This is a genomic window from Peribacillus huizhouensis, from assembly GCF_014138605.1.
Lineage (GTDB): Bacteria > Bacillota > Bacilli > Bacillales > DSM-1321 > Peribacillus > Peribacillus huizhouensis.
This window is the reverse complement of record NZ_JACJHX010000012.1, coordinates 1-57,671: the sequence shown is the minus strand read 5'-3', so window position 1 is coordinate 57,671 and position 57,671 is coordinate 1. Positions and strand designations below refer to the sequence as shown.

The following is a 57,671-nucleotide window of genomic DNA, read 5'->3' as shown; positions in this document are numbered from 1 at the left end:
CAACACTAGACCAAGTTATATAGGAAGCCCTCTCTAAAGAAGGTTGATAATCTGTACTTCCCATTTTCATATTGTCAAACCACTCTTTATAAAGCTGTTCAATTTTTTCTTTTCCTTTTATAAAAGGGGTATATTCCTTTTGTTGATAGACAGTTCTATAGCTTTCGATTACAAACTGCCCACTTTTCATTCGAATATCAATGAAATCATTACCAATAATATTCCAAGGTGCATCAACAGACATTTCACCCGAAAGATTTATTATCATTAACTTTAATTCCTTTGGATAAATATGGTATTCATACATCCCATCTTCTAATTCCATTAAAGAATCATATTTCCCTTTTGTAGCTCTCAACCTAAATTCTACATTCTGTACTTCAAGATGGATCTCATCTTCTTTGGGAATAATTATTTCTGCATAACCTTCTTCATCATCTTTTAAGGAGAATTTTAAGGATGTTTCTGAAGCTTGCACTACAAACTCCTTCTCAACCCCATCTTTTAAAATATCTATTTTGAATAGGTTTGATGGTGCGTCGTCTCCACCGTGTACATCCCTTATAAATATTTCCTCAGAATCTTTCTCCTTGGAAATACAGAAATAAGATCCAAATCTTGAAAAAGGTATTTCACTTATATCTAATTTCATCATCTTTCTCCTTGTATCGGTTATTAATTGATCAGTAATCTATCAGCGTATCAACGAATTTCAACAATGATTTCTTAATTAAATAAGCAGGGTCTCCCCTGCCTATTGATTCCCTACTTTTTATCCCGCATTAACGGAAAGTCAAGACCCCCACCTCTAGACTTGGAAGAATCGAAGAAGCGGAGTGGAGATATTAGCGACATTAGAACGGGACTAACAATCAGTGGGGGATGAAGACCCCCCACTGATTGAAGTTTCACTTTATCTAGCTCTGAAAAATTTACTTTCTTCTATAAGGTCTTCGTTATGAATCCTTCTTATTTCGAGTCCTATTTCAAAATCCTCTATTTGCACTCGATATTTTGGAAGCTGCTCTTCACCACAGCTATTGCTTCCTAGTCCACTTTGTCTATAGTCGATTGTTAAAACATTGTAAGGTGATTTTTCAATTTTTCCTCGATGCTTTGCTTCTTCCAATGCATTTGTTTCATAATCATGGATTGTAAAATCTCTTAACTCTTTAAAATTAAATAAAATCGATTGGTTCCCCTTTGTGAGCGCTAAGAAAGAGGTATCACATCTTGAACCATTTTCCTGCGGATATACATAATCTGTGTGCATTTCCTCTACGCATTTATGATAAAGACCAATACTTTGACTTCTCTTACTATCTTGATAACTTTCTGAATCTCCTCTTCCATACCAAGTCACATCATTGTACTCATTATTAAGATTCATCGAAATCCCTATTCTTGGCAGCATCTGAGGTATTTCATTGCCTCTCAATACCTTTTCACCCTTTAAGTGAAGGTTTAAAACACCATCTTGAGTGATTCTATAATGATAGATAAGATTAAAGCCCCATGCTTGGTTTATACTAGACATATATTTTTTAATCTCAACATCTACAAAACCTTCATTCACTTGATACTCGATCGAAACAAACTGTTCCTTAGCGTTTTTAAGGAAGTGTTTGTTTATCCAATCATCTTTCTTATACATATCATTATCAATGACAGCTCTCCATAGCGTAAGTTCAGGCCCCTTCTGAATAATTTCCTCACCATTTATTTGATAGGATAAAAGAATTCCATGAACCTTTGAAAAAACTGTTCTGAATTGATCGTTTTCGAGGATCAGCTGTGTCTGATCTTCCTCAATTTTCATCTCAGCATCTAGAGCTTTAGAGATATATTCTTTTTCTACCTTTGTAGCAGGAATTAGAAAGCTCTCGCTCGTAATAAGGTGGCCTTCATTTGCATAGAGGGTGCTCTCCGGCTCTAAATAACTTAAATAAATGCGAGCATCATCGTATTTTAAAGCGTTCTCGAGATTTATCGGTAATGTGATCTCCATTTCGTCCTGAGCGGCTATACTCTGTAAGGAGATCGTCTTTTCTTCAATCAATTGATCAAAAGATTTAACCATAATGTGTAAAAGGATCCCACTTAGGTTTCTAAAGTCATATCTGTTTTTCACCTTAATCTTTAAATGATTGAGGTCTATCTCTTCAGTAACAATTGGTTCGATGACTTTCTTGTATTCAATCAGTCCAGGTGATGGTGTCCGATCCGGAAATACTAAACCGTCAATACAGAAGTTTCCGTTTGTCGGGAAGTCTCCATAATCGCCGCCGTATAAATAATATACATTTCCAGCTTCATCTACTTGTTGAATACCATGGTCATACCATTCCCAGACGAATCCACCCTGCAGTCTTGGATATTTTCTCATTATTTCTTGGTATTCTGTCAGTCCACCAGGTCCATTCCCCATTGCATGGGCATACTCGCATAATATATGTGGCTTTTTCCCTTCGGAATCCTTACCTATTTCTTCAAGTGCATTTAATCTCGTGTACATCGTTGTATAAACATCACTATAGGCAGCAACACGATCGCCTTCATAATGTACTAATCTAGTAGAATCCATTTCTTTTATCGCATCATACATAGCAGTGAAGTTTCTGCCAGCACCTGATTCATTACCTAAGGACCACATGATGACACTTGGATGATTTCGATCTCTTTTTACCATTCTGACTGCTCGATCAACATATTGCTTTTCCCACAATTCATTATCACTGATCCAGTTATAATTTCCTGTGTTTTCAAATCCATGGCATTCAAGATCGGTCTCATTAATGACATATAACCCATATTCATCGCATAAGTCATAAAACACATCATTATTCGGATAATGAGCTGCTCTAACGGCATTTATATTATGCTTCTTCATTAAAAGAACATCTTGAAGCATATCGTCATAAGTTACAGTCCTACCCATTGTCGGATTGAAATCATGTCGATTCACACCATTAAAGAATATTCTTTTTCCATTTAATCTAATTTCATTATCAATAACATTAATAGATCTGACCCCAAATCTTACTGGGATGATCTCTTTTTCACCATTTTTTAATTCATATTCGAGGGTTGCAACATATAGATTCGGCTCTTCCGCATTCCATAATAACGGATTTACCATATTTCTTAGCACTTGGAATTTGCCGTTTTCAACTTCTATCGTAAAGTCATCTACCCTTTCATCTTTTTGAAAAAGGGTAACCTTCATTTCTGTAACTTCACTAGTTAAAAACTTACCAGCTACTTTTAGAGTAAAGTTTTTATAATCTTCGTCTGGTATTGTTTCAATATAAACATCTTCTAACGTATTCGTATTCATTCTAAATAACTCAACACTTCTAAAAATACCTGAAAGCCACCACATATCTTGATCTTCTAAGTATGTTCCATCTGAAAACTGGTAAACTCTAACCGTTAATCTATTACTGCCGTTTCTTACATATTCGGTTATATCAAATTCTGAAGGCATTCTAGATCCTTTACTATAGCCAACTTGTTGCCCATTCACATATAGATCAAATGCTGAATCCACACCATTAAATTTTAAGACGATTTTTTCTTCCTTTATATTTTCCAAAATTAAGTCTTTAAAATAGATACCTGTAGGATTTTCCTGTGGAACAAAAGGTGGATTAATAGGAAATGGATATAATACATCTGTATAGTGCATCTTTCCATATCCTTGTATTTGCCAACATGACGGAACTTCAATAGAATCTAAACTATTAATCTCAAAATCTCCTGTTTCAAAGTTCAGTGGTGAAAATTCTGGCGCTTCTAGAAAAAGAAATTTCCATTCTCCATCAAGCAACAGATATCCTTTACTCATTTCTTTATTTAATGTAAGTGCCTCACTAAATTCACGATATCTATAAAAATCAGTATGTGCTGATAACCTGTTTATACCTGTAAGATGGATGTTTTCCCATCTCTTCATTTCACGTTTCATTTCATTTTCCTCCGCATTTTTTCTGTAATAATAAGGCTATGTTAAACAATATTGTTATTAATAAGATTTTTGGCTCATTCGTGTGAAACCGCGGTTTCACACGCCTTTGGGCTGTGCCCAAAGGTAGCTCGAACTCCATGAAACGAGAGGGAAAGCTCGCTTTCCCCCATCGTTTCATGGAGTTCGAGCTAAAATGAGCCAAAAATCAACAGAGTTATATAACATAGCCAATAATAAAAAGGTTACTTAATTGATCCGCTAACACCCTCAACAATATATTTCTGCGCAAAGGCAAATACGATAACCGGCGGAATAATCATGACTAAAGTCATCGCCATAATAGGTATGATTTGCAACTCATGAACACCTTTGAAAGATGCTAATCCAAGAGCCATCGTATATTTTGATTGGTCGTTTAAATAAATTAATGGTCCTAAGTAGTCATTCCAAACTAATAAAATATTTAAGACAGCGATCAAAGTTAAAGGCCCCTTCATAATCGGAAGGAAGATTTTATAAAATATTTGGAATTCATTGGCACCATCAATCCTAGCTGCACTTTCCAAATCCTTAGGTATATTCATTAAAAACTGTCTAAGCAAAAAGATATTATAAGCAGAACCGAAGAATGCTGGGACTATTAATGGTTTTAAAGTATTGATCCATCCAAATAAATTAAATTCCATATAAAGTGGAATCATCGTAACATCCCATGGAATCATCATTGTTGACAAAAGAAGGATAAACAAAATATTTTTATATTTAAAATCATATCTTGCAAAGCCATAAGCCACTAATGAACAGGATATTATTTGTCCGATCGTAGTCATCACCGTAACAATGACTGAGTTCATAAAATATGTTCCAAACGGCTGACTTTTCCACGCTTCGATGAAATTACCGAACTGCGGAACATCCGGGAGAAACGTAGGAGGAAAGCTAAATGCTTCTCCTTCTGTCTTTAGCGCTGTTATTAACGCCCATGCAAATGGAAATAGGAAGTAAAGTGACAAAATGACAAGAATACTATAGACGATTATTTTATGGCTCTTTGTAATTCTCATTATTTTTTACCTCCTTTTTTCATTTCAGCTTCATAGAACACCCATGTTGATGATGATTTAAAGATGAGCATTGTTAATATTAAAATAATAATAAACATAAACCATGCGTTTGCACTTGCATAACCAAGCTGATGATGCTTAAATGCGTTGTTATATACAAATAATCCATAAAAATATGTTGATTTTAAAGGTCCCCCACCAGTCAAAAGTAAAACTAGGGTTAATTGTTGTAACGCTGCGATAACTGATGTAATTACATTAAAAAGGATTGTAGGTGTTATCGTCGGAATTGTTATATTAAAAAACTGTCTTAACGGTCCAGCTCCATCAATTGATGCTGCCTCATAAAGTTCAGGGGGGATCCCCTTAATATCCGTATAGAATATCAGCATCATTGTCCCTACTCCCCAAGCACTCGCGATAACAATTGTTACGATTGCCCACTTTGGATCAATGAGCCAACTTGGTCCTTCTATACCAATGAGCGATAATAAATAGTTTAGAACTCCAAATTCAGAATTAAAAATCCAACCCCATATGATCGATACTGCAACACCTGATACAACAGCAGGAAGATAGAAGATTGTCCTAAATATCTTAACTCCCTTGACTGGTTGTGTAATGAGGAGCGCAAGCACCAATGCAGAGATTAGGTTAAGTGGTACGAAAATTGCTGCAAATTTAAATGTGATCACTAAGGAATCATAAAACTGAGGGTCAGCTGTAAACATCTTAGTAAAGTTATTAAGACCAATAAACTTTGCTTCTCCAGTTATCGGCCAATCAAACAAACTCATGATTAATGAAGATCCTAAAGGTCCTAAAGTGAACACTAAAAATCCGATGATCCATGGTAGGATAAACAAATATGGTACTCTTTTACGTACTAATGTAAAACTAGGTTGTTTTTCCTTTTTTTTTAACATAAATATTCCCTCTTATTTTAGAATGACCTATGGAAAATAAGAATTCCCATCATAGCTTGAACTTAATTACAAGGGCTATGTAATTAAGCCCTTGGTAAAATGATGAGAATATTTTCTCACCCTACCACTTACTTTTTTAGCAATGGGTAAACTTTATTTAACAGCTTTATTTAACAGCTTCATTTAGAGCTTTTTTCGGATCAACTCGTGTACTTGGATTAAAGATTTGCTCAAAGACAAACCCTAAATTTTCTGATACTTGACTCCAGTTTTCAGTAATAAATGACGCTGGTGTATAGCCTTCACTTTGTTCTAGCATTGAGTAAAATACACCTTTAACTGGATCCTCTTGTAGCTTTTCTTCTTCTACTACACTCTTTAATACTGGTAATTCAAATGCTATTCTTTCTTTATTTGCTTCTTTTCCAGTCCAAAACTTCATAAATTCAAAAGCAGCTTCTTTGTGTTTAGAATCTTTAGACATAGCTATACCTGACGAACTAACAATACTTACACTTTTACCATTTTCAAAAGTCGGTACTTCAACAACACCATAATTAATACCCGCTTCTTTCAATGGAGAAAGATACCAAGCACCATTAATAAACATTCCTACTTTTCCTGATTTCATTTCAGTATCGCCTGAACCTTCAGTTGTGATTGCGTATCCGTCTTTTAACATGTCTTGGAACAATGAGAATGTTTCAATTGATTTCGTTGAATTCAGATTACCCTTTAACTTTCCATCACTGTCTACGTAAGAAGCACCATTGCCCCATAAGTACATTTCAAAATCATATGGATCAGGTTTACCAGGGAAAGCAAATCCAGTAATCTTCTTGTCCTTATTCGTTAACTTCTTAGCTGTTTCTTGAAGATCTGCCCATGTCCATCCAGCCTGTGGATATTCAAGTCCTTTTTCATCAAAAAGATCTTTATTATAGTAAACAACATGGGTTGTATAGCCTACTGGAAGTCCAAGTGTTTCTCCACCAACAGAGTTATAGTTCCATAAAGATTCATAGAAATCAGACTTATATTCTTCTCCGTTTTTATCAATATAAGAATCAAGTGGCTCTAAAGCATCCTTATATTGCGGATAGTTCCACATATACATCACATCTGGTGCATCCTTTGCACCTATACCCGCAGTGATTTTTGTGTCATATTCCCCTCCATAGGCCTCTAAAACTACTTTTATTTTTTCATTTTTAGCATTAAATTCATCGATGAGATTTTGCTGCAATTGAACATCATTTCCGACATCCCATGTAGCAAACCTTATCTTTACTTTTCCGTCTTCTGTTGCTTCATCACTATTACTTTTTGTTGAGTTACATGCTGATAATAATAATGCTAGTGCGATAGTAAATAGTAAAATTAATTTCATTTTTGATAATTTCATATGATCCCCTCCTGTAATTTTATATCCTTAAGCTTTTTATAGTATTGCCCATTTCGCACATCGGGCGCTTCAGCCACCTTACGAGAAATGAAACTGACAAAGTGAGGTGGCAGAAGCGGACGATTAGTCGTTTATATCATCAGCGTGAATGTCTTCCCGTATTTTTACCTTTTCATCATTTCACACCTTTTACATTCATTCTTTGACAGATCCGCCTAAAATCCCAGAGATAAAATGTTTTTGCAGTAATAAGAAAAAGATCATAATCGGAATCGTGGATAAAGTAGTTCCTAGCATTAGTTGTCCATAATCAATCCTCGCCATTCCAATTAAACTTGATAATGCAACAGGAAGGGTAAACATTTCTTTTGAATTTAACGTAATAAGCGGCCAGAGTAAGCTATTCCATTGAGACATAAATAGAAAAATACCAACGGCAGCCATCGCAGGTCTTGTAACAGGCAATATGACTGTAAAAAATATTTTTAATTCCCCTGCCCCGTCTATTCTAGAGGCCTCCATAATTGAGTCTGGAATCGCCTTCATATTCTGCCTCATTAAATAAATAGCAAATGGAGAAGCAAGGGTTGGTAAAATAATGGCTTGATACGTATTTAACCAATTAAAGGTAACCATCATTTCAAACAAAGGAATCAATGTCACCTGTGAAGGAATCATTAATGTGCATAAAATAATGAAAAAGAAAACGTTCTTTCCTTTAAATTTAAATTTTGCAAAAGCGTATCCAGCCATTGCACTAATAAGCGTGCTAACCAATGTATAAACTAGCGCGATAAATAATGAATTCCAAAATATCTTTGCAATTCCTAATGACTCATTAAGTGTTTGAAAGTTCTTTGCTAAATAATCCCCTGGAAGAAGCTTAGGTGGAACACGAAAAATTTCCCCTGACGGCAATGTAGAACCGACAATCATCCAATAGAACGGCGCAATCGATAAGACAACACCTGCGATCAACAAAATATAAATGATTATTTTTGAGGTTATCTTCTTAGCCACCATTATTCATCACCTACCAATTTCATCTGAATCCAGGAAATGATTGCCGTAATGATGACAAGCACATATGCAATCGCAGACGCATAACCAAAGTCAAAAAATTTAAATCCTGCTTGATATAAATAAACCGTGATTGTCATCGTAGCATTATTTGGACCGCCCCCAGTCAAAATGAACGGCTCATCAAACAGTTGAAGAGTACCGATTGTTGACATGACAACCGTGAAAATAAATACTGGCTTTAATTGTGGAATTGTAATCATAAAAAATTGCTTTACTTTACTTGCTCCATCAATACTTGCTGCTTCATAAAGGTCAGATGGGATATTCTGTAATCCCGCCAAAAATATGACCATATTATATCCTGCCCATCTCCATGTCATCACAAGGATCACGGAGACCTTCGCCCAAAATGGAGTTGTTAACCAAGGAATTGAATTAACACCAAACAAGGATAAGAAATAGTTGACGAGTCCAAAATTCTCATCTAATAGAATCATAAAAACAATGGAAGCAGCAACAAGCGCTGTGATAGCAGGCATAAAGTAAGAAATTCGGAAAAATGCTTTCCCTTTTAACATGGAAGAATGCAGTCCCACAGCAATTAGTAAAGAGAGGAGGAGCATGATAGGAACCTGGACAATTAAAATTTGAAAGGTATTTAAAAGAGATTTATAGAATATAGGATCTTGGAATAATCTTGTATAATTAGCAAGTCCTACAAACGATTTCTCCACACCACGTACCTCTTGAAAGCTTAAGATAAACGATGATATTACTGGATAAACGGTAAAAATCATAATTAGTAGAAACGCTGGTCCGATAAAGAAATATGGAACATTTTTAGGTGTTAATAAACCCCTTCTTGTTTTGACTCGAAAGCTTGTATTAGCATTTACAACCTTTTCTGTTTGCTCCAACCGAGCCACCTTCCTAACTTCAAGGAATTTTAGATTGTGAGAGCTGAGTGGAGTTGGAACACTCTCTCTAGCTCTCTACAAAACTATTTCTTTCGTTCATTTTCTAATTGTTTTTTAGCTTCATTTAATCTAGTATCAACCGCTTTATTTTCAAGTAAAATGGCTGCTTGAGCATTACTTATAAGACTGCTAGCTTTTGCAAAGTTTTCGTTTACGTTAATTTGTGGTACTTGATCGACAATATCTGCAAATTTTTTGAAAATCGGACTATTGTTAAAATACTCATTGTTTTCAGTAAATTGCGGAGCACTATAGGTTTCCTTCAAAGATGGAAAAAGTCCATATTTTTCAAAACCTAATAGCTGAGATTCTGTATCAGTTGTAAAGAATTCAACAAAGGCATAGGCAGCTGACTGATTTTTGCTTGATGAAGGAATCAACACGGATGAACCTCCTACGTTTGCATATCTTGTGCCCCCATCAAAGCTTGGAAGATAAAAAGCATCCCATTTCCCTTTCAAATCAGGTGCTTGGTCCATAATGGTACCTGCGTACCATACACCATAAGGAACGGTGGCAACACTACCATTTACTGTAGCCGTTACAATTCCATCCCAACCTTTATTGTTTAAAACTAAATCCTCATCATGAAGCTTTTTGATTACTTCCATAGCACGAATAGCTTCCTTAGATTCTAGTGCAATTTTGTCATCTTTATCAAAATAAGAAAGTCCTTGCGACTGCATCATCATTTGGAAGACACCATCATAATTTGGAATATCGATTGGTAATAGCTGTGCACCAGTGGCTTTTTTAATCTTCTTCCCTGCTTCAATATAATCATCCCATGATTGGATGGAATTTGGATCAACATTTGCTTTTTCAAAGTAATCAACGCGGTAGAACACTCCAGCAGGCCCAATATCCCATGGAGCCGCCATGAAATCTCCATCCTCATTCTGTACAGCTGCAACCTTAGCTAAATTGAACGAATCCTTGTATTTTCCATAACCAAGCTTGTTCAAATTTAAAAATCCTTGTGGAAACTGATGTAAATATCCTGGGATTCTTTCATCTTCCATTAATACAACATCTGGAAGCCCTGAGCCTCTTGCTGCTAGACCAACCGTTAATTTATCATATAGGTCAGCGCTATTAAAATCCTCTACCTTTACCTCTACATCTGGATATTGTTTCTGAAACTTCTCCACTGCTTCTTTCATAGTTGAAGCCGCAACATCCCACCCCCATACAGTAATGGATCCAGACGGATGTTTAGAATTTCCCGTTTTCCCTTCATCCCCCGCTGTTTTATTGGAGCAAGCTGACAGCAATAATAGAAGCATAACTAGCATAATCGACATGTACTTTTTCATGTTTTTGCCCCCTATTTAAATGTCGTATTAACTGTTTAGATTAGTTAACCAGATCATAGGCTTTCGTATTTTTCAAATAAGTTCGCCAAGTGATACACCATTTATCTGGATTATCTAAATAATCTTGCTCGTCCATTTTATGGATTGTACTATTATGCGGGGCAGTTTTGACGATTTCTGGATTTTCATAGGCTTCTTTAGAAATTTGTTCTAGCGCATGAATATATTCATCTAAATCTTCTTTCGAATATGATTCAGTCGGCTCAAGGGTGAACGGTTGTTTCACGATATATGGGTGGTGGCTAGTCCAGTAGTGAAGACCAAAATCCGTCATCCTTAACGTAACATCCTCTGTCGTGACCCCTGTTTCCTGCGTCAACTGCTCCCAGCTATAACGAACCTGCTCTAGTCGATGGCCCTTGACATATGGTGCACTAGCCCCGCGAATCGCTAAAACCTTATGATACATATAGTTATTGTTTAATACGGCAATTTTCGCCACTTCTTTAAGACCTTCAGCCCCAAGTGCGCGAATCCAAGCATAGGCACGTAATACCGTTTGAGCTACACCATGGAAAGAGCGAACCTTACCAATAGAATGCGCTAAATCGTTGTTGAGTGAATATTTCCCATCATGATATTCGACAGTAGGTGCTGGTAAGTACTCCTTCAATTCTGCTGTTACCCCAAGTGCACCTGTTGCTGGTCCACCACACATATGGGGCGCAGCAAATGTTTTGTGAAGATTAAAGAAACACATATCAAAGCCTGCTTCTTTTGCTCTTGTAATCCCTAAGAGTCCGTTCGCATTCGCTTGGTCGTAAAAACAAAGACCGCCAGCCTGATGAATAACATCTGTAAATTCCTTAATCTTCGGATTGAAAATACCAGTATCTTCTGGGTTTGCGACTACAAAACCAGCGGTTCTTTCCGACACGGCTGCTTTTAACTTTTCAATATCAGGGAAGCCATTTTCATCCGGATGCAAAGTAATAATTTTATAACCCTTAACGGCTGCCGTTGCCGCTTGAGATGGGTGGGAGAAGATCGTCGTGATGATTTCATCCCGCTTATCGCCTTCGCCGTTTTGTTCATGGTATTTCCTTACAATCGATGCCATCGCAAAAAGTGCTTGTGTCCCGCTACTTGGCTGGAAGGAGAAACAATCCATTCCCGAAATTTCTCTCATGCATAAATCAAGCTTGTAAAAAATCTCAAGCATCCCTTGAACAGTTTCTTCATTCTGTAATGGATGAAGCTCCATCATTTTAGGGTCACGTACTAACAATTCATTGATTTTTGGAATGTATTTCATCGTACAAGTGCCTTGTCCGATTTCAACATTAAAATCCGAGCCAAGAGTTTCTTGAGAAAGTCTGAGATAATGTCGTAATACACGCGCCTGTCCGATTTCCGGAAGATTTGGCTTATTCTTTCTCTGCATGGATGCTGGAATGGCCGATGTTCCATCTCCAACGGATAATGCAACGTTTTCGTTTACTGGCGGCAATTCGACTCCCTTTTCTCCAGGCTGATGAAGTTCAAAAATAATGGGTTCATTCCATTTGGCTTGATGAAAATCCCTTGTTTTGCTTTTACGTTGAATCCTTTGCATATCTGATTGCTCCTCTCTTCTTTTGATTATTTCGCTAGAATATCCTTAAGCGCTTGAACTAAACCGTCAATGTCCTCTTTCGTATGAACCTCTGTTACACAAAACAATGCCGTTTGACCAAACTCAGGAAACTCTAGTGAAAGGTCCTTCCCGCCAAAAATCTTCTTATCTAGCAATCTGTGATTTATTTGTTCGACGGTATACCCTGTCTGATTAAAATCGACGATAAATTCTTTAAAAAACGGTGACTCAAAATGGGATCCACTTACATTGGCAATTTGATTTAATTGTTGAACAGCATACTGGCTATTTTGCATAATCGTTTGGCCGACCTCCTGCATACCATCTGGACCAAGTAATGCTAAATAGACTCCGGCAGTAATTCCCCATAATGCTGTCTGCGTTCCAACAGACTCTTTTCCTTTTTCTCGCTGTGCAAATGAAGTTCGTTCATAAGCCACATCGCCAAATCCGTATTCTCCTTCTTTTACAGTTGGGACGATACCAAACAAACGAGATGGGTATTCATTGACAAATTTCAACTCATTATGCGTAGCAATGAAGCCTGCCTGTCCACCGCTGTAATTCATATGCATGCCAAGCGGCTGCAGATCTCCACAGACAATATCTGCACCATAATGACTCGGCGGTGCCAGTACACCAAGAGAAATTGGATCAACCCCTACAACCATTAACGATTCATTTTCCTTTAATAGTTTGGAAATCTCTTGTCCTTGCGCCTCAATAAACCCAAGGTACGATGGATTTTCAAAATAAAGGGCTGCCACATCTTCTGTTAGTTTTGTTTTTAAATCCTCTAAGTCCATTGCTCCTGATTTCGTATCAAATTGCACATATTCAAATTCTAATGTTGGAGCACCATAGTTAATGATAATTTTGCTTCGTTCTGGTGCAACCGTTTTAGCTAATAAGACTTTCTTTCTTCCGGTAATACGGGCTGCCATTCGAATTGATGTTGCCGCCGCCTGCCCCCAGTCAAAGGTTGGAACATTGACAACATCCATATCTACTAATTCAGCTAGTAAACTTTGATACTCAAATAGCGCCTGGAACCGTCCGTGATCCTCATACGGTTCACCTGCATACGCCGTTAAAAATTCAGAACGCTGATTTATTTCATCACACACCGCTGGAATAAAATGCTGCCAGCAGCCAGCACCTAGGAAGTTTACATATTCCTTTGTACTTGTGTTCTTATTAAGAATTCCTTCAATATGACGTCTAAGCTCATATTCTGTTAATGCAGGCGGCAACTCTAGGTTTTCTTTAAGTTGCAGCTCCTCAGGAATACATGAGTATAGCTCCATAATCGATTCAGCACCAATTACCTTTAACATCTCAGCTTGTACTTCTGGTACCATATTTGGTATGTAAGGGTGTACCTTTTGTGACATGAAAATGACCTCCTTGTAGTCATATGAAATGAATTTTATTTAAAGTTAAGGCTGTTTTCACATACTTTGTTGCTTTTCAATCATTTTTACACTAATATCCCGGGTTGATTTCCGTTGTAGAGGCGGTCTCAGAAGCCTCCTCAGTGCTTTGCACTTGCGGGGTCTCCCTCAACACGCTTTTCTAAGCAGGAGTCTCGCACCTGTAACGAAGATCAACATCTGTTCGAATTGGTTTCTTGCTAAAAACAACAATCTTTACGAAAAGAGCCAAAGTTAAAAAAATTAAGCTAAACCTCCGCCATCTACAATTAAGTCTGTACCTGTTACCCATGCTGATAAGTCACTTGCTAGGAATAAAACTCCTTTTGCAATATCATTCGGCGTTCCAAGTCTTTCTAAAGGTCGTCCTTTTGCAGAAGATACTAAAAATGCATCCTCTTGCTGTTTCAATTGCTTTGCTTCATCCCTTAATAACGGTGTGTCGGTATCACCAGGACAAATACAATTCACACGAATATTTTGCGGTCCATGATCGATTGCCATTGCCTTCGTTAAATTCACAACTCCAGCTTTCGCTGCGCAATAAGCGACTGCTTGATCTCCACCTTTAAGTCCCCATCCAGAGCCGGTATTAATAATACTTCCTCCACCACTCTCCGCCATAAGAGGAATTAAATATTTTGAAAGGAGATAAACCCCTTTTAAAGAAACATCAATCACTAAATCCCAATCAGATTCTTCTAAATCAACAACTGTTTTTCTTCTAATCACACCAGCATTGTTAAAAAGAACATCGATCGTCTCGTAATTTTTTTCGATATAGTCTCTCACGGCGATACAGTCGTTCCCCTTTGTAACATCACATTTTAAAAACTCAACCTGATAATCTTTCTTTTGCAGCTCAGCTACAGCCTTCTGACCATTTTCTTCATTAATATCAAGCATAATGACCTTTGCACCAACTTCTGCTAAAAGTGTTGCCGTAGCTAAGCCTATCCCTGAAGCTCCCCCTGTAACAACACACACCTTATCCTCTAAACCGAAATAATCTTGTGTTAACATCCTAACCCCTCCTGAAATCATTTAGTTAAGCTATTTTTTAATAATCGCAAATCCTTTATTTACTGCCCCAGATATTTCTCAGAATCCTTCACAGCATTATTCAATAATGTTTCTGCATCTTGTTCGAGCAAAGTGGCATTTATTGCTGCAGATAAATTCCGATTGATTGCATCCCAATTCTTAGTAAGTAGAAAAGCTGGGGTACCATTCGATCTTTCAAGCATTTTGTAGAAAGGCTCTATTAATGGGTCTTTTTCTGTTTTCATTTCTTTTACTAAACTAATACGGACAGGTAAATCAGCCTTCCTCATTTTTACTACTTCTGGTGAATTGTAATATTTCACAAATTCCCAAGCTAAATCTTTATTCTTTGAATCCCTTGCGATCGAAACCGCAGAAGAAGAAATAACACCTTTCACTGGTTTTCCGTTAAATGCAGGCATTTCAACTGTTCCAAAGTTTATATTGGCTTCTTTAAATTCTTCTAATGGCCAAAATCCACTTTCCCACATCGCAATCTTACCTGCTATAAAATTCTCCTCACCGCTTTGTTGATTTTTACCATCTACTAGAACAGCACTTGTATCCTGGATCATATCTGTAAGCATTCTTATCGATTCAATGGTTTCTGGGCTATTCATATATCCAGCGATTTCACTTCCATCATCACTTATAAAGCTTGAGCCATTACTCCAAACAATCCCTTGAAGATCGTAAGTATCTGGTTCTTGTCTTACCCCAAATCCATACTGCTCCTTAGCGGGGTCCGTTAATTTCTTTGCTATCCCTTTAAAGTCATCCCATGTCCATCCATCCTTTGGATAGGGGAGGTTTGCTGCATCAAATATATCTTTGTTATAATAGACCACCCTTGTTGTGAAGCCTGCCGGGATGCCATACAGTTTCCTGTACATCGTCGAGTGATTCAATAGACCTTGATAATAATCATTCATGTCTATAAAAGGATCTCTGTTAATAAAATTATCTAGTGGTTCAAGATTCTGAAAATAGGCGGGAAAATTCCACATATACATGACATCTGGAGGATTTTTTGCCCCAAATGAAGCAGATAGCTTTTGATCAAATTCATCACCATATTCTTCGACTTGGACCTTTATATATGGATTCTTTTCTTCAAATTTTTTAGCAATTTTTTTTTGAATTTTTAAAGACTCTCCTGAATCCCAAGTCGCAAAACGAAGGACGATTTTATGTTTTTGTTCCTTCCTAATTTGATTAGGCTCGCTCTTACTAGATTTATTATTGGAACAGGCAGCAGTTACGAAAACTAGCATGATTACTAAAATTGTTATCCAAAACTTCTTCATCGTTCGCTCCTCTTTTTTCTTCACAACCAATAGTAACCGCTTTCATTGTAACTTGAATGAAAGCGGTCTTGAACTTAAAATTATCTTATTCTTTTTGTAATATTGTTTGAACTTTCATAAAATTATAAGTGACAGGGAAATTTGTTAGCTTACATTCTTCTTTTTGTTCTGTCTATATTCTGACGGGGAACTTCCAATACACTTTTTAAACCATTTGCTGAAATACTTCCCATCCTGAATGCCTATTTTTTCGCCGATTTCTTGTAAAGGAAGCGAAGTATTCTCAAGTAGATTACATGCAGACTGAACTTTAAGCTTTTCGATAAAGGTGATAAAACTTTCTCCCACAGTCTTTTTAAACATGGTACTAAAGTGACTCCGGCTTAAGCCAACTTCATTTGCTACATGGCTTGAAGTAAGAGGTTCATCTAATTGTTGGATGATGATTTGAACAGCCTTTTGAATGGGGAATGGCCAATCATCCATTGAAAGCTCAAATTGTTTTTCAAATTTGAATTTATGGTATAGATTAACAACCCCTTCCATCCACTCATCCATACCTTGATTTAAGCCATTCATCTTCCAGCGAATTGCAGGATCAATGGCCCTAGCCTCAACTAGAAGATGCTCAAAATCTTCTTGTGCTTTTTCTGGAATAAAAATAAATGATTGATCCTGACCACAGTATATTTTCGCAAATTGTTTTTCATCAGAAGACCATTTCTTATGAAAAAGTTCATTATTATTAAGCCCGTTTACTAAATAAATATAAAAAGATTTCTGCATCCACTGCCAATCTTTAAAAAACAGCTCCCCTAATAGCTTCGGAAAAGAATTATCAAAGCCACATAACCATTCATAAAAATCCTTGTCTATATTAGCAGAATTAAGAGGAGTTTGGATATTTGTTTGATTAATTTCATTTTCAAAGCGTCCAAGATATTCTTCAAAATCCTTGTCTTGAAATGCTGTTTTCAAAATATATCCCGAAGCCCCAATATTCATTCCCTCTTGTGCAAATGTGAAGTCTCGATGGCAGCTTAACAACAATATTTTGGTTGCTGGGGAAATTTGTTTGATGTTTCTGGCAAACTCAATACCATTCATTTCAGGCATAACTATATCCGTGATCACTACTTCAGGAGAATATTCCTGAAACAGCTCCCAAGCCTTTTGTCCATTAGGAGCATCAGCAATAACCTCCATACCAAACTTTGCCCATTCGACCGTTGCGATTAATCCTTTTCTAACAATGAGTTCATCATCCGCAATTAATACCTTTATCATCGACGTATCTCCTTTTCGGCAGTTTTATAATAAAAATTGTTTTTACACCAATGACTGATTCGATTGATAGGCCATACTCCATTCCGAAGTGAAGCTTTACGCGTTGATCAACATTAATAACACCGATTCCTCTCCCTTTATCATTTTGATGTTTTGGGATAAGAAGCTTTTCAATAGTCTCCTGATTCATTCCTTTTCCATTATCCGTTAAGATAATTTCGAGATGTTCAGGTTTAGCAATAACCACAAGTTCAATTCTCCCCCGACCATCTTCAAATGCATGGAAAAAGATATTTTCAAATAACGGCTGAAGTGTCATCCTTGGGATTAAATAGTCGAGACATTCCGAACGGATATCCTCGATATATTCAAATGTTTGTCCAAAACGTATTTCTTGAACCTTTAAATAATGCTTGATTGTCTGAAGCTCCTGTTTTATTGGAATTAACTCATCGGAAAAATTTAAATTTTCATGAAGCACCTCAGTCAAATGATAGATCATCTCTTGTACTTCCTTTGCTCCTAGCAGCCTTGCCTTCCATTGGATAGAGTTTAAAGTGTTAAATAATAAATGGGGGTTTATTTGATAATGGAAAGCTCTTAATTCTGCCTGCCTTTTTAATCGTTCAGTCGTGCTAATTTGCTCAACTAACTCCTTAATTTGATTGACCATATCATTAAAGCTTTGGGCTAAGACCCCTAATTCATCATTGGAGGTAACTGCTATCTGCGTATCTAAGTTTCCTTCACTGACCCGCTTCATCGAGGATTTTAAACTTTTAATCCTCTTTGTAAGTGGAACGGAAAATACGACAGCCAGAACATAAACAAGAATAATTGAAAATAAAATAGCCAATATGGTATAGCGATAAATAACATTGGATGATTGATAATAATATTCTTGAGGAATGCGAACATGGATATCCCATCCATAGGCATCAAAATGATTATTCCAGACTATATCTGTTTTCAATTCTTTTGGTGCGTTTTTCGTTTTATAGACTATCTGATGCTTACCATTTTTCAAAGTGATAGAAGAATGCAGCTTATTTTCAAGAAATCCAATATAAGAGAACAGCTCCTCAGCATTTATTTCTATTAATAGCTTACTCCCCTTTAATACTCCAAACTGACTTTCAATAGGAACAACAAGACCCATTATTTTTTCGTTTTTTTCACCCGTATAATAATGGTCAGAATTATAAAATCCTATCCACAAATCTCCTTCTTTAAGACTATTAATTTCTTTCCAGAAAGATTTTTGAAAGAGCTTGTGAATATCTAGGCGACTATTCCCATAATAGTAACCTGTATTGGTAATTAAATAGATTCCTTTAGTATTATACGTTTTATGTGCCTCTAAATATCTTTCAAAGTTTTCAATTTCAATAAATTCAGTATAACTACGAGGGATTTCCTCCTTTAATATAACTAAAGTTGGGTCTGATAAATACTGATTGATATCCTTCGAAACGACATACATTTGCTCAAATGTATTTTCGATTTGTTCATCAAGCTGAGACACCGCAAATTGCTCATACTCATTAAATTGTTTATTTACAATCTCAGAAGACTTCCCATATGATAGAAATCCAAATATAAGCAATGGAAATAGAGCAACAATCAAAAAAAACAGCACCATCTTCGTACGTATACTGCCGAAAGAAAAGAATATAAATTTTACTATCCGTTTTTTAAAGATATTCCTCACGCCCATCACCTGATATTAAAAATAATTAACCTAACCCCATAATATCAAAAATTCGAAAAATAAAGAGTAATTCTTGAAGTTCACCTAAGTTTCTTTTAAATACTTCATTTTCTGGTAACTACTCTGATCTCGGGATTTTTAGAAATCCGGAAGGATGGAAAAGCTCATCTTACACACTAACACCTTAATTGACAAATAGGAATACCAACCGCTATATCCTCGTAATGGCAAATGTCCGACAATAGCCTTATCTATTAAGATTTCCATGTGAAATACATTTACAGTTAAGACGAGCTTCTAATGTAAGAAATGCATGTTTCTTCCCCCTTTTTCGTATATTCATTTAAGTCAGCCAAAATCATGAGGAAGAATCATACAAAAAAACTTCCCTTTCTAATATGCAAAAAATTTAACACATTGGCAAAAAAAAATAAACCTACACTACTTTATACTCTTCTATATTCGTTATAACTTTCCTTACTTTTAAGTCAGAAAGATTTATTTATATACACATAGGAAGTGTACAAACAAGGGAAGATTAAACATAACTTCCAACGAAGATAAGGAGGCTTCATCATGACCAAAAATGAAAATATAACTCCTTCTCCTAAATCAAATACGCTCGTTACGATAATCCAACAAGCATTTGAGATTAAAAAAAATCCACTTCCATGGACAAAAGCATTTTGTGCTGGACTATGTGCAGCCTTACCTAGCTTGATTGGATTGATACTGGGGAACTTTCAATACGGATTGTTGGCTGGGATCGGCGGCTTCACATACCTTTATGTTTTTAATGAGCCGTATGCACAAAGAGCGAAAAAACTATTTTCTGTACTGCTTAGCCTTACTTTTGCCGTTGGATTAGGAACACTTGTCGCCCCTTACCCGATTCTATCAGCAGTAATGATTGGAGGTATTGGAGCGATTGCAACTTTTATTTTTGGAACCTTAAAAATTCCAGGACCTGCCGCAGTATTTTTAGTTTTAGGTTTTGCCATGACGACAGGAATGCCGGTAGATCCAACACTTGCTCCATTTCGTGCGGGTCTTATTTTTCTTGGCGGGACCTTATCGTGGCTGATTGCTATGGTCGGCTGGTTCTTCAATCCGCATGGACCCGAAACAATAGCTGTAAAACGTGTATATCGAGAATTGGCTTCTCTCCTCGATTCGGTAGGTACAGAAACATTTAATGAAGCTAGAGAAAAAACAGTTGTAGCTATGAAAGAAGCAAACAACACACTTATTGCAGGGTATATCCCTTGGCAAAGCTCAGATTTCTATAAACGTCTGTACTTATTAAATGAACATGCTAGTATCATTTATTTAGAAGTTCTTGACCGCTCAGTAGAAAAAAATAAAAAACTCCCGCCAGAATTAGGAGAATCAGTTAGGGCTCTATCAGGTTTTATTGAACCTAAAAAGAAAGCCCGCCCTACTAGAATTCTTCAACCAGATCAGGATGATGAAGACGTGGACCATTTATTTACAAGCATTTATGATGCGGACGCCATCATGAACGAACCGATGTCGAAGATTAATCGGGAAATACAAATAACAAGGCTGTCTGTAAAGACCCTTTTTTTAGGTGCTTTTGATAAAAATTCGATTGTCTTTCTAAGAGCTGTAAAGTACGGTATTATTCTTATGATTGCAGCATTGATTGCTTATGCATTCGAGTTTAATCGATCCTATTGGGTTCCACTTTCCTGTGCTGCAGTCTTGCTAGGATCGACCATCATGAGTACCTTCCTCCGTGCCATTCAAAGGTCAGTAGGGACCATTGTTGGCGTTGTGATAGCGAGTCTAATTCTATCCATGCAACCGGAAGGATTTTTTATCAGCATGATCATCCTGCTTTTAACATTTCTTACCGAGTTATTTATTGTACGTAATTACACCCTTGCTACTATGTTTATCACACCAAATGCTTTAGTGATGGCAGAAAGCACGACTCAGATGCATAATATGCCTTTTTTCGCTACAACACGTATTATCGATATAATAATTGGTTGTCTGATCGGTCTTCTAGGTGTACTAATTATTGGACGAACATCCGCTTCCGGTCTGCTCCCTCATTTACTAGCAAAAACGATTAGAAGCCAAGCACAGTTTTTACTCATGTTGTTTTCAGAACAAAGAAAAGACTTTCATTTTGAAAAAAGCAGAGTACATATTAAAATGCATACCAATCTAACCAATTTAAGAATGGTATATACGACAGCTTTAGGTGAGCGTCTAAGTAATAAAAAAGCTTTAGAGTTTCTCTGGCCTGTAATATTTTCCATCGATCAGTTAGGATATTTACTTGATTCCTCCGTGAAAGACTTGGATCGGCCACTTCTTTCTGATGAAAAACTTGCCCAATTTCTTTATATTTTAGAAACCTTAGCACAAACCGCAGAACATCATCGCCCGTATAAAACAAAGGATGTTCCTGATATTAAAGGGTATTACAAAATACATAAGGAGATTATTTCCTTACAAAAGGCAATAAAAGTTTGTGATAAAAATCAAGTTACAAGCTAATTTCTTTCCAATATTAGAGAATCAGCCTTGTTTTTACACAAAATTCTTACCTCTCCCTATTGATGAATATTTTCCTTTCGATTTAGGAACTATAGTAGAGAATAAGTTAGCCGGGGTATCTTTATTAAATATATTGATGGCGGGATGTAACAATAATCAGGAGCCGCCTCCACCAGAAAATAATGTGAAGAATCCAGCTCCAGTAGATGAAGATGTGAATGATGCAAATGATTTAAATGATCAGGATAACGGCACAGCCCCAGGCGTGGATAAAAATGATAATTTGTTTAAAGATGATGAAAATGAAAATGATCCAGAAGATCCACAAGATATTACGGATCCAGATAGTAAGACGAGTAAAATAGAGTAGGGAGTGCCCAATTAGGACACTCCCTACTCTATTTTTCCAAATTAAGAATTATATAAAAAGACCTTGATGTTATCCTCTTCGTCCTTTGTTGCTAGTAAGATTTCTTTTATGTCCAGATTGTATGTATTCTTAATTTTATTGGTCAGCCACAACTCATCTTTACCGATTCTATTTAATTCTTTGAGAACAATCTTCCCTTCTTTAATGATCGTATTTGGATAGTGAAAGGCTGTTGTTACTAATTGTAAATCGGATGGGGTGACGGCTTGATATTGGGGATTTATAAACAAAGAAATGGTACCATTTGGTTCCCATAATGCCAGCGAAACTTTTTCAGGAGCTACTATCTTCTCCTTCCTTAGTTCAGATAATAGTACGTCGAGAGATATCCTAGCCTTAGACAAACCTTTATACATAATTTGTCCATCTTTAATAAGAGGAATTGGGGGGCTTTCAACAATTTTCCGAAACTTACTCCATTTAAGGCTGGAAAAAACACCAATTAAATACAAAAAGACTAATACGGTAATCGTAGTCAATGACCCTTTCAAATCTAGTACTGGATCAGACAAAGGGTGAGCAATAATATTGCCAATTATTAATGCCATAACAAAATCAAGTAAACGTAACTGAGAAATGGATCGTTGCCCCATCAATTTTGCAACAAAGAGTAAAAAGAAGAAAGAGACAATAGCCCTTAAGATCCACTCTATTACGGTAAGTGATTCCTGGCTCTGGAAAAAGTCCATCTGCATTCACATCCTCAATTTCTGTTCTATCGGTTATTATTAGCCAATAAGCAACATCTATGTGGATAAAGGGAAAATTCAATCAGTGAGGGTTATCTTCGGGGATTTACTGCTTGTTAATGCGGAAAAAATCATAAAAGAAGGAACATAACACTCCTTCATTTCATAAATAGCAATACCTGTTACGACTCAATCTATTTAATATTATTTGACAAATTATTAGTCGTAACAGGCACTACAATTGTCATCTACAACTTCAGACTATTCAGTAAATCTCTCAACGACTTTACCTCATCCAACGTTAAAGTGAGCCCCTTCCCCATTTTTTCATGTTCAGGTGCCCAATCTCTTAGATCAAACTTTGGTTCTTTTCCGTTCCAACTGATTACGTTTAGTTCTTTGTTCCACCCTTTAGGGGACTGTGAAATCGATCCGATACTTTCTTTGATTTCATACTTGATTTCTGCCATCCATATACCTCCGAACATTATCCTTATTTGATTTCTACTTTAAATGAAAATCCTATAATACATATCGCAAAGACACAACATAAGGAACAATCCCAAATTTATTAATTTGTTTAGTGAACGTAGCACTGTCTCTTTTCTAAAGCATTAATCTCTTTTAAACACTTCTTTAAGATCATCTTGAACACTTTCTTTAGCCAACTCTACATTTGAGCGGTAAGCAGCTCGGCAAATAAGATGAGCCGCAACTGGAGCAGTTAAGAACACAAAGAATATACCCAATATTAATCGGATACTGAAATATCCATCTGTTATCCAGAAATAAAGTAATGCCCCGAGTAACGTACAAAGGACACCTAGAGTTGAACTTTTGGATGCTGCATGTGAACGAGTATACACATCAGGTAATCGTATTAAGCCGATTGCACTAAGAAAACTGAATATCGTACCGACCAATATTAGGAAAGCCGCAATTACTTCACTTGATATGTTTGCGCTCAATGACAACACCTCTTTCCATAAATCTTGCAAAAGCAATGGTACCCACAAACGAAAGAATACCAAGTATCAAGATTATTTCTAGCAAAGCATGAGTATGAAATAAAACAGAACAGATGGCCACTCCTCCAATTAAGCTAATGCTTATTGTATCTAATGCCTGAACCCGGTCAGGCATGGAAGGCCCCTTTATTACCCGATAAAGTGCAGCCATCATAGAAAGGGTCAAGAAAAATAAAGAAATCATCAAGATTAATTTGAACATTTACGAGTCACATCCTTAATGGCTTTCTCAAATATTTTACTCGACTTAATAACAGCATCACTGGATTCTGGAATGTCCATCGCATGAATGTAAAATACCTTTGAGTCTGAAGAAATTTCAACTACAACAGAACCTGGGGTTAAAGTCAGGAGTAAAGCGAGTAGAGTTACTTCCAAATCCCCTTCTAAATCCGTTTTCAAAGTGAAAATTCCCGGGGTAATATTGATCCTTGGTCGTATCACTTGTCGAATCACAAGCACACTTGATGAGATCAATTCTCGAATGAAGACGAGAAATAATTTCAAAATAGAAATAAAAGTAATCAAATAAAAAGAGTGAGGAAAAAAACGGCGCATAAGAAACAGGACAAGCACCCCAACTAAATAACCGCTAAAAAAAGTTAACACGCTCCATTCATCTTGAAGAAACATCCATAATAGAGCAATAAATAGATTGATTAATACTTGGAAAGGCAAATTCATTCACCCCTTTCAATCGTTTTAAACGCCTGTTCAACTTCAGAGCTAGCGTTTAAAAAAATTCTTTCGATATATCTTGTTTTCGAACCCTTTTCCTAAGCAATAACGGACTTTTCTTAAGGCATTATATTCCCCTGAAATACCGCTTCAATATAATATTTCGGATTCATCAAACTTTCAGTTGCAAGATTTACGTATTCAATAATACCCTCTGCCCCTACTCCTAGAACAATGGTTGCAACCGTTAGAAAACCAATAGGGAACATCAAGCCTTTAGTTGTCCCTTTTTCCATATCTTCACTTAAGTACGTTTCACCCCAAAAGCCGTTCATAAAGATTTTCATGATAGAAAACAAAACCATTAAACTCGTGATGAGACCAATTGCACCAAGCCAATAGTATTCTGTTTCAAACGTCCCTTGCGTAATAAAAACTTTGCCAAGAAAACCACTCAATGGTGGAATCCCAGAAAGTGATAGTGCGGCGATAAAGAACATCCATCCTAAATATGGATGTGTGCCGATAAGTCCACTGATTTCTTTGAGCTTACTCGTTCCTGTAAGATGAATCATTGTTCCGCCAATAAGGAAGATGAGGGCTTTAATAATCATGTCATGAATCAAATAGTAAATGGAGCCGGTCATTGCTACTGGCGTAAAAGATGCCAAACCTGCCATAATAAAACCTACCCCAACCATGACGTTATACGTAAGGATTTTTTTAATATCCCAATAAGCAATGGCTCCGATGGCTCCTAACAGCATCGTCAATCCACCCAAAACACCAATAATTAAATGAGTGATTTGCGGCTCATGATAAAAGACAAGCGTGAACATACGAAATAAGGCATATATCCCTACTTTTGTTAATAACCCTGCAAAAAGAGCAGCGATGGCAATTGGCGGCGCACTATAAGAGCCCGGCAGCCAAAAGAATAGAAAAAGAGCAGCTTTCATGCTAAATACTATTAAAAATAAAATAGCAACGGTTGTCATAAGCCCATCTTGCCCTACCTCTGCAATTCGAACAGACAAATGAGCAAGGTTCAAAGTCCCTGTCATCGCATATAAATACGCAATTGCCACGAGAAAAAGAAAGGAAGAAACGATATTTGTCAGGACATATTTAACCGACTCCCGCAACTGTTTCTTCGTTCCCCCTAAGGAAATTAGAACATAAGACGAAATCAACATAACCTCAAAACAAACGTATAAGTTAAATAGATCGCCAGTCAAAAAGGATCCATTAACGCCAGTAATAAGAAATAAAAACATCGGGTAAAAATATGACGCTTCTCGTTCTTTCCCAATGGAATGGAAAGCAAATAATAAACAGCAGAATGAAACGACACTTGTTGTGAGAAGAAGCAAGGCGGAAAACATATCTGCCACCATGCTTATCCCAAAAGGCGCCTGCCATCCACCTAACTGAAGGGTTTGAATCCCCTTCGTTCTAATTTGCGTCATCAGAAAAACAGATACCGCTCCGGTTGCTAATATGGCAAAGATACTAAAAGCCCGTTGAAACCGGATATTTTTCCGTAAGATAATCATAATCATCCCAGCAATTAACGGGATAATAATTGGCAGTAGTACAACATTATTCATCTTCATTACCTCTCAATTGCTCCGAATCATCGATACCCACAACTTGATATGTGCGATAACATATCACTAAAAACAGCGCAGTCACTGCAAAATTAATGACGATTGCTGTTAGAATTAACGCTTGGGGTAAAGCATCTGTATAAGAAAGGTTATTCTCACCTAATAGCGGGAGCCCCCCTTTCTTTAGTCCGCCCATCGTAAGAATGAGTAGATTGACCCCATGACTGATAATAGATGCTCCTAATACGATCCTTAACAAAGTTTTTGACAAAATTAAATACGTACCTATTGAAAATAATAGTCCAACGAGGATAGACATTAATGTTTCCATCTTATCGATCCTCCGCAATACTCAGGATAATCGTGACAGCCGTTCCGATGACAGCTAACGCGACTCCAAAATCAAAAATAACGGCGGTGGCGAGTTCAGTCTTCCCGAAAATAGGCAGATTGAAATAATCGAAAGTTTGACTTAGAAACGGGGCATCAAAAATCAAACTGCCTAAACCAGTAAGTACAGCAATTAAGACTCCACTTGCTGTAACCACCTTAAAATCGATAGGAATGTTTTCACGAACCCATTCAATATTAAATGAAAGAAATAGTAGGGTTAGCGCCGAAGCAAAACCAAGACCTCCTATAAATCCTCCGCCAGGGTCATGATGACCGGCAAAGAAAAGATCAATAGAGAATGTCAGGATAATCACGACAGCCACTTTTGTAACAGAATGTAAGATAACATCATTCGGCTTCTTCATTCCTTATCCCTCCCTGTTAATCGAAGCTTTATTAAAGTGTAAACCCCTAGACCAGCGATACATAGAACAGAAATTTCTAACATTGTGTCAAAGCCACGAAAATCAACCAGGATTGCGTTTACGATGTTTCTAGCACCTGCAAGTTCATACGAGTCCTCAAAATAGCTTGATATTGGATCAAAAAGACGATTTCCATTGGCAGACAACGCTAGAATTGTTACAACCATACCTACTCCAATAGAAATAATGAGGTTCGTCGCTTTGAATCGCATTCGACCGATATTCTTGCTGAGTTCTGGTAGATGATAGAAACATAATAAAAACAAAGCGGTTGTCACTGTTTCAACGACCAATTGAGTAAGAGCTAAATCCGGCGCACGGAAAATAACAAAAAGCATGGATACCAGATAACCGAGGGATCCAACTGCAATCAAGGAAGTAATCCTTGATTTTGAAAAAAGTACAGTACATGCAGCAATGATGATCCCAGCCACTAATCCAGCTTCATACATGCTAATCGGCGCATCATTTGAAGAATCAAAGGATATGCCATTTAACAGCCAAATAGCCCCGCCCACCAAAAGCACCATAAACGTGAATATATAGACTAAATAGTCACGGATAGAGTCAGTCATATAACGGTTCGTCAATCGATATGAAATAGATTCGATTTTCTCAAGACCCTGATTATAGAGATGATCTAATGTCAGTGCCTGAGGGATAACACCATAGATTCTGATCCACTTTTTCAAAAGGCGGAACATGAATACACCTAAGACTACAACCCCAATTGTCATAAATAACTCTGTATTCCAACCATGCCAAGCACTAATTTTTACATGAACTCCTTCATTTTGAGCAAAAGCTGGCAAAATTGCGTCGACAGCAGGAAAGAGCAGGTATTTTGAAACTACATTTGGGAAAAAGAAAATAGCTATAACAAGAGAAGCTAATATGATTGGTGGAATCAACATCCCAATTGGAGCTTCATGCGCTTCTTTTTCCAACCTTTTTGGTTGATACTTTCCTGTAAACGTCTTAAATACGAGAATCATACAATATATAAACGTGAAAACACTAGCTACCCACGCAATAACTGGAAATAACATTCCGTAAGTCTCCATATTAAATACATTCAGATTCGCTGCCTGTAATACGGCTGTAAAAAACATTTCTTTGCTCAAAAAACCGTTAAACGGAGGCAGACCTGCCATGGAAAAACTACCTATAATTGTAATCGTGAAAGAAATTGGCATGAGATTCATTAAACCGCCTAATTTACGAATGTCACGAGTTCCTGTTTCATGGTCAATAATACCAACGACCATAAACAGACTTCCTTTAAAGGTAGAGTGGTTAAGTAGGTGAAAAACGGCTGCTAAAACAGCCACTGCATACATGGTTGACTCATCGCCATATCCAAAATACATCGCGGCGGACCCTAAACCAAGTAAGCTCATGATTAAACCTAATTGACTAATCGTCGAATAGGCCAATAAAGCTTTCAAATCCGTTTGTTTAACCGCATTTACAGAGCCATATAGTAATGTAATTGTTCCGACTCCTGAAACCATCCAAAACCATTCCGAGCTACCACCAAAAACAGGTGTAAATCGGGCAACTAAATAAATGCCAGCTTTCACCATTGTAGCTGAATGCAAATAGGCACTAATCGGTGTCGGTGCTTCCATCGCATCCGGTAACCAAGTACTAAATGGAAATTGAGCAGATTTTGTGAAAGCTCCTAGTAAAATTAAAATCATAGCTGGAAGAAATAATAAATTCGTAGTAATGCCATCAATTGCGGTTAACATTTCACGAATGCTATACGTATTTGTCATCATGGACAGCATAATAAACCCTGCAAGCATCGCAAGACCGCCAAATATAGTAATAAGCATCGATTTTAGAGCACCTTGACGGGATTTTTTTCGTTGTGACCAGTACGCAATTAATAAAAACGAGGAAATACTTGTCAGTTCCCAAAATACATATAAGACTAGAATGTTATCGGAGAAGACAAGTCCGAGCATCGCCCCCATAAATAAAAGCAAATATACATAGAAGTTATGAAGTGCTTCGCGATGTTTTGACATGTAATAAATGGAGTATAGTATAACAAGCGTGCCGACTCCTGTAATGAGAAGGCCAAAAATGAGCCCTAATCCATCCAAATAAGTACTGTAATTGATACCTACAGAAGGAATCCAAGGTAACGTGATATGAACAGTCTCTCCCTTAGAAATAGCGGGGATAAATCGTAACAGATAGATGAATAATGTAAGCGGGACAAAAAATACAAACCAACCCGTATGAAATCGTGGTGCCAAACGTTTATAGATGAGTGGCACGAATAGCGCAAATAAAAATGGAATTAATATCATAATGGGTAACCAATTCAATCAATCCCCCTCCTTTTATAAAAAATGTGAATATAATGAAGCCTTAAACATATGGTTTAAAAGGCATTATAAGCTGTTCATCGCACTTTCTTTTATAGGCATTTATGGAACTTTCTCTATTTGATTGACTGTTGATGAAGCATGAGCTATAGTCATACATAGTTTAACGGAATGTAAAATCCTGTTACATTCACATCAACTCGAGGTGAACTTAAAAATGAAGAAAATGAAAGGGCGTATGGATGAAAGTATCCTTGTCTGCGTTTATTATGGACCAAACGGAGAACGCCTCATTCAACGCGGCTGTAAAATTGCAAACATGCTTGATTGCCCACTCTATATCTTAACCATTGATCCAAAACCATTTGATGAACTAGATGCAGAAAAATCATTTTATATCGAGAGATGGAAACAATTAGCCGATCAACATAACGCCGAAGAATTTATCATTAGAGACAATGAAAAACGACCTGTTACAAAAGTAATTGCTGACATAGCGAGGGAAAAACATATTACACAAATTATTCTCGGTCAAACAGCCCAAAGCCGTTGGGAACAAATTGCAAGGGGATCCGTAATAAATTCGTTATTACGTGAAATTCCATTTATCGATCTTCATATCATCTCAGTTGCTCGTTCTCTTAAAGACGAAGAGGGCCAATTTGAGAAAGGGGTCCGTGCATACCTTGTGAAAGAGGGAGACCACTACCGGGTTACCTTTATCCATACAAAAGATGTTGAATTTGAAGGGATTTTCTTCAAAGAACACGGCACAGATTTCAATAATGGCATTTTCAAATTCATGAAAAACAAAGAAACTCTACAAGTTCATGTTACAGATGATCTCATCCATGATTTAACGAATGTTGACATGACACTCGAGACGTATGACGATCAACAATAACAATTTACAAACCTCCGCATGATGAATCTTGTGGAGGTTTTTTGTCATCAAATAAGATGAGTCACCAGTCTTCGACCTAAACCTTTTACAGATTAACATCCACCTTTATCAGTTGTTCTTCAGATTTTTCAATTCCTAAATAACGTAAGGTTTCTGCAGGTGAATGGTGATGATAAATCGACATCAAAATGGAGATCGCGATTCCTTTGCGATACGCATGATATCCGAAGGTTTTTCTAAGAGTATGTGTACCGATTTTCCCTGTGATCCCCACTTCTTTCGCTGCGTGATTTATGATGCGATACGCCTGCTGTCGTGTGATCGGCTGTGCATTCTTTTTTGACTTAAAAAGATAATCACCACTCGAAAATTCTAAACTTTCCAAATAATTACTCAAGGCATTTTTCACACTATTATTTATATAATATGCCTTCTTTTCATCATTCTTATCATCACGGATACAAAGAAATTCTTTTATCTTTATCCCATCCCAAATATCATCTACTTTAAGCGAAAGTAAATCACTAATTCTAATTCCTGTATTAATCCCAAATACAAATAGTAATAGATCCCGCTTAGATTGCTTTTCTAAAATTTCTTTCATGGCAATAATATTTTCAATGTCTTTAATTGGATCGACATACTCCATTAGACGTCCTCCTAATGTTACATAATAATATGTTATCAAAAACTAAGTAACATTACAAATTTGAAAACCTCCAAAAAAACAAAAAAAAAGAAGCCATTTCCAGCTCCTTTATTAAATGGGCTTATGAATTTTTAAAAAAATATTGCAAAACTGGATGTTTCTCTAGGTTTCATAATATCCGCTGTAGCCCCCACATAACAATCGCGACAATCGGTACAAGTACCCACACATTATGTCCAAACGTTCTCCCATGATTCTGATTTTGGTTATGCTTTTCCATTTGGTCTAATCTCTTAATCACTTCATCTAACTTACGATCAAGATCAAGTTTTTTTTCTTCTTCCATCATACTCACCCTTCCTTCTTCTATTTATATATCTTATTTTCATTTCATAAAAAGAAGACCTGAAAAAAATTAAGGTTTGATGGCTATCTCTTTCGTAGATTAGTAGCATTAGTCGATATACCTGAGCCTTTATTACAGACTATTAAACCGACAAACTATATACGCAGGAGCATTGTTGGATTGTTGGAAAAGCATGTGACAAACAACGCTATATAGAATCGTTTTTCACTCCATATAACTTGTTCTTGTTGCTTTTCCTCGAGTTAGTTTCATTTAATATGGGAATTATCATCCTCCCTCAAAGCAATATGAATGAAATAACGGTAAGCAATAAGGGGATAATAGTATTGCCTCTCATTGATCAACAAGTACAATGGCAAATTGGCATTGCTTGGCGAAAGGGGAGTTATATTTCACTCGCAACAAGAACTTGGATCAACTTTCTAAAAGATAAACTGGAGAAAAATGAAATCGATATCTAAACTAAATAATAATATCAAAGTAAAGCTGACTTTCATTTGGTTGAATGGTTGGCTATTTTTATCCCATTTAACGTGATACAGGATTTAGCAAAAACCACTTGATATATTTTTTATACTTGATATACTTAATATACAAAGAAGGTGATTTCGATTAATATTTGTCCTTATTTAGAGTTTTCAATGCAAATATTAGGTAAGAAATGGAACGGTCTAATTATCCATTACCTATCCCTTTGTCCAAATGGCACAGCCCATTTTTCAGACATAAAAAGGGATCTTACCGATATTACGCCTAGAGCTCTTTCCCAAAAACTATCAGAGCTTATCGAGTATGAATTAATTGAAAAAAAAGTGAAAACTGGCTCATCCGTCAGCATTTCGTATGAGTTAACAGAAAAAGGCCGTGCCTTAACAGCTGCCCTCGTGCCGATCCAAGAGTGGGCCCAACAGTATAAAAAACAATAAAGAAAAGAGGAGAATAAAATGCAAAAAAATAATATGGTTTGTGATTTAGAAACAGGAGTATGTGGTGACCCAGGAGAAGACGCAATGGAAACTATTGATTTGAACCAGCCTCAAGAAGTGATTAACCTTTATTATGTGACAGACCCTATCTGCTCACATTGCTGGGCATTGGAGCCAGTTTTGCGAAAATTTGAAGAGCAATATGGTCATTATGTTAAATTCCACACTGTAATGGGCGGACTATTGGAAAGTTGGGATGGCTTCGCAGACGTAGCGAATGGGATTGGCGGTCCTGCAGATGTAGCCGGACATTGGAGAGAAGTTGGCGAACATTCTCGTATGCCGATTGATGGTTCATTATTCCTTACGAATCCGATTCAATCATCCTATCCACCGTCTCGTGTATTTAAAATCATTCAACAAAAAGATGAGAACCTAGCTAAAACATTTTTACGTCGCGCAAGAGAAGCTGTTTTCGCCTTTAATCAAAATATCGGTGAAGAACAAACCTTAATTGATCTCGTTAATCAAATGGGACTTGACGGAGAGTCTATCGTGAAAGAAGCAGAACTACCTGTTGGACAGCAACTTTTAGATCAGGACTTTGCCCTTGCTAGAAGTCTTGGCGTACGTGGATTCCCAACAATTATCATGGTAAACGAGGAGAATAAAGGTGTAAAAATCGTCGGTGCACGCCCACTTGAGTTCTATGTAAATGGACTAGAACAAGTACTTGCGAAGCAGCCTCAAGCACAGACCGTTCCCAAATTAGCCAAAACTCTTGAAAAAGAAGGACTCTTGTTCTCAAAAGAAATAGAAGTTCTATATAATGTGGAAAAAAGCGAAGTAAACTCTTTTTTACAAACAGAACTTTCAGCTGTTGATTATGAAAGTAAAGAAATTCTCGGAGAAGTTTATATTGAAAAAAGATGAAGATGGCAAATTTAGTAGGATGTTCGACTAGTAGCATCCTCGATTAGCGAACAACTAGAAAGAGCTTGGGGTGTCTCGTATAGATCCCCCCTCCTCTTTCTATTCATTTTTTTATAAGGCTGTTTTCACATACTTTGTTGCTTTTCAATCATTTTTACACTATAACCGGGTTGATTTCCGTTGTAGAGGCGGTCTCAGAAGCCTCCTCAGTGCTTTGCACTTGCGGGGTCTCCCTCAACACGCTTTTCCCGCAGGAGTCTCGCACCTTCCACTACAATCAACATCTGTTCGAATTGGTTTCTTGCTAAAAACAACAATCTTTACGAAAAGAGCCTTTTATAAAAAGGATTGAATCTGAATCTTTCAGCAAAAATCGCATTTTTCCAAAGTCATGATTGCTCTTTCCAAAGCTTCATTGGATTTTCTTGCCCTTCTTTCAATGGCATTTGTATCATCGAAAGAGTGCGTTCTGCTTTTGTTTTTTGTAAATCCTCATATATAGCTTTTGATTTCCCTAATCCCACTTCAACCGCATTCTCAACTGACGCACAGTAATAAACCTTTTCGATTCCAACAAAGTACATGGCTGATAAACACATTGGACAAGGCTCCCCACTTGCATACATCGTATAACCTGATAAATCGTTCGTTTGTACATGCTCTTGCGCACGCCGGATAGCAAGTAATTCTGCATGACCGCTTATATCATATGTTTTATGTAGTTCGTTCACGCCTTCAGCTACAATGTTGTTATTTTTCACAAGTACTGCACCAAAAGGTTGTCCACCACAACGAACATTTTCTACTGCTAGTTCTACTGCTCGTTCCATGAATTTATCCACATTAATACCTCCATTAATATACAATTTATTAAACAAATTATTTTATATTGAAAAAACAACCTCAATCTTAGTCCTATACAGGCGATCAAGATCTGGTTGTTTTTGATGAATCTGTATTAATGATCAAGTACCGATAGGCAAATCTAAATCGTCCATTAAAATGACTATATATAAAGTGAAACTTCAATCAGTGGGGGGGTACTGCCCGTTAATATGGGACAACTCAAACTTCCAACATCAATTTCTCTAGTTCTAGCGGTTCGATATAGCTGCCATTTTTATAAGCTCTCATGTTTCCTCCTGAGATTTCATCGATTAGGGCAATTTCCTTATCTTCGCCGACTCTACCAAATTCAAATTTAATATCATATAATTCGATATCTTTTTTCGCTAATTCATTTTTTACAACGTTACCGATCTGTTTCGTAAGATCTTTTAATACGGTATATTCTGCTTTTGTTAAAATACCAAGCATATCAAGTGCATCCTCGCTAATCGGTGGGTCTTGACGTTCATCATCTTTCAAAGTGACTTCTACAAATGCGTCTAATGGTTGCCCTTCTTCTGCATACATCCCATAGCGACGGAGAAAACTTCCAACTGCCTTGTAACGGCAGATTACTTCAAGTCCTTTGCCAAAAACAGTTGCCGGCTTCACTGTCATTGTCGCTTCTTCAATATTGGCGTCAATATAATGTGTAGGAATCTCTTTTTCTTTTAATATTTCAAAAAAGTACTTCGTTAAACTGAGACCTGCTCTACCCGCACCTTCAAGCGTTAAGCCGACTGTATTAGCTCCTGGATCAAAGACACCATTTTCCCCAGTTACATCATCTTTAAATTTTAATAAATAATTACCGTTTTCAAGTGCATAAACATCCTTCGTTTTCCCTGTATAAATCGACTTCATTAGAAAAATCCTCTCCCATATGTAAAATCATTATATGCTTATAATAGTATCTGTATTTTTCTGAAAAATCAATTTCTCATTTTCCTATTAAGGATAACTCAAACCGAAAGGGCCAGACTCCACATCTACAATACATCGTTTATTGTGTATAAGACACGATAAACGATGTATTAATTGTGGGGTCAGACCCTTTCTACTAATTATTTACGATAATCATTTATTTCGAAGCTTTATGATTTCATCTGCTACGAATTGTACTTGGGTTCCAACAATGACTTGAATGCTTTGTGGACCAACAATATTAATTCCTGGCACACCTGTAGCTTTAATCACTTTTTGATTAACGTCATTCATGTTCTTCACTTCAATTCTTAAGCGAGTTGTACAATTATCAACAGATGTTACATTAGCGTCTCCACCTAAACCTTCATAAATCGTAGCTGCCATCACTGCATGTTTATTGCCTACAGTCACAGATTGAGAGCTCGCCGCGGCTTCTGCTCCGCCAGCTTTCACTTCTTCCCATTCAACTTCTTCTCTTCCTGGAGTTAGTAAGTTAAATTTAGCAATCAAAATTCGGAATAAGCAATAGTACAGGATAGCAAAAACAAGCCCTTGAACAAGTAACATATAGGGTTGATTAGCTAATGGCAGTTTTGAACTTAAAAAATAGTCAATAAACCCCGCACTAAAACCAAATCCTGCTGTCCATTGGAAAGTTGCTGCAATCGCTAAAGAAATACCTGTTAATAAGGCATGAACAACATAAAGGGCAGGTGCGACAAACATGAATGCGAATTCGAGAGGTTCTGTCACCCCTGTAAAAAATGAAGCAAAAGCTGCTGCGAGCATTAATGCAGCCACTTGTTTTTTCCTTTTTGATTTCGCAGAATGATACATGGCGAGGGCCGCTGCTGGTAAGCCAAACATCATGATTGGGAAAAAGCCAGCTTGATACATGCCAGTAACACCTTTTTCTCCCGTACCTGCCCAGAAGTTACCGATATCATTGATTCCAGCTACATCAAACCAAAATACGGAGTTTAATGCATGGTGTAAGCCTGTTGGAATCAAGAGTCGATTGAAGAAACCATATAAACCTGCACCAATAACACCGAGTCCACTTATTGCTTCACCAAAATGGACGAGGGCTGAATAGATAACTGGCCATACGAAGTACAATACGAGGGAAACGAATAACATGGCGACAGCTGACATGATAGGAACCAGTCGTTTCCCACTAAAGAAGGCGAGCGCATCCGGCAGTTCCACCTTACTAAATCGATTGTACATGTTTGCAGCAATTAGCCCAGAAATAATACCGACAAAGACATTTTCTATTTTATCAAATGCAGCGTTTACGTTTCCCGGATCAATCCCTTGTAGCATAGCTACAGAATCTATAGAAAGTAAAGTTGTAACGACAAGATAGGCCACCAATCCGCTTAACGCTGCTGATCCATCTCTGTCCTTTGACATCCCTAACGCTACGCCTACTGCAAAAAGGATCGCCATATTGTCAATAATTGAAGCTCCAGCTTTAATTAAGAAAGCTGCTATCGGACTTCCAGCTCCCCAGCCAGATGGAGATGGATCAATCCAATAGCCTATTCCGAGTAAAATAGCTGCGGCTGGTAATACGGCGACTGGCAGCATCAATGAACGACCAATTTTCTGTAAATATTTCGTCATATTGATAAACCCCCTACCCATATTTTCTCTTTTTGACAAGGCAAACAAATACTACGTCAATCTAAAAATAAATAGTAATAAATAATTGCTTTAAGCATTTGTACAAATAAGTTTACTCATATCAACTGTATGAAACATATCTCTTACAGTCATCGCCTATTGGTTTAAGATCACCTCCTCAAAGGTTTGCTAGAACTAAATGATGCGTTACAAGTCTGCTTCATCCAACGGCATATTCCCCATAGACATGTCTCTCTTTTAGAGACCAATATATGAAACATTTTATCACCAGCTTGTTTTTTAACTATATGACTTATCAACCACGGTAATGATATAGCGTTTCGTCTTTTGACAAAAAACAGTTACATTTCGCAGGCAAACCGATATCCCTTAAATCTAACTGCTTTGCTATAGAATTCTACGACACCAGTAAATAACCTTCCATTTTTATGAAGATTTGTAAAAATTCTATATTTATCTATTTCGTCGTATTATAGATTTTTTAATAGTGGTTCCCAGTAAAGTAAACCTGATGATAATTTAAAAATGGGCACTAGAGCTTTTTTCAGAGGAGGTGAATGGAGAAGAAGCAACTTTCCTTTTTAATTCCGACAGTCTTGTTGAAATTCCACTAACGATTAAGAAATGTGATGATAATTGTTGATAAATTTATTAAATACCTTGCAGGAAATTGCACACTCTTTCCATAAATAAGTAAAGTGGAGAAACACATGCCATAATAAATAAGTGGAAAGGTGGTCGTTGTCATTGAGTTCCGAAATAAACTTACAACAAATCGCCGAAAGTGTGACTAGATCCGTATTGAATGCATCCGATAAAGACTTAGAAGGCTTCCAAAAGATTATTGAGGAGACTATTAAAGTTAGAGAAGGACATAAAAATCTACAAAAATTAGTGAAAAGCTATGCAACTTCTATGATTCAGCGTTCATAATTGCGATGAGGCTAGCCCATTCACGGTGCAGCCTCCTTTTTAAATCTTGATTCCGGATCACTACATGCTTGCTCCGGCACGCTCATCTTGTTTTCGGATCGTAAATCTGGAAATGTAGTTAAGATACTCCCGAATTATCTCATTCGTTATCACATTAATCGTTTAAATCATTCATAAAGGCTGTTTTCACATACTTTGTTGCTTTTCAATCATTTTTACATTAATAACCCGGGTTGATTTCCGTTGCAGGTACTCGCTTTCCGCGGGCGGTCTCAGAAGCCTCCTCAGTGCTTTGCACTTGCGGGGTCTCCCTCAACACGCTTTTCTCGCAGGAGTCTCGCACCTTCCACTACAATCAACATCTGTTCGAATTGGTTTCTTGCTAAAAACAGCAATCTTTACGAAAAGAGCCTTCATAAAAAATAAAATTCATTCTTTCAGTTATGTTAAATTCCCCAGAAAATCCTCCCAGCCAACGTTAGTATCTTTAGAATAATCAGTATTGTTTTTACGATTGAAAAACCTTTCAAATCAATCAGAAAATTACTGAAAAAGCTTGATTTCTCTAGCCATTTCATTGAAAGCGTTTTTTCACATATATATAATAAGCCCATAAGGGATACCTTAAACATAAGACAACAAGATTCGTACACAAGGAGGTAATAGTTTTGAAGAATGTTTTTGAGAAAGCTCAACAGTTTGGTAAGTCATTTATGCTTCCGATTGCTGTCTTACCAGCTGCTGGTTTGCTGCTTGGTATTGGAGGAGCGCTATCGAACCCAAATACGGTTTCGGCTTATCCGTTTTTAGATATTGTATGGCTTCAAGCCATTTTTACCATTATGAGCTCGGCAGGTAGTATCGTCTTTGGTAACCTACCGATTATTTTTGCAGTCGGCGTTGCAGTAGGCCTTGCTCGTTCAGATAAAGGTACAGCTGGTCTAGCTGCAATGATTGGGTATTTTGTTATGAACAGTTCGATCAATGCCTTGCTATCCATTACGGGAGAACTTGCTAAAGATAATTTAGCAGGTGCAGGTCAAGGAATGGCAGTTGGTATCCAAACATTAGAAACAGGTGTTTTTGGTGGGATTGTCATTGGGATTGTAGCAGCATTATTACACAATAAATACAATAAGATTCAGTTGCCTCAAGTTTTAGGATTTTTCGGAGGCTCTCGTTTCATCCCGATCGTTGTTTCTTTTACATCCATTATCGTAGGAGCCATTTTATTTATCGTTTGGCCTTATTTCCAACTATTTATTAATCAATTAGGTGCGTTAGTTACAAGCACAGGTACGATTGGAACATTTTTCTACGGCTTTATTCTACGTATGCTTGGACCAATGGGATTACATCATATTTTCTACCTACCCTTCTGGCAAACAGCATTAGGTGGTACGATGGAAATTGGCGGGCATATTGTGAACGGGACACAAAATATTTTCTTTGCACAATTAGCTGACCCGAACACCCAACAGTATTATGAAGGCGTATCAAGGTTTATGTCTGGTCGTTTTATTACAATGATGTTTGGTCTTCCAGGAGCGGCTCTTGCTATCTATCACTGTGCTAAACCAAAAAATAAAAAAGTAGTTGCAGGGATCCTTCTTTCAGCGGCTTTAACATCATTTTTAACTGGTATCACAGAGCCTCTTGAATTTAGTTTCTTGTTTGTTGCTCCACTTCTCTATTTTGTTCATGCTCTGTTTGATGGGTTAGCCTTTATGATGGCCGATATCTTCAATATTACAATTGGACAAACTTTTTCTGGAGGATTTATTGACTTTACACTATTCGGAATCCTTCAAGGTATCGCTAAAACAAATTGGGTTTATGTCATTTTAATCGGTATTCCTTGGTTCTTCTTATATTATTTCACATTTAAATTCCTTATTAAGAGAAGAAACTTTAAAGTTCTTGGACGTGAAGATGAAGAACAGGCCGTTGAACAAGTAACAGCAACGGACCGCGCAAAAACAATTGTCGAAGGTTTAGGTGGAACTGCTAATATTGATGTCGTAGATTGCTGTGCTACTCGACTTCGTGTCACTGTTAAAGATGAATCCTTAGTTAAGGATGATTTGATTAAACAAACAGGTTCAAAAGGCATTGTGAAAAAAGGCAATGGTATTCAAGTTGTATATGGTCCACAAGTTACGATTGTTAAAAACGAAGTAGAAGAGTACTTGGGACATTAATGAATTTTGCTAACAAGGATGTGTAAAGCATGCAATCGGTATTAGATCAAATCAAAAAAGGATTAATCGTATCCTGTCAGGCTCTAGAGGGAGAACCTTTACACAGTTCCCATATTATGGGGCGTATGGCTATTGCAGCAAAAGAAGGTGGCGCCAAAGGAATTCGCGCAAACTCGGTCGCTGACATTTTAGAAATCAAGAAACAAGTAGATCTTCCCGTTATCGGCATCATCAAGCAAGTCTATGGAGATAATCCTGTTTTTATCACCCCGACAATGAAAGAGATTGATGCTTTAATGGAAACAGGTGCTGAAATTATCGCCACTGATGCTACAGCACGCATTAGACCTGATGGAAGTACTTTAGATCAATTTTATTATGAAGTAAGATCTAAATATCCTAATGTGTTGCTAATGGCTGATGTCTCTACTGTTGAAGAAGCTATTCATGCTGATCAACTTGGATTCGATATCGTTGGACCAACATTATATGGCTATACGGATGAGACGCAAGGGCTAAAAATTGACTCCAATCAATACGCAGTCATAAAGCAAATCGTAGAAGAAGTGAAACATGCAAAAGTTCTTGCAGAAGGAAATGTCTCTACACCAGAAATTGCCCGTTCTGTATTAGATATCAATGTTCATGCCGTAGTAGTAGGTGGAGCTATTACACGACCACAACAAATTACAAAACGATTTGTTGATGCGTTGCTCTAGTACCTAGTTTTTACACTAACTAAATCGTACGATTAATGTCTATCATAATAAAGAGGATGTCTCTTAAGGGTCAGACCTCGCACGCTAAATCAGTAAGTAGTGTTTTATACACATATCTTTTACTGGGATTAGTCGTTGCGAGGTCTGCCCTTCTTTTTGTCCCCCTTTATTAAGTTCATCTATAGTGGACAAATAAAATGGTTATCCTATAGTATAAAGTGAAACTTCAATCAGTGGGGGTTTTGAATTCCCGATAATGCGGGATAATAAGGCAGAAAAAATCTTTCTCAAATAGGAGAACAACATGGAATATTTAGGTGATAACCTCTTGCATGGAATTGAATGCAATATGAATAAATTCACAAACACAGAAGAAGAACTTGCTCGTTATATTATTGAACATCCTGATGAAATTAGCCAAATTACTAGCAGTCAGATTGCCAAGAGATTACATATTTCACCTGCAACCATCACACGATTCTGTCAAAAAATGTTATTTTCAGGCTTTAATGAGTTTAAACATGAACTAAAAAGATATGTAGATCTTAGAGATAAACCGAACTTAACAGCTGATATTAAACAAATGGATTATTTTGCACAACTCTATCAAAACCATTTAGATATTATCGAAAATACGTTCAGAAAGGTGTCATATCTAGACATCCAACAAGCCGTCTCCTTCCTTACTCAAGCTGATAAAATCCATGTATATGGAATTGGGAATTCAGGAATTACAGCACAGGAATTCAAATCTAAGTTTTTTAGAATTGGATTAAATGTTGAAACCATTACCGACCCACATCAGGCCGTAATGGATGCAGCTCTAAGTACAGAAAAAAGCGTAGTGATTGGAATATCTGTCTCCGGACAAACAAAAGAAGTCATTCGCGCCGTTAACATTGCCAAGCGGCAAGGGGCTGCCATTTTAGTCTTTACTGGTGAAAAAGAGTCTGAGCTCTCCCATTTAGCTGACTTAACAATCCTTTCTATGAATAAAAGGAATATGTATATGGGGCAGAATATTTCACCATCCTTACCGTTCTTTTTACTATTTGATTTAATTTATACTGAACTCATTGCAAAGGATTATAAAAATAGAATTCACTTTCGCGAAAAAACATTAAAGGCATTTTACGATAATTATTAATATTTCTAGTACATGAATTCATATCTTTTACCTTGGATTTATTCCTCGCGCTTGGCTGTCGTATTTTAGTTGCGTATTTCACCCACCCCAGTTTTCAAAAGTGAGCTCACCGGTTTTATCACAATTAAATCATGTCCCCTTGCGTCAGACTGGTTATGAAATTGGGGTGTCCAAAAGCAATGGGTCAAACCCTTAAGAGACACCTCCATTTTATGGTTTACTCAACTTTTCTGCATAAAGTACTGTGGTACATGCCCTTATTCTATAATTACTTTTGTAATATTAACAAATTGAACAGAAAGTTGGATTGGCCAGAAAATAGTGCAGGACCACTTCCACTGTTAACACCTTCCCAGTTGTCTTCTTCAAGATATCAATGGTATTACCCCAATAGTAAACATAAACCATGATCAAGAGTCATATTTTATACAGATTAAATGCAAGATTAGTAGTTATAAAGTGCAGCTGATTATTCCCTTATAACTTTGCACTTTATCCCTTGGAAAGGAGATTATTATAATGAAAAATTGCGCCATAATAATTCCTGTCCTTAACCCTACAATCAGTTTGATTGATTATGTCCACAGATTATTTGCAGAAGGGGCTGCCGAAATCATTATTGTAAATGATGGTAGTAAAGAAGAATTAACGTATATTTTCACTGAATTAAATATGGTCGATCATTGTACAGTCTTAACCCACGATATGAATAAAGGGAAAGGCAGAGCGTTAAAGACGGCATTTGAATATTTTCTTAAAACGTATCAACATTTAGATGGTGTAGTGACAGCTGATGCTGATGGGCAGCATGCCGTAGAAGATGTATGCAAAATCGCTCTAGCACTAGAAACTAATGAAAGCGGAATCATTTTAGGGGTTCGGGATTTTGGTGAAGCCAATGTACCATTCCGAAGTTTGCTTGGTAACAGGACCACAAGTTTTTTCTTTCAATTCTTATATGGATATAAACTAAAAGATACACAAACAGGACTAAGAGGATTGCCAACAAGTGAACTCCCAAGGATTTTGGAGCTTAAAGGTGAACGCTACGAATATGAGATCAATATGTTAATCTATGCTAAAAAGATGAATATCCCATTTAATGAGATTCCGATACAGACTTTATATTTTGATAATAATTCCAGTTCGCATTATCACTCTGTATTTGATTCAATTAAGATATTTTCAAAACTTTTCTCTGGACTTCTCCGTTATTGTTATTCAACGATACTTTCAGGATTATTAGATATTGGCAGTTTTATTTTGCTGAACAGTGTGATACTCGTTGGGTTGCCACTTGAAGCACGTATTTTTTATGCTACATTTGTTTCTCGAGTCCTTTCTTCTGCGAGCAATTTCTATATGAATCGGACATTTGTTTTCAGCAATCAAAACAAGCTAACCCATTCAATTTTCAAATATTATCTATTATGTATCGGGGTCATGTTATCTTCCTATATTTTAGTAACTACTGCTACCATTTATATGGGTATGAATGTGATTCTTGCAAAAATTTGCATCGACCTTTTACTAGGTATGATTAGCCATCAAATTCAACTTTATTGGGTATTTAAAGCGGTTGAAACGACCAAAAAACAGATGATCGGTGAACGGAATGAAAGATAATTTTTATGGGACATTTTTCAGATGTATCCAATTTATCGTAAGATTGATTTACCCTACATACCATGTTCAAATGCCAAATCATCGAAAAGGTCCGGTAGTGTATATTTCGCATCATCAAAATACATTTGGTCCATTTGTGACAATGCTATGGTTCCCAAAAAGTTTGCATGCATGGATTCTACATGTCTTCCTTGATCAAGCTACCTGTTATACACAGTATGCCAACTATACGTTTACAAAAAGAAACGGGATGAATCGATATCTTGCAAAAATCTGTGCGTATCCGCTATCCTATCTTATTGCAAAACTTTTAACTTCAAGCAAAGGAATCCCTGTGTACAGAGGTTCTCGACAAATTCTACAAACCTTTACACAGAGTGTTGCTGCTTTACAAAAAGGTGAAAGTATCGTCATTTTTCCAGATATTGAATACAGTGACTCGTCTTCGCGTACAAAAGCAATGTATGAAGGTTTCCTTTACTTAGAAAAATACTATTATAAAGCCACAGGTCAACATTTATGTTTTGTTCCTTTATACGCCAGTAAAAGTAAAAAAGCAATCCTTGCTGGTCAACCCATCTATTTCAGGGACGGGAAAGATTTTAACGGGGAAAAAAAGATGGTCTATCAAAAAATTCACGGTCAGCTGAATCAGTTAGCGAAGAATTGTGGGGATGTGAAATAACAAGATGGTTCGTCCTCTTCTCTTTCGTTGCTAAAAAAATCGCCATGGTGATGTAACTCAAGAGTCAGACCTCGCATTCTATACACAGGGGTCTGGCCCTTTATGAGACACCTCCACAGCATGTATTCCTCTGTATTGCAATCATCCATTTGTTTCTAGATGAAGATTCGATGAAAGTACATATTTATGAGTCATTTTACTGATGATTACATATGCGATAAGAGATAATAAAACAGGTAAAACAACGGTATGCATGCCTAAAGCGTTTGGATAGAGTCGATCAAATAAAATATAAGATCCCATCCCGACACCCATTGATGAAATGGCACCATATTTATTTCCTTTACTCCAATAAAGTCCAAAAACAATCGGCCATAAAAAGACTGATTCTAACCCACCGAAAGAGAATAGGTTTAGCCAAATGAGCAAGTCTGGTGGACTTAAGGCAAAGAGAATCACCGAAATTCCTATTAAGGTCGTCACCCAAAAGCTAGCTCGTTTCACCTGAATTTCCGACGCATTGGGTTTAAGATAATTTAAATAAAGATCCTTCACAATGGCTGAACTTATCAAAATTAATAACGAGTTTACAGTCGACATGATGGCTGCCATTGGTGCAGCGAGTACGAGCCCAGCTAAAAATGGCGGTAAAACTTCTAGCGTAAGCGTCGGCATCACTTTATCACCAATCTCAATACCTGGAAGTATCGCCCTTGCAAAAACACCAATTACGTGCATACCAAGCATAATCGTTCCAATGACAAAAGTTCCGATGATGATTGCTTGATGCATGCCTCTTGAGTTTTTATAGGACATCGCTCGCACGGCGATTTGCGGTAAGCCAATAACGCCCACTCCAACTAAGATCCAGAAAGAAGAAACATAAATAGGTGTTAAATCTCGCTCCGCTCCATAAGGGGAAACAAGATTTGGATTTTCCGCCACAAGCTCTTGAATAATATTGGAGATCCCACCACCCGCTTTAATAGTAGCGACTAGTAAGATAATCGTCCCCAATAACATGACGACCCCTTGGACGGTTTCTGTTAAAGCGACAGCTCTAAAACCACCAATAATGACGTAGAAGAGAACTGAAACAGCAAAAAGAAACAATGCTGTAGTATAAGACAAGCCTGTCAAAGATTCAATCAGTCTTGCTCCCCCTACCCATTGTGCGGCCATCGAAGAAAATAGAAACACGATGATACTAACGGCCGCTATAATAACAACGGCATTACTTTTATACCTTTCCTTCAAAAAATCAATTAAAGTAATCGCCTTGTATTTTCGTGCGATAATCGAAAATTTCTTCCCTAAAACCATTAAGACAAAATATCCTGCTGGAAGCTGTGCCATCGAAAGAAGGACCCACCCTAGTCCTTTCGTATAGGCCACTCCTGGGCCACCGATAAAACTACTCGCACTTCCATATGTAGCAATCATCGTCATCGCTAATACAAAGCCACCCATCTGTCTATCACCGAGGAAATATTCTTGGAGAAAGGAATCTGTTGAACGAACATATCTACTTGCCCAAAAACCAATAGAAAATATAACGACTAAAAATAAAAGTAACGGAATAATAACCTGCCAGTTCATACTTGATTTCCTCTTTCTTCTTCCTCTTCAAACGGAACTTCCTTGAATAGGAATTTCACACTATAGACAACTAGGAAGAACATCACAATAAAACCTAGGACACAACTGTAAAAAAACCATTCTGGTAGACCGAACACATAGTTATAAGAGGCTGGATCACCTGAGCCTAATCCATAAGCAAATCCAAACCATAACATAAAATTAATGACGACAAGAACGACTCCTATTTTTGCTTCCCTATGTGCTATTTTAAATCGCTTGTCTTTCAATTTTTCTTTGTCTTTCATATAAATCCTCCATCTTTTATAGTCACATTGAGATCTTACATGTACAATCAAAGACACTTCTCAAGTTAACAACGACACGATCCCCTTCTGCAGCAACACTTAGTAATTTTTCTTTAGCCTTTTGCAAACATTCTCTATGTGACTTTATAAGGTTTTCGGCTGCTTTCTTATACACCCTTTAACTCAAAATACAATTTTATCACTTTTCAGCAGTATTCTGAAGTAAATGAGGATAGAAGAAAAGGTGATAAAGTGACGACTATAAAGAATGGCAATGGGTAAAAATATGTCTTTAGGAGAATGTCCATAATATGAAAAACAGAAACACCATGTCTACTCCTATTTCGTATGTCTCCAGTTAATTTGAGGTATAGGGATCATTTTTTAAAAATAATATCTACATAATGAATATTAACGTATTTCCATTACTTTATTAATTGCTTAAACTAATATATTCCATAGAGAAACCATACTCTTTCAGCCTTTGTTCTGAAAAACCATTAATTATTTTACAAAAATAATATCTTTCTTTCATAAATAATATTATGATAAAATATCGTTTATATTAAATTAAAGTGCTATTTTTCAGATAAAATGAAACTTGCACCTAAGGAGTTGTGATTAATATGGTATTAATTGGTGTTGCCTTAATTATTATAGGCTTTGCAATAAGGTTAAATCCGCTTGTGGTCGTGACTGTTTCCGGTTTGGTGACTGGCTTAATTGCAGGTCTACCTATCGTGGACATTATTACGCAATTTGGGGAAGCATTTACAACGAATCGTTATATGTCCATTTTACTCGTAACACTTCCCGTTATTGGTTTATTAGAGAGAAGTGGGTTACAAAACCAAGCAGGCCATCTTGTTTCGAAAATCAAAGCAGCGACAGCTGGTCGAATTATAACGATTTATTTACTATTTCGAGAAATAGGAGCGGCTCTTGGCTTATTAAGTATTGGTGGTCACCCTCAAACTGTTCGTCCTCTACTTGCGCCGATGGCTGAAGGAGCTGCAAAAGCAAAATATGGCGAAATTCCAGAGAAAGAACGAGATGAAATTCGCGCACATGCGGCAGCCGCTGATAATATCGGATTATTTTTCGGCGAAGATATATTTGTTGCAGTCGGAGCCATTTTATTAATGAAGGGCTTCTTTGACCAAAATGGGATAGAATCCGATCCGATTTCAATGGCGCTTTGGGGAATCCCTACAGCGGTTTTTGCTTTAATTGTTCATTCAATTAGACTTCGCTTATTTGATAAAAAGCTGGATCGAACATTAGGCTCAACAACTAAAAAGGATGTGATAAGATGATTTTTTCCGTTGAATTTATTTATATTATAATGGGGATCATTTGCTTATGCTGTTCCTTGTACACTTTTAGTGATAAAGCAAATCCTCGTCGACACTTATCTGGATTGTTTTATTTCATCTATTCCATCACTCTATTATTTGGAAGTGTTATACCACCATTCTATATTGGTTTAATGGTTATTATCCTGGTACTTGTCGTTGGTATGGGCGGACTTCGCAAAGGAAGTTATGGCGAATCATCGGCACAAGAAAGAGAAACACAGCGTAAACGTCTAGGTAGCTGGTTATTCTTCCCTGCACTTCTTATTCCTATCATTACGGTAATCGGTGCAAAAGGATTTGAAGGAGTAAAAATTAATTCATTGTTTATATTGGACCCTAAAAATCCAACATTAGTTGCATTAGGGATAGCCTGTTTGATTGCAATTATTGCAGCGATGTACTTGACAAAAAATACGCCACAAACGGCTATTAAGGAATCTCGCCGATTATTAGAAGCGATCGGCTGGGCTGTATTATTGCCACAACTTTTAGCAACATTAGGTACGATTTTTACAAAAGCTGGCGTAGGAACCGTTGTTTCGGATGTCGTGACTAAAATCATTCCTGAAAACTCCTTATTTATGATTGTATTTGTCTTCTGTATTGGTATGGCATTATTTACAATGATTATGGGAAATGCATTTGCGGCGTTTCCAGTAATGGCAGCAGGAGTTGCTGTTCCATTTTTAATTACTCAATTTGACGCAAATCCGAATCATATTGCTGCAATCTCTATGTTTGCTGGCTATTGTGGAACACTTATGACACCAATGGCAGCAAATTTCAATATCGTCCCTGCCGCATTACTAGATTTGAAGGATAAAAATCATGTCATCCGTGTACAAATTCCAACAGCATTACTAGTGCTTGCATTCAATATCGTACTTATGTATGTACTTGTGAAATGGGAGGTTTAATGATGAGAAAAAAGGTATTAGTAACCGGCTTCGAACCATTTGGAAATGATACAATAAACCCAGCACTAGAAGCAGTCAAACAATTAGAAGGTGTTGTCATAGATGAGGTTGAGATTGTCACTCAAGTAGTACCAACTGTCTTTCATGAATCAATCAAAGCGGCGATCAAAGCGATTAAAACTCATGAGCCTGATGTTGTCATTTGTGTTGGTCAAGCAGGGGGACGTACGCAAATAACCCCAGAGCGAATCGCCATTAATGTCGATGATGCACGAATTCCAGATAATCAGAAAAATCAGCCGATCGATGAACCTATTTCAGAGGATGGGCCAGCTGCATATTGGTCAACTTTGCCGATCAAACGAATCGTTCATCAGATGAGGAAAGATGGCGTCCCAGCTTCCGTTTCCAATACTGCCGGGACGTACGTTTGTAACCATCTATTTTATGGATTAATGCACTATTTAACTAATCATGCGCCGCAAATACGTGGCGGCTTTATCCATATTCCATATATTCCCGAGCAAACGGTCGAAAACGGTTCTCCGAGTTTAAGTCTTGATATTATTGTAAGTGGGCTCAAAACAGCAGCAGTCATTGCAGCTACTGAAAAAGATGATATTCGAGAAATTGGTGGCACCACACACTAGACTCTCATTTTGAAACGAGCCAAATTATACAAAGATGTCGTCTATTTAGGATGACATCTTTTTTCTTCGACAAAACTCTTAACTTTCGATTTGACCTTATTTTCATAGACAATCTATTATCTATGAAATATAAGGATTTTAAAGGTACAGACATGCAAATTTGTGCCACTTACATTATGTCGAAATTTGATTTACAGAAATCTTTGCAAATGTAAGCGTTTTCTATTAAAATCATTTATAGGCGGATGACATGCGGGGTCATCATTGTATTTGGCGAAGGCGGGGCCGATACAGGAGAATTCTTATAAGAATTGACTAAATAAATTTGTGTTTAAAGACCAACATCTAGTATGCGGGGTACTATATTCTACATACCAAACTTCCTACAAAGAGGTGGAGGCTGCAGATGTATTATCATATGTTTTTACAGACAAACTTATGATATTCGTTCATTCTCCTTAGAATTGTAGCTCCATTCCCTTTTCCTTCCTTCATAACCATTACCTAAACTTCACTAGTTTTTTACATTAAATGTATGAAAGAATCATAGGTTGGCAATTATAATAAAAAGGCAGTTTAATAGTTAGTTGGAGGTGATTCTATTGAAAGAGAATACAAAAAGATTGACTGATTTTTTTCAAGAAGATCGATTTGAATTAAACTCGTACCTCACTTATATGTTTAATCAATTTGTTGATTACGCACGGAAACCACTGAAAGACCAAATGATAAAGTGAAGGGAAAACCCATCATTAAATGAAAAAGATAAGCGACTTGGTTAATCAAAAGAGATAATTAGGTCGCTTATTGTTATTAGACTTGACCTAAAAGCGGCTCGGAAAATTTTATTTTCGTTTGAAGGACATGGGGCCGGTGCTTCGCCACTTACTAATAAAGCCAAACTACTTAGCGTGTATACTAATTTTATCGAGAAAATATCCAAAATTCCGGCTAAGCACCGCCACCATTGAGATTAGGCGGGTGTAGCATTCAATAGGATTGATCCTCTTATAGTAAATGGTGGCGTTTTAACGCAATAGGATTTTTGTATGTAACTGATCTTGATCACGATAAGAACGATAGGATACGAATTTTTTGTCAGTCGTCTCTACGTCCAACTGTAATATATGAGAGCCCCTCATTTCTAAATAATATTGAATCTCCTCTTGTTCCAAATGATAAAACGAATAGGTGATGCCCAAAAGAGTACGATTTTCCTGTTGTGTCTCTGAATGATGAAGTACATAGTCCGCCAATTCTTGAATCGTAGTCGAGGATCCTGCAATCGTAGATTTCACAAGCGCAGCTGCTTGTTGAAAAGTAGATTTTACATTTTCCATAATTTGATGCAATTTCATATTGTCCTCCTTTCAATTCGGATCATGTTTGTTTATTTGTACAAATATTATTTGTATTTTTGCTCGGATACATTCCTAAATGAAGTCGTTCTTTTTGCTTCCCCTTTATCAGCCTTGTCTCATTCAAATCCTATACTCATGTAAGAAATTCTTTTGGATATTCTACGGTTCCAGTAACATGATGCAAAGCTCCTGATTTCAGTTCCAATGCCATAAAGGCTTCATTTGGTACTTCAAATGGTGCCGATATCTTATATTTGCTTGCTGGAACAAATCCAAAGCGCGGATAATACTCTTCATGCCCGAGCACAATCACAGATTCAAAACCAAGAGATTTCGCTCGTTTTATTCCCTCTAGAATAAGTTTGCTACCAATCCCTTTACCTTAATAACTGGGTAATACTGCAACCGGTGCAAGAGCAAGAGAGGGATACTTTTCTTTCCCATTATGTATCATGATTTTTGTAAACAAAATATGCCCCACAATGTCATTCTCTAATACAGCATGTAAGGATAGCTCTGGAATAAATGCCCCACTCTTCCTTAGTCTTGCCACTAGGTTGTGTTCATCATGGTCTGTATACTCTGCATGCTCAAAAGCTGACTTTATCATAGTTTCGACTGCTCGATAATCCGAACTGGTTTCTTGTTTAATTGTAAAATTCATGTTTATCACCTTTCTATATGTAGAATATAATCCAACTACCACAATTTACAAATATTAGATTTTACCAAGCGCTGATATCTAGCTGCTGTTTCTTATTAAATAATTCCGGATAAATGAGAAAGCCCAGGATAATAGCTGTCAGGACTGCTGCAAACAAGATCATAAATACAATCAATAGTTGAAAACGGACGGCTTCTACAGGGTCAGCTCCAGCTATAATCTGTCCGGTCATCATGCCCGGAAGTTGGACAAGACCAATTGTTCTTTGTCCTTCAATCGTTGGGATTAAACTGGACCGTATTGATTGTTTTAGGATTGGATATATGGATTGTTTTACACTTCCTCCAAGTGACAAGACGAGCACAACTTCTTCTTTTCTCATTTCCAACTCCGCTTTTAAACGATTTAAGAAAAGACTTGCGATAACCATTGAATTACCGATTATCATTCCACTAATGGAGATTGTATACTGCGGAGTTGCCGGTACGATCTGTAATCCAAGTAAAAACCCTTGAGTGATTATCTCAACGATACTAATCGTCAAGAAAATTTTCCAAAAAATACGTGGTAAACCCTTACCGCGTTTCGCTGCATTTATAGTTGCTACGAACACCATAACTAAGAGCATCAAAATCATAGCAAGTGGATTCTCAAAACCAAATACGGTGTTAAGAATATAACCAACAACAAGTAATTGAATGGTGGCCCGAATACCCGTAATAATCAAGTCTCGACCAAGTCCTAACTTAAATGCGTGTGAAAGAAAAAAGGAAAAAATAACGAATCCAAAACTGAAGAGAAGGGCAATTAAACTCATTTGTACTCCCTCCTCATCTCCAAAAATTGTTTTGTCTGCTCTTGTTTTGGCTTAACAAAAAATTGCTTAGTAGGAGCCGCTTCGACTATTCTCCCCTCAATCACGAGCCACGTTTGATCGCCTACTCTTTCTGCTTGCGATTGATCATGCGTAACCCAGAGAATCGTCGTTTGCCTTTCACGGTTAATCCGTAAAATTAGTTCTTCTACCTCATGTGCAGACAAAGAATCTAATGCGGATGTTACTTCATCGAGCAATAAAATAGCTGGATCGTTCACTAATGTTCTAGCAAGCGATAATCTTTGTCTCTGCCCACCTGAAAGCTCTTTGGCCTGACGTAGCAAAAGATCTTCTGTTAGTCCTACATACTCCATGTATTTCTTAGGATTTTCTAACGTTTTGCCCTGCAGCCTTTTAGGCAAAGACAAATTTTCCTGTACTGTTCCAGTAAGCATAGGAGCGCCTTGAAAAGCTATGCCAACCTGACGTCTAAGTGTTTGGATATCCCAGTCGCCAACGTCCTTTCCCTGAATCCATACCTCCCCTTCATCAGGAGTAAGCAACAAATTGCAAAGGGACAAAATCGTACTTTTCCCTGACCCTGATGGTCCAATAATAGTGACAATCTCCCCTTTTTCTACCTTTCCACTCACTCCTTTTAATACATTCACTACCTCTTGCTGATTCAAATATGTCTTACTGACGTTTATAAATTCAATTTCTGTAGTCATCGTTCGTAGCCAGCACTCCTCATCACCCTTCTTTATTATCGAGTATATACTATACAAATGCTATTTTTTATATCTTAAGGATTTTTTTGTAATATTTGATGTTTATACAACGATTTTTCGCAAGTTTTGGTTCTCTACTTATCATCTTTACTCTCTTTTACTAACCAACTTGCGCATATTACTTACCAATTCATTTTAGCTACATGAAGAATTCTCGTTTGTTAATGTGCATCTTTCTAAGGATTTTGGTTACATTAAAAACTACTTGATAAAGGAGGAGGAATTACGATGAAACAAGAAAGCACGCATGATTATGTAGAGAAACTACATGATACACAGAAAAAAAATGAGCAAAATAAAAAGAGGCAAGGCAACGGACATCCTGAAGAGAAGTTGCCAAATAATCAGTAGCAACTTTCTCCCTTAAAAATCAAATTGTTTGGGAGATTCAACTTGAGGCAACTCTTTCAGCTATACACTGTTTAAAGAAAAAAGGCTACCCGATAAGTCAGAAGTATGACTTTCGGGACAGCCCTTGTTATCTCTATCAATCCAGTATCTAGCAGTATTGAAATTTAATCTAAATTAATCCAGACATTCTTGATTTCTGTCTATGATTAATTGTTGAAAAAACTAAGTTCAAGATAAGATCCTTTTGTTAATTTGTATTTTGGCCCCCGCCATTCAATCCTTCTTTAACCAGCTCGTATACTTTACTGTTCATGAGCATTCCCACGTGGTCTGCACCACTGATTTGAACGTTTTTCGCTCCCTGAAGGACTGAAAGCCAAGTAGGCACCACATAGTCGTTGGTACTATAAATCGAAGTATAAAGAATTTTTTGGTTAGGATTAGTACCTACGGGAGCTTTCGATGTTACATATTTGTTTGGAGAACCCAACGTTACCACATCGTTTACCTTGCTTCCGCCGCCATTGAGGATATAAGTTAGGGTATTAAGGCCTCCCGCGCTGTGTCCAACAATATCAACCTTGCTCTTTCCTGTTTTCTTTAATACCTCATCTATATAAGAAGTAAGCTGTTTTTGATTATTCAAACTAACACCAGATTTATCCGTAAATTCGATAGCATATATTTCATTATCGGACCAGCCTTGTTTTTTTAGATAATTTATTATGCCATAAAAGCCTGTACTTGTTCCGCCTGCACCGTGAATGAAGATAACTGGATCATGGCCATTAGTCTGCGCTTTGGAAACAGTAGGCTGAATAGTAACCACAGAAAAAATAATGGCCATGCATACCATTAGTGAAAGTAGCAATCTCTTATTTTTCATTATTGTTTTCCTCCTAAGTGTTTGACTGCTTTCTTGCTACTTTAGTGTCATACATTTTGGAGGCAGAATCAACCGGCAACTTTTTCTAACCTTGGTAACCTGCAGATATTTAGCAGGCAAGACAATAACCCTTCCTCTATGTCCCCTGTAGAATACAGAAATCAGCTGCTTTGTTTGGCCTAGTCCTTTTATCAAAATGGCATATTCAAATGGTACCCTTCAATAATAACTAAGTTTTAGTTTAATGATTGAATGTACCTTAATTATTTTTTAAAAAATATCAACTCTAACCAACATATTAGATTATTAGTGGATGCCCCATTAGGCACTTCCCCCTTTGAAACACCTTCCTTATATCTTTCTAATAAACTAATCGATAAATTAAAAATTTCTCATAAGGATTATGCGCATAGTCTGGCAGGATGACTTCTTCTTTTATTTCAAATGAGGTTTGGTTCTCTAAAAAATAATGATAATCATCTGACGGATAATACAAAATTAACTCGATTTCCCTTTCAAACTCCTCAACTGACAACAAGATATTATTAATAATTTGCATAAAAATTTGGATTGAAAATGGATTAAAAAAATAAAAACGATTATCTAACGGATTAATTTGATATTCTTCTGCTAAGCAACAATGAAAATGGATTATATCTGTTCTGTTTTTTACCTTCTTCAAATATCTTGTTCGATTTTCAATCGCTTCTTTACAAAATCTTTCGTTCATTTCAATCCCAACAACAGTCGCCTGAAATAAATGGTGGATATAGAAATTTAACCGTCCTTTTCCACAGCCAAAATCGACAACACGATCACTGCTTTTCAATTCATAGGAATTAAATAAAGTTTCGAGCGCACGATATGGTGTTGGCTCATACCGATGATAATGCATAGAATTATTGAATCCCTTTTGGTCACCTGCTGTTCTTATGTTTAGTAATGCATCATAGTACTGTTCATTCATGGACTCGCCCCTCAGTTTACAACATCAACTTTTATCATATAGATTTTTCTAAATGAATGAAAGTAATTCCATGTTCCCAGAAAACATTGCGAGTTTTTTTCAGCAATGATAGTAAGTGCTTATAGAAGACTTCGTTTATGCCCATCTATTGTTTTCTCTCTTGACCGGATATTATATAAAACTATGAGATAAAACCTATGAATCCCTGACAAGCCTGTATTTTCAAATGAGACAAAACTAAGAGGAAGACAAAAACATAATAATATAAGGTCGAATATTTCATAATATCTAGCTAAAACTATATTATTATAATCCAAAATGTTATTTATCTAGTTTATCCTTTAAACTATCAAGGAAATATCAAATTATATGAGTATAACCAAAAACTATATAACGTAATTTTCACCTATTTATCAATACTAAATTCTGAATAGAAACAATAAAGGCATTTAAAATTGCTATTAAAAATGGAAAGGAGGCACTACTTAAATTGCAGTACCTCCTTTTAAAGTTCTTAAAATATTCAGTTCAGCTTTACTTCTAAAATTGAAACAAATAATAAAATTATTTAATTCTTATTCCACTAAAGCGCCCGATTGTGGAAGATCAAAGGTCGTTGAAAAGGTTCTTTATTAAAAAGTAGCACCCGTTCAGTTAAGGATTTTGATACCCCAGTATTTACAAACCGGAAAAATATATCAGGGTATCACCAGCAAAATGCGATTTACAACATTTAGAGTTATACCATTTAAAAACGGCCCCCACCTTAAGTAAGAACAAAAATATCTAAAATTTATGTGTCCCTCTTTCAAGAACAAAAATATTTTGCTCCTCAAAGTTAAGTCTAAATGTTTTTGCGCTCATTTCTTCCCCCTTAGGTAATGCCCTTAATGCTGGGTGGACAAGCCAAACAATAGATATACATAGCACTCCAACTCCTGTAAAAGCAAAAATAATTTTACTATTAACTATAGTGGCTAAGTAACCACCTAATAAAGATCCTATAGGCATGACGATAACACTCAAACTATACATGACTGAGTTAACTCGGCCTAAAACTCTATTAGGAATAACTGATTGCGAAACCCCTGCAATTAATACATTTACTGCACCAATCGGTATCCATGCTAACCCAAAAAGTAAGGTTGAAAGTATAGGTGATGAAACTAATGCTGCAGATGTCCAGCAGCACGCCCCAAGTGTGAAGCAAACAATGGATAAGATACCGACACGATATTTTCCAAGGAAGGACCCCAGTAACGCACCAATAAAAGAACCTGCGGATAACGTCGTTAATAATACGCCATACATTTCTACTCCTCCTAATATATCAGAAAAAGAAGGCAGTATAGCCATGGTCATGCCAATACAAAAGTTAGCAATTGAAGACCCCACTAAAAATACCCACAGTAATGAATTAAAAACGATTGAAAACCCTTCCGTTAATTTTTTTAAATAAGCCTTTATGGATAACTTTCTATGTTTCTCTTCTTTAGAACTTTGATCTGCATTCTGGGTAACTTTTAGTAAACTAAAAAAGATGGCTGCCATAGCAAAAGTTATAGAGTCAACGACGTACAAACATATTGCTCCTACAGCTGCTACGAAAATTCCGGCTAGGGCATTAAATACAAGATCTACCCCTTGATAAGCAAAGGAAAAAAGAGAGTTCCCTTTTATTAATTCTGATTTACTAAGGATTAAAGGAAGTGCTTTTGTCTGAGTTGGATAAGCAAATTCCTCTATAAATGCAATAATAGGCATAACGATTAAAATTAGTTGAATGGAGAGAAATCCAAATAAATAGGAGATGGGTATAATTAAGATGAGCACGGATTGTAGAATTTGTGTAATCACTAAGGTCTTTTTGATTCTCCACCTATCCACAAACGGTCCTAAAAGAAACTGCATTGCTTTGGGCAGTAATATTAAGAAACCCGCCAGACCCGTGTAAAAAGAGCTTTTACCCAGTTCATACACAAGCCACATGGATGCAACATAATAAAGACTATCCCCCATATTAGTGACTATTCTACCTAAAAATAAGTAAAGAAAGTTTTTGTTTTTTAGTAAAAATTTCATTATTTACCCCCCCGTAGTTAAATTTAGTTGAAACGGTTAGTTTTTTTTAACATGTTCATAAAAAGAACAAGGAGTATTGTTACTCCTCTTCTTTATTACTTTTCATATCATCCATTACAGGCTCGTCAATTTGGAAAGCCATTGTGGAAATATAATAGATTTTGCTATCAGGGTCGCTTGTTTGGGTCTCTTTTGTTATCTCGCTAAATTCTTGCATTAGGGCGAAGTACTTTTTTATCCAATCTTTAAAGTGGTCTTCTTTTGCGGAAAATTGCCACATGGATCCTACATAATCCCATTCAGAAGGGTCTTCGCTAGCTTTATTCAATTTAAAAGCGTTCTCGGGTGCCGAAAGAATAACACTTTTGGTTCTTTCAGCCATTTGCAGAAGCAGTTGTCTGGAATTTTCACTAATATCTTCCAGGTGTGGAAGTAACTCTGCAGCAGGAGTAAAACCTCTGGCAACAGATTGATAAAACTTCTGAATGATACCATTCTTCTCTTCTTTCTTTACAATTGAAATGAGTTGATTTTTTTCTAGTTCTTTAAGATGATAATGAATTTTTGCCCGGGATAAATTAAAGTACTCAGATAACTGTTGACCTGTATATGGTTTTTCTAACAAACGCATCATCATCTCTGCCCGTAACGGATCACTAAGTGCTTTTAATTGACTGTACTCTGTTAAGGTTAATATTGGTTTCATAAAATCAACTCCGTAATATAAATTTACACAGTAAAATTTATTTAACTACATGGTATCATTTGGTTATTCTCCAAACAAGATGAAATGTACTATATTAAATGATAATCTCTTTTTAGAGTTTTTCTCTCTAAATAGTCCACGTTTGGGAATTTGTTTGAATACTTTTGAATTAGCGCTAAAAACTTGTTAAAGGAGGGTCACAAATCAATATTTCATTAGTGTTGAGGATAGACGTTTTGGGAACCCTTATACAAAATATGCGTTTTTTGCTCTGTCCCCCAATTACTCACAAAACTTTAATACCTAAAGCTCTATAAAGAAGAAAAACTTATTAAAGGCATAAATATTCTTATTCCATTAAATGGCCCTATAACGGAAAAAAGCGATCTTCTTTATTGAAGAATCGCGCCCGATTGTTGAATATCGATTCTCTATTGCAAAGTATGGTTGTACTACC

Annotated in this window: 53 protein-coding genes and 1 pseudogene (1 of these 54 running past the window's edge); 16 read left to right on the top strand and 38 right to left on the bottom strand. The window is 36.8% G+C overall.

All coding sequences use genetic code 11. From position 1 onward, the window contains the following. From HNP81_RS16695 to HNP81_RS16630, 14 genes are all read right to left on the bottom strand, one after another. Positions 1-652 carry the 5' end (the start) of an amylo-alpha-1,6-glucosidase gene (locus tag HNP81_RS16695; protein ID WP_182503344.1) on the bottom strand. 1,037 nt of this gene lie to the left of the window's left edge, so 652 of the gene's 1,689 nt are visible here — the first part of the coding sequence; the start codon lies at positions 650-652; its stop codon lies off the left edge, out of view. Positions 653-913: 261 nt separating this feature from the next. Further along, positions 914-3,967 (bottom strand): glycoside hydrolase family 2 TIM barrel-domain containing protein, encoded by a 3,054-nt coding sequence (locus tag HNP81_RS16690; protein WP_182503343.1) that lies wholly within the window; start codon positions 3,965-3,967, stop codon positions 914-916. Positions 3,968-4,209: 242 nt separating this feature from the next. Then, complete coding sequence (locus HNP81_RS16685) at positions 4,210-5,031, bottom strand: carbohydrate ABC transporter permease (protein ID WP_028390229.1); 822 nt, start codon at positions 5,029-5,031, stop codon at positions 4,210-4,212. Next, on the bottom strand, positions 5,031-5,957 hold the full coding sequence (locus HNP81_RS16680; protein ID WP_182503342.1) for a carbohydrate ABC transporter permease: 927 nt from the start codon (positions 5,955-5,957) through the stop codon (positions 5,031-5,033). The genes HNP81_RS16685 and HNP81_RS16680 overlap by 1 nt, the downstream gene beginning before the upstream one ends. A 166-nt stretch (positions 5,958-6,123) precedes the next feature. Beyond that, positions 6,124-7,362: an ABC transporter substrate-binding protein gene (locus HNP81_RS16675; protein ID WP_182503341.1), complete on the bottom strand. Its 1,239-nt coding sequence runs from the start codon at positions 7,360-7,362 to the stop codon at positions 6,124-6,126. 195 nt (positions 7,363-7,557) lie between these two features. Then, positions 7,558-8,385 carry a carbohydrate ABC transporter permease gene (locus tag HNP81_RS16670; RefSeq protein ID WP_182503340.1) on the bottom strand — a complete coding sequence of 276 codons (828 nt, stop codon included), beginning with the start codon at positions 8,383-8,385 and terminating at the stop codon, positions 7,558-7,560. Further along, positions 8,385-9,182, bottom strand: a complete 798-nt coding sequence (locus HNP81_RS16665; protein ID WP_182503403.1) for a carbohydrate ABC transporter permease — start codon at positions 9,180-9,182, stop codon at positions 8,385-8,387. The genes HNP81_RS16670 and HNP81_RS16665 overlap by 1 nt, the downstream gene beginning before the upstream one ends. 203 nt (positions 9,183-9,385) lie before the next feature. Continuing rightward, positions 9,386-10,678: an ABC transporter substrate-binding protein gene (locus HNP81_RS16660; protein WP_028390224.1), complete on the bottom strand. Its 1,293-nt coding sequence runs from the start codon at positions 10,676-10,678 to the stop codon at positions 9,386-9,388. A 40-nt stretch (positions 10,679-10,718) separates the two neighbouring features. Further along, on the bottom strand, positions 10,719-12,293 hold the full coding sequence (gene gcvPB / locus HNP81_RS16655; RefSeq protein ID WP_028390223.1) for an aminomethyl-transferring glycine dehydrogenase subunit GcvPB: 1,575 nt from the start codon (positions 12,291-12,293) through the stop codon (positions 10,719-10,721). Between the two features lie 26 nt (positions 12,294-12,319). Then, positions 12,320-13,708: an aminomethyl-transferring glycine dehydrogenase subunit GcvPA gene (gcvPA, locus tag HNP81_RS16650; protein ID WP_182503339.1), complete on the bottom strand. Its 1,389-nt coding sequence runs from the start codon at positions 13,706-13,708 to the stop codon at positions 12,320-12,322. Between the two features lie 282 nt (positions 13,709-13,990). After that, positions 13,991-14,770 (bottom strand): SDR family NAD(P)-dependent oxidoreductase, encoded by a 780-nt coding sequence (locus HNP81_RS16645; protein ID WP_182503338.1) that lies wholly within the window; start codon positions 14,768-14,770, stop codon positions 13,991-13,993. A gap of 59 nt (positions 14,771-14,829) precedes the next feature. After that, positions 14,830-16,098 (bottom strand): sugar ABC transporter substrate-binding protein, encoded by a 1,269-nt coding sequence (locus HNP81_RS16640; RefSeq protein ID WP_182503337.1) that lies wholly within the window; start codon positions 16,096-16,098, stop codon positions 14,830-14,832. 144 nt (positions 16,099-16,242) lie between these two features. Continuing rightward, positions 16,243-17,385, bottom strand: coding sequence for a response regulator transcription factor (locus tag HNP81_RS16635; RefSeq protein WP_182503336.1), 1,143 nt, complete (start codon positions 17,383-17,385; stop codon positions 16,243-16,245). Continuing rightward, positions 17,360-19,096 carry a sensor histidine kinase gene (locus HNP81_RS16630; RefSeq protein ID WP_312859694.1) on the bottom strand — a complete coding sequence of 579 codons (1,737 nt, stop codon included), beginning with the start codon at positions 19,094-19,096 and terminating at the stop codon, positions 17,360-17,362. Before HNP81_RS16630 ends, HNP81_RS16635 begins: the two co-directional genes overlap by 26 nt. Before the next feature lie 576 nt (positions 19,097-19,672). Between HNP81_RS16630 and HNP81_RS16625 the strand changes: the two genes are divergently transcribed. Together HNP81_RS16625 and HNP81_RS23940 are read left to right on the top strand one after the other, a co-directional pair. Then, positions 19,673-21,628 (top strand): FUSC family protein, encoded by a 1,956-nt coding sequence (locus HNP81_RS16625; protein WP_182503335.1) that lies wholly within the window; start codon positions 19,673-19,675, stop codon positions 21,626-21,628. After that, complete coding sequence (locus HNP81_RS23940) at positions 21,603-21,998, top strand: hypothetical protein (RefSeq protein ID WP_246399394.1); 396 nt, start codon at positions 21,603-21,605, stop codon at positions 21,996-21,998. Before HNP81_RS16625 ends, HNP81_RS23940 begins: the two co-directional genes overlap by 26 nt. A gap of 41 nt (positions 21,999-22,039) precedes the next feature. On the opposite strand, the gene HNP81_RS16615 is transcribed toward HNP81_RS23940, so the two are convergent. From HNP81_RS16615 to HNP81_RS16575, 9 genes are all read right to left on the bottom strand, one after another. Then, positions 22,040-22,747: a DUF421 domain-containing protein gene (locus tag HNP81_RS16615; RefSeq protein ID WP_182503334.1), complete on the bottom strand. Its 708-nt coding sequence runs from the start codon at positions 22,745-22,747 to the stop codon at positions 22,040-22,042. Between the two features lie 248 nt (positions 22,748-22,995). After that, positions 22,996-23,217: a YdbC family protein gene (locus HNP81_RS16610; RefSeq protein WP_028390214.1), complete on the bottom strand. Its 222-nt coding sequence runs from the start codon at positions 23,215-23,217 to the stop codon at positions 22,996-22,998. Between the two features lie 144 nt (positions 23,218-23,361). After that, the gene (locus HNP81_RS16605) at positions 23,362-23,715 is read right to left on the bottom strand and encodes a Na+/H+ antiporter subunit G (RefSeq protein ID WP_182503333.1); all 354 of its coding nucleotides are present in this window, start codon (positions 23,713-23,715) and stop codon (positions 23,362-23,364) included. Then, positions 23,693-23,977 (bottom strand): Na(+)/H(+) antiporter subunit F1, encoded by a 285-nt coding sequence (locus HNP81_RS16600; protein WP_028390212.1) that lies wholly within the window; start codon positions 23,975-23,977, stop codon positions 23,693-23,695. The genes HNP81_RS16605 and HNP81_RS16600 overlap by 23 nt, the downstream gene beginning before the upstream one ends. Next, positions 23,965-24,453, bottom strand: a complete 489-nt coding sequence (locus HNP81_RS16595; protein WP_182503332.1) for a Na+/H+ antiporter subunit E — start codon at positions 24,451-24,453, stop codon at positions 23,965-23,967. Before HNP81_RS16595 ends, HNP81_RS16600 begins: the two co-directional genes overlap by 13 nt. A gap of 119 nt (positions 24,454-24,572) precedes the next feature. Then, positions 24,573-26,063 carry a Na+/H+ antiporter subunit D gene (locus HNP81_RS16590; RefSeq protein WP_182503331.1) on the bottom strand — a complete coding sequence of 497 codons (1,491 nt, stop codon included), beginning with the start codon at positions 26,061-26,063 and terminating at the stop codon, positions 24,573-24,575. Next, positions 26,056-26,394: a Na(+)/H(+) antiporter subunit C gene (locus tag HNP81_RS16585; RefSeq protein WP_028390209.1), complete on the bottom strand. Its 339-nt coding sequence runs from the start codon at positions 26,392-26,394 to the stop codon at positions 26,056-26,058. Before HNP81_RS16585 ends, HNP81_RS16590 begins: the two co-directional genes overlap by 8 nt. 1 nt (position 26,395) lies before the next feature. Next, positions 26,396-26,821 (bottom strand): Na(+)/H(+) antiporter subunit B, encoded by a 426-nt coding sequence (locus HNP81_RS16580; protein WP_028390208.1) that lies wholly within the window; start codon positions 26,819-26,821, stop codon positions 26,396-26,398. Then, entirely contained in the window at positions 26,818-29,223 is a 2,406-nt protein-coding gene (locus tag HNP81_RS16575; protein WP_182503330.1) for a Na+/H+ antiporter subunit A, read from the bottom strand. The genes HNP81_RS16580 and HNP81_RS16575 overlap by 4 nt, the downstream gene beginning before the upstream one ends. Before the next feature lie 217 nt (positions 29,224-29,440). Between HNP81_RS16575 and HNP81_RS16570 the strand changes: the two genes are divergently transcribed. Continuing rightward, on the top strand, positions 29,441-30,127 hold the full coding sequence (locus HNP81_RS16570; protein WP_182503329.1) for a universal stress protein: 687 nt from the start codon (positions 29,441-29,443) through the stop codon (positions 30,125-30,127). A gap of 85 nt (positions 30,128-30,212) precedes the next feature. Here HNP81_RS16570 and HNP81_RS16565 read toward each other — a convergent pair whose 3' ends face one another. Both HNP81_RS16565 and HNP81_RS16560 read right to left on the bottom strand, forming a co-directional pair. Then, entirely contained in the window at positions 30,213-30,776 is a 564-nt protein-coding gene (locus tag HNP81_RS16565; protein ID WP_028390205.1) for a tyrosine-type recombinase/integrase, read from the bottom strand. A gap of 169 nt (positions 30,777-30,945) precedes the next feature. Next, positions 30,946-31,125 carry a hypothetical protein gene (locus HNP81_RS16560; RefSeq protein ID WP_028390204.1) on the bottom strand — a complete coding sequence of 60 codons (180 nt, stop codon included), beginning with the start codon at positions 31,123-31,125 and terminating at the stop codon, positions 30,946-30,948. Between the two features lie 236 nt (positions 31,126-31,361). Here HNP81_RS16560 and HNP81_RS16555 point away from each other — a divergent pair, with 236 nt between their 5' ends. From HNP81_RS16555 to HNP81_RS16545, 3 genes are all read left to right on the top strand, one after another. Further along, positions 31,362-31,604 carry a LysR substrate-binding domain-containing protein gene (locus HNP81_RS16555; RefSeq protein WP_312859693.1) on the top strand — a complete coding sequence of 81 codons (243 nt, stop codon included), beginning with the start codon at positions 31,362-31,364 and terminating at the stop codon, positions 31,602-31,604. Positions 31,605-31,754: 150 nt separating this feature from the next. After that, positions 31,755-32,069: a winged helix-turn-helix transcriptional regulator gene (locus HNP81_RS16550; RefSeq protein ID WP_028390203.1), complete on the top strand. Its 315-nt coding sequence runs from the start codon at positions 31,755-31,757 to the stop codon at positions 32,067-32,069. Positions 32,070-32,087: 18 nt separating this feature from the next. Continuing rightward, the gene (locus HNP81_RS16545) at positions 32,088-33,002 is read left to right on the top strand and encodes a DsbA family protein (RefSeq protein ID WP_182503327.1); all 915 of its coding nucleotides are present in this window, start codon (positions 32,088-32,090) and stop codon (positions 33,000-33,002) included. Between the two features lie 389 nt (positions 33,003-33,391). Here the strand turns inward: HNP81_RS16545 and HNP81_RS16540 are convergent, their stop codons facing one another. The 3 genes from HNP81_RS16540 to nagE all read right to left on the bottom strand — a co-directional run bounded on the left by HNP81_RS16540 (position 33,392) and on the right by nagE (position 36,446). Further along, positions 33,392-33,844, bottom strand: a complete 453-nt coding sequence (locus HNP81_RS16540) for a nucleoside deaminase (RefSeq protein ID WP_182503326.1) — start codon at positions 33,842-33,844, stop codon at positions 33,392-33,394. A 223-nt stretch (positions 33,845-34,067) separates the two neighbouring features. Next, positions 34,068-34,754, bottom strand: coding sequence for a phosphoribosylaminoimidazolesuccinocarboxamide synthase (locus HNP81_RS16535; RefSeq protein WP_028390200.1), 687 nt, complete (start codon positions 34,752-34,754; stop codon positions 34,068-34,070). 213 nt (positions 34,755-34,967) lie between these two features. Continuing rightward, complete coding sequence (nagE, locus tag HNP81_RS16530; protein ID WP_182503325.1) at positions 34,968-36,446, bottom strand: N-acetylglucosamine-specific PTS transporter subunit IIBC; 1,479 nt, start codon at positions 36,444-36,446, stop codon at positions 34,968-34,970. A 768-nt stretch (positions 36,447-37,214) separates the two neighbouring features. Between nagE and HNP81_RS16525 the strand changes: the two genes are divergently transcribed. From HNP81_RS16525 to HNP81_RS16500, 6 genes are all read left to right on the top strand, one after another. Beyond that, a complete protein-coding gene (locus tag HNP81_RS16525) occupies positions 37,215-37,400 on the top strand; it encodes a hypothetical protein (RefSeq protein WP_028390198.1) in 186 nt (61 codons plus the stop codon). 668 nt (positions 37,401-38,068) lie between these two features. Next, a complete protein-coding gene (locus tag HNP81_RS16520) occupies positions 38,069-39,601 on the top strand; it encodes a PTS transporter subunit EIIC (protein WP_182503324.1) in 1,533 nt (510 codons plus the stop codon). Positions 39,602-39,630: 29 nt separating this feature from the next. Further along, on the top strand, positions 39,631-40,320 hold the full coding sequence (locus HNP81_RS16515) for an N-acetylmannosamine-6-phosphate 2-epimerase (RefSeq protein ID WP_182503323.1): 690 nt from the start codon (positions 39,631-39,633) through the stop codon (positions 40,318-40,320). A 304-nt stretch (positions 40,321-40,624) separates the two neighbouring features. Continuing rightward, the gene (locus tag HNP81_RS16510; protein WP_182503322.1) at positions 40,625-41,467 is read left to right on the top strand and encodes a MurR/RpiR family transcriptional regulator; all 843 of its coding nucleotides are present in this window, start codon (positions 40,625-40,627) and stop codon (positions 41,465-41,467) included. Between the two features lie 519 nt (positions 41,468-41,986). After that, a complete protein-coding gene (locus HNP81_RS16505; RefSeq protein ID WP_182503321.1) occupies positions 41,987-43,093 on the top strand; it encodes a glycosyltransferase in 1,107 nt (368 codons plus the stop codon). Beyond that, positions 43,083-43,778 carry a lysophospholipid acyltransferase family protein gene (locus HNP81_RS16500; protein WP_028390194.1) on the top strand — a complete coding sequence of 232 codons (696 nt, stop codon included), beginning with the start codon at positions 43,083-43,085 and terminating at the stop codon, positions 43,776-43,778. Before HNP81_RS16505 ends, HNP81_RS16500 begins: the two co-directional genes overlap by 11 nt. A 141-nt stretch (positions 43,779-43,919) precedes the next feature. Here HNP81_RS16500 and panF read toward each other — a convergent pair whose 3' ends face one another. Both panF and HNP81_RS16490 read right to left on the bottom strand, forming a co-directional pair. Then, a complete protein-coding gene (gene panF, locus HNP81_RS16495) occupies positions 43,920-45,377 on the bottom strand; it encodes a sodium/pantothenate symporter (protein ID WP_182503320.1) in 1,458 nt (485 codons plus the stop codon). Then, positions 45,374-45,664, bottom strand: coding sequence for a YhdT family protein (locus HNP81_RS16490; protein WP_182503319.1), 291 nt, complete (start codon positions 45,662-45,664; stop codon positions 45,374-45,376). Before HNP81_RS16490 ends, panF begins: the two co-directional genes overlap by 4 nt. Positions 45,665-46,290: 626 nt before the next feature. Between HNP81_RS16490 and HNP81_RS16485 the strand changes: the two genes are divergently transcribed. From HNP81_RS16485 to pcp, 3 genes are read left to right on the top strand one after another with little or no spacing between them, the layout of a single operon-like run. Then, positions 46,291-46,980, top strand: coding sequence for a DUF969 domain-containing protein (locus tag HNP81_RS16485; protein ID WP_182503318.1), 690 nt, complete (start codon positions 46,291-46,293; stop codon positions 46,978-46,980). After that, the gene (locus HNP81_RS16480; protein WP_182503317.1) at positions 46,977-47,939 is read left to right on the top strand and encodes a DUF979 domain-containing protein; all 963 of its coding nucleotides are present in this window, start codon (positions 46,977-46,979) and stop codon (positions 47,937-47,939) included. Before HNP81_RS16485 ends, HNP81_RS16480 begins: the two co-directional genes overlap by 4 nt. Positions 47,940-47,941: 2 nt before the next feature. Next, positions 47,942-48,589 carry a pyroglutamyl-peptidase I gene (gene pcp / locus HNP81_RS16475; RefSeq protein ID WP_182503400.1) on the top strand — a complete coding sequence of 216 codons (648 nt, stop codon included), beginning with the start codon at positions 47,942-47,944 and terminating at the stop codon, positions 48,587-48,589. Positions 48,590-49,617: 1,028 nt separating this feature from the next. Here pcp and HNP81_RS16470 read toward each other — a convergent pair. The 4 genes and pseudogenes from HNP81_RS16470 to HNP81_RS16455 all read right to left on the bottom strand — a co-directional run bounded on the left by HNP81_RS16470 (position 49,618) and on the right by HNP81_RS16455 (position 52,162). Then, positions 49,618-49,947, bottom strand: coding sequence for a hypothetical protein (locus HNP81_RS16470; RefSeq protein WP_051404803.1), 330 nt, complete (start codon positions 49,945-49,947; stop codon positions 49,618-49,620). Between the two features lie 136 nt (positions 49,948-50,083). Next, positions 50,084-50,614: pseudogene (locus tag HNP81_RS16465) on the bottom strand (GNAT family N-acetyltransferase). A gap of 61 nt (positions 50,615-50,675) precedes the next feature. Continuing rightward, the gene (locus tag HNP81_RS16460; RefSeq protein WP_182503316.1) at positions 50,676-51,431 is read right to left on the bottom strand and encodes an ABC transporter permease; all 756 of its coding nucleotides are present in this window, start codon (positions 51,429-51,431) and stop codon (positions 50,676-50,678) included. Continuing rightward, the gene (locus tag HNP81_RS16455) at positions 51,428-52,162 is read right to left on the bottom strand and encodes an ABC transporter ATP-binding protein (protein ID WP_028390186.1); all 735 of its coding nucleotides are present in this window, start codon (positions 52,160-52,162) and stop codon (positions 51,428-51,430) included. The genes HNP81_RS16460 and HNP81_RS16455 overlap by 4 nt, the downstream gene beginning before the upstream one ends. 288 nt (positions 52,163-52,450) lie before the next feature. Between HNP81_RS16455 and HNP81_RS16450 the strand changes: the two genes are divergently transcribed. Further along, positions 52,451-52,573 (top strand): DUF4023 domain-containing protein, encoded by a 123-nt coding sequence (locus tag HNP81_RS16450; RefSeq protein WP_084552174.1) that lies wholly within the window; start codon positions 52,451-52,453, stop codon positions 52,571-52,573. Between the two features lie 247 nt (positions 52,574-52,820). On the opposite strand, the gene HNP81_RS16445 is transcribed toward HNP81_RS16450, so the two are convergent. From HNP81_RS16445 to HNP81_RS16430, 4 genes are all read right to left on the bottom strand, one after another. Further along, positions 52,821-53,459 (bottom strand): esterase/lipase family protein, encoded by a 639-nt coding sequence (locus tag HNP81_RS16445; protein WP_028390185.1) that lies wholly within the window; start codon positions 53,457-53,459, stop codon positions 52,821-52,823. 361 nt (positions 53,460-53,820) lie between these two features. After that, the gene (locus HNP81_RS16440; protein WP_182503315.1) at positions 53,821-54,426 is read right to left on the bottom strand and encodes a methyltransferase domain-containing protein; all 606 of its coding nucleotides are present in this window, start codon (positions 54,424-54,426) and stop codon (positions 53,821-53,823) included. Positions 54,427-55,212: 786 nt separating this feature from the next. Next, the gene (locus tag HNP81_RS16435) at positions 55,213-56,508 is read right to left on the bottom strand and encodes an MFS transporter (protein WP_182503314.1); all 1,296 of its coding nucleotides are present in this window, start codon (positions 56,506-56,508) and stop codon (positions 55,213-55,215) included. Between the two features lie 79 nt (positions 56,509-56,587). Continuing rightward, positions 56,588-57,214 (bottom strand): ArsR/SmtB family transcription factor, encoded by a 627-nt coding sequence (locus HNP81_RS16430; RefSeq protein ID WP_182503313.1) that lies wholly within the window; start codon positions 57,212-57,214, stop codon positions 56,588-56,590. Between the last annotated feature and the right edge of the window lie 457 nt (positions 57,215-57,671).

Bases quoted from the DNA above. Each gene is read 5' to 3' on its own strand.
- HNP81_RS16690 (WP_182503343.1), bottom strand. From the start codon at position 3,967: ATGAAACGTGAAATGAAGAGATGGGAAAACATCCATCTTACAGGTATA.
- HNP81_RS16685 (WP_028390229.1), bottom strand. From the start codon at position 5,031: ATGAGAATTACAAAGAGCCATAAAATAATCGTCTATAGTATTCTTGTC.
- HNP81_RS16680 (WP_182503342.1), bottom strand. From the start codon at position 5,957: ATGTTAAAAAAAAAGGAAAAACAACCTAGTTTTACATTAGTACGTAAA.
- HNP81_RS16675 (WP_182503341.1), bottom strand. From the start codon at position 7,362: ATGAAATTATCAAAAATGAAATTAATTTTACTATTTACTATCGCACTA.
- HNP81_RS16670 (WP_182503340.1), bottom strand. From the start codon at position 8,385: ATGGTGGCTAAGAAGATAACCTCAAAAATAATCATTTATATTTTGTTG.
- HNP81_RS16665 (WP_182503403.1), bottom strand. From the start codon at position 9,182: ATGATTTTTACCGTTTATCCAGTAATATCATCGTTTATCTTAAGCTTT.
- HNP81_RS16660 (WP_028390224.1), bottom strand. From the start codon at position 10,678: ATGAAAAAGTACATGTCGATTATGCTAGTTATGCTTCTATTATTGCTG.
- gcvPB (WP_028390223.1), bottom strand. From the start codon at position 12,293: ATGCAAAGGATTCAACGTAAAAGCAAAACAAGGGATTTTCATCAAGCC.
- gcvPA (WP_182503339.1), bottom strand. From the start codon at position 13,708: ATGTCACAAAAGGTACACCCTTACATACCAAATATGGTACCAGAAGTA.
- HNP81_RS16645 (WP_182503338.1), bottom strand. From the start codon at position 14,770: ATGTTAACACAAGATTATTTCGGTTTAGAGGATAAGGTGTGTGTTGTT.
- HNP81_RS16640 (WP_182503337.1), bottom strand. From the start codon at position 16,098: ATGAAGAAGTTTTGGATAACAATTTTAGTAATCATGCTAGTTTTCGTA.
- HNP81_RS16635 (WP_182503336.1), bottom strand. From the start codon at position 17,385: ATGATAAAGGTATTAATTGCGGATGATGAACTCATTGTTAGAAAAGGA.
- HNP81_RS16625 (WP_182503335.1), top strand. From the start codon at position 19,673: ATGACCAAAAATGAAAATATAACTCCTTCTCCTAAATCAAATACGCTC.
- HNP81_RS16615 (WP_182503334.1), bottom strand. From the start codon at position 22,747: ATGGACTTTTTCCAGAGCCAGGAATCACTTACCGTAATAGAGTGGATC.
- HNP81_RS16610 (WP_028390214.1), bottom strand. From the start codon at position 23,217: ATGGCAGAAATCAAGTATGAAATCAAAGAAAGTATCGGATCGATTTCA.
- HNP81_RS16600 (WP_028390212.1), bottom strand. From the start codon at position 23,977: ATGTTCAAATTAATCTTGATGATTTCTTTATTTTTCTTGACCCTTTCT.
- HNP81_RS16590 (WP_182503331.1), bottom strand. From the start codon at position 26,063: ATGAATAATGTTGTACTACTGCCAATTATTATCCCGTTAATTGCTGGG.
- HNP81_RS16585 (WP_028390209.1), bottom strand. From the start codon at position 26,394: ATGGAAACATTAATGTCTATCCTCGTTGGACTATTATTTTCAATAGGT.
- HNP81_RS16580 (WP_028390208.1), bottom strand. From the start codon at position 26,821: ATGAAGAAGCCGAATGATGTTATCTTACATTCTGTTACAAAAGTGGCT.
- HNP81_RS16570 (WP_182503329.1), top strand. From the start codon at position 29,441: ATGAAGAAAATGAAAGGGCGTATGGATGAAAGTATCCTTGTCTGCGTT.
- HNP81_RS16565 (WP_028390205.1), bottom strand. From the start codon at position 30,776: ATGGAGTATGTCGATCCAATTAAAGACATTGAAAATATTATTGCCATG.
- HNP81_RS16560 (WP_028390204.1), bottom strand. From the start codon at position 31,125: ATGATGGAAGAAGAAAAAAAACTTGATCTTGATCGTAAGTTAGATGAA.
- HNP81_RS16545 (WP_182503327.1), top strand. From the start codon at position 32,088: ATGCAAAAAAATAATATGGTTTGTGATTTAGAAACAGGAGTATGTGGT.
- HNP81_RS16535 (WP_028390200.1), bottom strand. From the start codon at position 34,754: ATGAAGTCGATTTATACAGGGAAAACGAAGGATGTTTATGCACTTGAA.
- nagE (WP_182503325.1), bottom strand. From the start codon at position 36,446: ATGACGAAATATTTACAGAAAATTGGTCGTTCATTGATGCTGCCAGTC.
- HNP81_RS16515 (WP_182503323.1), top strand. From the start codon at position 39,631: ATGCAATCGGTATTAGATCAAATCAAAAAAGGATTAATCGTATCCTGT.
- HNP81_RS16510 (WP_182503322.1), top strand. From the start codon at position 40,625: ATGGAATATTTAGGTGATAACCTCTTGCATGGAATTGAATGCAATATG.
- HNP81_RS16505 (WP_182503321.1), top strand. From the start codon at position 41,987: ATGAAAAATTGCGCCATAATAATTCCTGTCCTTAACCCTACAATCAGT.
- HNP81_RS16500 (WP_028390194.1), top strand. From the start codon at position 43,083: ATGAAAGATAATTTTTATGGGACATTTTTCAGATGTATCCAATTTATC.
- panF (WP_182503320.1), bottom strand. From the start codon at position 45,377: ATGAACTGGCAGGTTATTATTCCGTTACTTTTATTTTTAGTCGTTATA.
- HNP81_RS16490 (WP_182503319.1), bottom strand. From the start codon at position 45,664: ATGAAAGACAAAGAAAAATTGAAAGACAAGCGATTTAAAATAGCACAT.
- HNP81_RS16485 (WP_182503318.1), top strand. From the start codon at position 46,291: ATGGTATTAATTGGTGTTGCCTTAATTATTATAGGCTTTGCAATAAGG.
- HNP81_RS16480 (WP_182503317.1), top strand. From the start codon at position 46,977: ATGATTTTTTCCGTTGAATTTATTTATATTATAATGGGGATCATTTGC.
- pcp (WP_182503400.1), top strand. From the start codon at position 47,942: ATGAGAAAAAAGGTATTAGTAACCGGCTTCGAACCATTTGGAAATGAT.
- HNP81_RS16470 (WP_051404803.1), bottom strand. From the start codon at position 49,947: ATGAAATTGCATCAAATTATGGAAAATGTAAAATCTACTTTTCAACAA.
- HNP81_RS16460 (WP_182503316.1), bottom strand. From the start codon at position 51,431: ATGAGTTTAATTGCCCTTCTCTTCAGTTTTGGATTCGTTATTTTTTCC.
- HNP81_RS16455 (WP_028390186.1), bottom strand. From the start codon at position 52,162: ATGACTACAGAAATTGAATTTATAAACGTCAGTAAGACATATTTGAAT.
- HNP81_RS16450 (WP_084552174.1), top strand. From the start codon at position 52,451: ATGAAACAAGAAAGCACGCATGATTATGTAGAGAAACTACATGATACA.
- HNP81_RS16445 (WP_028390185.1), bottom strand. From the start codon at position 53,459: ATGAAAAATAAGAGATTGCTACTTTCACTAATGGTATGCATGGCCATT.
- HNP81_RS16440 (WP_182503315.1), bottom strand. From the start codon at position 54,426: ATGAATGAACAGTACTATGATGCATTACTAAACATAAGAACAGCAGGT.
- HNP81_RS16435 (WP_182503314.1), bottom strand. From the start codon at position 56,508: ATGAAATTTTTACTAAAAAACAAAAACTTTCTTTACTTATTTTTAGGT.
- HNP81_RS16430 (WP_182503313.1), bottom strand. From the start codon at position 57,214: ATGAAACCAATATTAACCTTAACAGAGTACAGTCAATTAAAAGCACTT.